Source organism: Allobosea sp. GW822-FHT05A11 (assembly GCF_058800455.1).
Genome location: NZ_JBXAMI010000005.1, coordinates 338839 through 393773 on the forward strand (window position 1 = coordinate 338839; position 54935 = coordinate 393773).

The window sequence follows — 54935 nt, forward strand, 5'->3', positions numbered from 1 at the left end:
GGAGGTGCAGATCAGCGCCAGCGCCGAGACGCGCTCGGGCCGGGACAGCGCCAGCTCCATCGCGATCATGCCGCCGAGCGAGACGCCGGCGATCGCGGCCTGCGGGATGCCGGCTCTGTCCATGACCGCGGCGACATCGTCGGCCAGAAGGGCGAGGGAATAGTCGCCCCCCGGCGCATCGGAGGCGCCATGGCCTCGCGTGTCGAGCCGCAACACCCGGAACGTGGTGAGCAGGGCGGGCATCGCCGCATCCCACAAGCCGAGATCAGTGCCGATCGAGTTCAGCAGGACGAGCGCCGGCTTGTCGTCGGTGCCTTCCAGCTTCCAGTAGATGCGGGCGTCATTGCTCGCTGCGAAAGGCATCGTCCGTTCCTCAATCGTCTTGCGCGAGCAGAGCGGCGACCAAGCCTGCGCTCTCGCCGATATCGCTGCCGAGGCCGGCTGCCGCGAGATTGCGGGCGATGGCGGCCTCGTCGATCTCCAGCCCTTCCGCGACCGTCGCCATGGCATCGGCCGCGCCGGCGGCGAGCAGGAAGAGCTCGGCCAGCGCCGGGCCTTCCGCCTGCCAGCCGCCGAGGCCGCGTTCCTGCTCGGCGGGGAGGCCTGCGAGGATGCCGGCAGCGAGGCCGGGTGCGCGCAGGCTGGCCGAAAGCGCGATCTGGCAGCCGGTCGGGTTGCGCTTATGGGCCATGGCGGATGAGCCGCCGCGACCGGGAATCGCCGGCTCGCGGGCCTCCCCGATACCGTTCTGCGCGAGAAGCGAGACGTCGCGCGCCATCTTGCCGAGCGCGCCGATCGCAATGGCGAGCGCTGTCGCGATCCCGGCAACGCTGCCACGGCGGGCATGCCAGGGCGGCGCATCGGGCAGGTGAAGTGCCGCGGCGAGGCGGGCGGAGACGGCCGCGCTCTTGCCGGCGAGACCGGCACGCGAGCCGGCGGCACCGCCGAATTGCAAGGTCGCCCCTGTTTCCACTTCGCTGCGGAGGCGGTTCGCAGCTTCCGCCACACCGGCCTGCCAATGCGCGATGCGCAGGCCGAAGCCGATCGGCAATGCGTCCTGCAACAGCGTTCGGCCGATGGCGGGGGTCACGGCATGGCGTCGTGCGTGGGTGGCCAGCGCTGTCGTGATGCGCGTCAGGTCGCGGTCGAGCAGGCTGCTCGCAGCACGGATCTGGCAGGCCAGAACGGTGTCGGCGACATCCTGGCTGGTCGCGCCCTTGTGGAGGACCTTGGCCGCCTCGCCGGTCAGGGCGGCACGCAGGCGCGCCACCAAGGGAATCGCCAGCGTGCCGGCGAGCGCCGCTTCTTCCGCCAGCTCGGCGGGGTCGATCGTGATCGTGGCGCAGAGCGTCGCGATCGTTTCGGCAGTCTCGGTGCCGATCAGACCCTCGGCTGCCTCGGCGCGTGCGAGTTCGGCCTCGAACGCGAGCGCAGAACTCAACGTGGCCGCGTCCGAGAACGCGGCCAGCATGGCTGGGGTCGTCGCCGGCCTGGAGCGAAGGAACCCGCTCACGCGGCCTTTGCGAGGCTTGGCGCGACGGTGAAGGGCGCGCCGGTCTTGGCCTTGACCTCGTCGAGCGTGACGCCTGGCGCGAGCTCGACCAGGGTCAGCCCGCCGCCGTTTTCCTTGGCGCAGCTCATCACACAGAGATCGGTGACGATGAGGTCGACCACGCCAGCACCGGTCAGCGGCAAGGTGCAGCGCTCCAGCACCTTGGATTCGCCCGCCTTGTTGGCGTGCTCCATCACGACGATGACCTTCTTCACGCCGGCGACGAGATCCATCGCGCCGCCCATGCCCTTCACCATCTTGCCGGGGATGGTCCAGTTGGCGATGTCGCCATTCGCGGCCACTTCCATGGCGCCGAGGATGGTCAGGTCGATATGGCCGCCGCGGATCATCGCGAAACTATCGGCCGAGGAGAAGAAGCTCGAGCTCGGCAGAACCGTGATGGTCTGCTTGCCGGCATTGATCAGGTCGGGATCGGCCTCGCCCTCATAGGGGAAGGGGCCGATGCCGAGCAGGCCGTTCTCGGACTGCAAGGTGACGTTGACGCCGTCGGGAATGTAGTTCGCCACCAGGGTGGGGATGCCGATGCCGAGATTGACGTAGAAGCCGTCCTTCAATTCCTTGGCGGCGCGGGCTGCGATCTCTTCGCGGGTCCAGGACATCAGGCGGCCTCCCTCTTGCGCTCGGTCAGCTTCTCGATCTTCTTCTCGTTGATCGTGCTCTTGATGACGCGGTCGACATAGATGCCGGGCGTGTGGATCGCCTCGGGATCGAGCGAGCCGACCGGCACGATCTCCTCGACCTCGGCCACCGTCACCTTGCCGGCGGTTGCCATGTTCGGATTGAAGTTCCGCGCGGTCTTCCGATAGACGAGATTGCCGGCGGTATCGGCCTTCCAGGCCTTGACGATGGCGAGGTCGGCGCGCAGCCAGGTTTCGCGGACATAGAGCTGCCCCTCGAACTCCTCGACCGGCTTGCCCTCGGCGACGACGGTGCCGACGCCGGTCCGGGTATAGAAAGCCGGGATGCCGGCGCCGCCGGCGCGGATGCGCTCGGCCAGCGTGCCCTGCGGGTTCAGCTCCAGCTCCAGCTCGCCGGCGAGATATTGCTGCTCGAACAGCTTGTTCTCGCCGACATAGGACGCGATCATCTTCTTGATCTGGCGGGTCTGCAGCAGCATCCACAGGCCGAAACCGTCGGCGCCGGCATTGTTCGAGATCACGGTGATGTTCTTCACGCCGGAATCACGGATCTGCGGGATCAGGCTCTCGGGGTTGCCCGAAAGGCCGAAGCCCCCGGACATGATCGTCATGCCATCGAAAAGCAGCCCTTCGAGCGCCGCGCCCGGGCCGTCATAGATCTTACCTGTCATCGCTTCTCCCCGGCGCGGCCTGATGCCGCGTCACGCAATCCCGGCCGGGACGGAGCAGGCCGTCCCGGTGGTTCCGCTTCGATCAAAATACGATCGCCGGCGAATGTCCATGGCTGCCGTGGCATAGGCTGCCGGCACGCAGAGGGGAAACCGGAGAGTTTCGCCGGTCAGAGCGGCAAAGAGGCTCAGGCTGCGGCCATTTGCGGCACCATGGGGATCGGGAAGACCCGGTCATAGGCCAGATTGAAGAGGAAGGCGTAGACCACGTAGAAAACCACGATGGCGAGATCCATCACGAAGGTCTGCCACAGGCCCATGCCGAGATACCAGGCCATCGGCGGCAGCAGCAGGACCAGCAGGCCGCCTTCGAACAGCAGCGCATGCAGCACGCGCAACGCCAGGCTCTTGCGGGTGTGTCCGATGAAGCGAAGCATCGCGTGGTCGAAGCCGAGATTGTAGACGAAGTTCCAGAGCGTCGCGACGGTGGCCGAGCCGACGCCGATCACGCCCATATGCGTCGCCGGCAGGTTGAAGAGCATGGCGCCGCCGGGGATCACCAGCGCAAGCCCGAGCACCTCGAACAGCACCGTATGGCGAACCCGGTCGGGGAAAGAACGCATGGACATCCGAAATACCTGTTGTTCTCGTTGACGCGCTGCCTTCTATCGTCAAATCTGGCTTTCTCAAGTTAGGTTATATCTGATTGTCAGATAGATGAATGTTTCCTTCGAGCAGCTCGAAGCCTTCGTTGCGGCCGCCGAGCAGGGTTCCTTCTCGGCAGCGGGACGGGCTTTGCGCAAGGCGCAGTCGGCGGTGAGCACGCAGGTCGCCAATCTGGAAGAGGATCTGGGCGTCGCATTGTTCAGTCGTGCCGGTCGCAATCCCGTGCTCACGGCGGCAGGCGAGCGCCTGCTGCGCGAGGCCAGGGTCATCCTGGACCGCCGCGAACACCTGATCGGCGTCGCCAGCAGCTTCGAGAACCATGTCGAGACGCGGCTCGTCGTTGCCATCGACGAGCTTTATCCGGAGCATCTGCTGGGCGCGCTCTTTGCCGATTTCGCGCGGCATTTCCCGCATGTCGAGCTGGAATTGCTGTTCCCGCTGATGGAGGATGTCAGCCAGCTCGTCCTGGCCGGCCAGGCCGATATCGGCGTGATGTGGCGCCAGGAGGTGCTGCCGCCGGAGCTCGGCTTCCAGACGGTCGGCTGGGTACCGATCAAGCTGGTCTGCGGCAAGGGCCATCCGCTCGCCGGCACCCGCGTCGACTGGGAAGAACTGAAGCGGCATCGCCAGATCCTCGTCGCGGCGCGTGGCGACGGACCGGAAAAGCAGCGCCTGCGCGTCGCGGCCGAGGTCTGGTGGGTCGAAAGCCATTGGGTGATCCTGCAACTGGTCAAGCAGGGCATCGGCTGGGCCTTCGTCTCCAGCTACGTCATCGAGAATTCGCCGGTGACGGCCGATCTCGTCACGCCCGATCTTCAGTTCGACAATTTCGACCTGCCGGTCGCACTGGAAATGGTCTGGCACAAGCAGCGCCCCTGCGGCCCGGCAGCGCGCTGGCTGCGCGAGCGCTTCGCGGCAGCGCGCATCGGAGCGGCCTGAGCCTCCTGTCCGCTACTGGTGGAACGTCCAGAGCAGATTTTCGCTCAGCTCCTTCAGGGCTTCGACCGCATCCGGGCGCTCGCGCGCGATGGCGGCGATGAGCGCATCCACCAATGCGAAGACCGCAGTCGGCGAATTCGGCAGCAGCCTGCTGCGGGCCGGGGCGAACAGGGTCACGTCCGCGACGGGAGCGAGCGGCGAGGTTGGGCTGTCGGTCAGGGCCAGCAGCGCGGCGCCGCGCTTCTTGGCGAAGGTCGCGAGATCGAGCGTGGCGCGTGAATAGCGCGGCACCGCGATCGCGACGACGAGGTCGTCCGGGCGTGCCGACATCATGTGCCGGATGGCGCGCTCCGGCCCGGTGCGCGAGGAGGCGAAGGTCACGTCGGCATCGAGATAGAGCGCCAGCCCGTCCTCCAGGAAGGAGGCGACATGGTGGCTCGCGCCCGAGGCGGCGATGAAGACGCGCGGCGCCTTCAGCAGCAATTCGACGGCTTTGGTCACGGACGCCTCGTCGAGCCCGTCGCGGGCGGCCTGGAGATTGGCGTTCTGGTCGGCGAGCGCGGCGGTGAAGGTTGCGAAGATCGAGCCGGCGGCGGAGCGGGCGCCGGCGAAATTGTCGACCGGGTCATGGGCGAATTTCAGAGCAGCCGAGAGCGCGCCGCGGAACTCGCCATAGCCGCCATAGCCGAGCGCCCGGACGAAGCGCGTCACGGTCGCGTTGGAGGTGCCGCTGCCCTCGGCCAGCCCCTCGATCGTCATGGTCGCGACGTCGAGCGGATGCTGCAGCACGAAGTCCGCGGCACGGCGGTGGCCGTTGCTCAGCGAGGGGTAGATCCGGGCGATCCGGTTCGAGAGATCCGTCGTCGGCTTCAGGCCCTGTGACATGCGCGGCTACCCGATTGACGTTCGAAAATTTTCATGTTTGCTACTGGACGAAAATAAAGCTGTCAAAAGCGGTTCTCAATCGGGAGCGGACCACACCATGCGTAAACCCCTTTTCCTCGCGGCTTTCGCGGCCGCCTGTCTCGCCGGTACGGCGGTTTCGGCGCAGACGCTGCGCATCGCGTTGTCGTCGGAGCCGACGGCGGTCGATCCGCACTACCATGACCTCTCTCCCAACAACGCACTGGCCCAGCACATCTTCGATTCGCTGGTGCGCCAGGACGAACAGCAGAAGCTGCATCCGAACCTCGCGACCTCCTGGCAGAACGACGGCAAGAACCGCTGGACCTTCAAGCTGCGCGACGGCGTGAAATTCACCAACGGCAAGCCCTTCACCGCCGAGGACGTGGTTTTCACCTTCTGCCGCACGCTGAAGAACGAGACCAAGGTCTCGGATTCCTTTGCCGACATCACCGGGAATTTCGCCTCGGTCGAAATGCCCGACGCGCAGACGCTGGTGATCAACACCAAGGAGCCCGAGCCGCTGCTGCCGAACCTGCTTTCGGGTCTCAGCATCCTCTCGGCCTCGATCGTCGAGCACGGCCCGATCAGCTATGATGTCGCCAAGAATTGCGGCGTCACCGGCCCCTGGCCGACGGTGACCGGCTTCAACGACGGCTCGCTCGCCATCGGCACCGGCCCCTACAAGCTCAAGTCCTATGTGCGGGGATCCGCGATCGAGCTCGAGCGCAACCCGACCTATTGGGGCAAGGCCGAGCCTTGGGCGACCGTGCGCCTGCTCCCGGTGACCAATGCCGGCCCGCGTCTCGCGGGTCTCCTTGCCGGCGACTATGACGTGATCGAGAACCCGGCGGCGCGCGATCTCGGCCGGATCAAGGGCGACAAGCGCTTCGGCCATGTCATCACGCCCTCGACCCGCGTGGTCTATTTCCAGCTCGACGTCGCCCGCGACCAGAGCCCCTTCGTCAAATCCGAGGATGGCAAGAACCCGCTGAAGGACCTGCGCGTCCGCAAGGCGATGTCGCTCGCCATCGACCGCGACGCCATCGTCAAGCGCATCATGGACGGTGCGGCGGAGCCGGCCTATCAGTACCTGCCGACCGGCATGTCCGGCACGCGGCCGAACCCGCCGAAGCTGGCCTATGACCCGGCGCAGGCGAAGAAGCTGCTCGCCGAGGCCGGCTATGCCAAGGGCTTCCAGCTCACGCTCTCGACCACCAACGACCGCTACATCAACGACAGCCAGATCACCCAGGCCGTCGCGCAGTACCTGACCCAGATCGGCATCAAGACCGAGGTCGACGCGATGACCCGCGCGATCTATTTCCCGCGCCGTGCCAAGAAGGAGTTCTCCGTCGCGATCGGCGGCTGGGGCTCCGGAACCGGCGAGGCGGCCTCCTTCCTGCGCCAGTGGCCGCCGACCCCGAACGAGGCCAAGACGATCGGCGGATCGAACTATGGCGGCTACAAGAACGACCAGTTCGACAAGCTGATCCGCGAGGCGATCTCGACGCTCGACGACAACAAGCGCTCGCAGCTCCTGCAGGAGGCCGGCAAGATCGTCGTCGAGGACTACGCCTTCATCCCGCTGCACTTCGAGAGCGGCATCTGGGCCTTCAAGTCCGATCTCGACGTCAAGGGCCGCGCCGACCAGTACATGCTGGCGATGTCGGTCAAGCCGAAAGCCAAGTAAGCCGCCGGCCGACAACCCATCGACAAGCCGGGCCGCCCGCCAAGGGCGGCCCGTGAACCATTCAGTGGAGCCGGTCGAGCGTCATGACCGCCTATGTCCTGCAGCGATTGATCCAGAGCGTGCTCGTGCTGCTCGCGGTTTCGGTCGTGGTGTTCTTCGCCGTCTACGGCATCGGCGACCCCGTCGAATTGCTCGTCTCGCCCTCGGCCAGTGCGGCCGAACGCGAGGCGCTGGTCCGCCGCCTCGGTCTCGACCTGCCGGTCTGGCAGCAATATTTCGTCTTCATGGGCAATGCGCTGAAGGGCGATCTCGGCCGCTCCTTCGTGCATGGCGTGCCGGCGATCGAGCTGATCCTCGGCCGCCTGCCGGCGACGTTCGAACTCGTCTTGCTGTCGATGACGCTCGCCATCGTCACCGGCGTTCCGGTTGGCCTCTATGCCGGGCTCGACCCGGACAGCCGGCCTTCGCGCATCATCATGGGCGGTACGGTGCTGGGCTTCTCGCTGCCGAGCTTCTGGAAGGGCATGATGCTGATCCTGCTCTTCGCGGTGGTGCTGGGCTGGCTGCCGACGGCCGGGCGCGGCGAGACGGTCTCGGTCCTCGGCATCCAGACCAGCCTTCTGACCCGGGACGGGCTCACCCATCTCGCGTTGCCGGCGATCAACCTCGCCATACCCCAGATCGCCCTGATGATCCGCCTTGTCGCCGCCGGCACGACCGAGGCGATGACGCAGGATTACGTCAAGTATGCCCGCGCCAAGGGCGTCAGGCCGCGCCGCGTCGTCGGGCGGCACGTGCTGCGCAACATCCTGATCCCGGTCGTCACCGTAATCGGCATCGAGTTCGGCAGCCTCGTCGCCTTCTCGACGATCACCGAAACGGTCTTCGCCTGGCCGGGCATGGGCAAGCTTTTGATCGACTCGGTCTACCAGCTCGATCGGCCCGTCGTCGTCGCCTATGTGCTGCTGGCGACGCTGCTCTTCGTCACCGTCAACTTCCTCGTCGACATCCTCTATGCCGCGCTCGACCCGCGCGTGAAGCTGACGGGAGAGATGGCATGAGCGCCGAGGCCAAGGCTCCGGCCGTCCCTGATTATGCCGACACGCCGCTCCGCGAAAAGGTGCTGCGGCGCATCCGCAACCGGCCGACGACGCGCGGCGCGGCGATCCTGCTCGGCATCATGGTCGCGCTGGCTCTGCTCGCGCCCGTCATCGCGCCGCAGAACCCGCATGATCTCGCTTCGCTCAGCGTGATGGATAACCGCCTGCCGCCGGGCGAGGCCGGCATGAACGGCATGACCTACTGGCTCGGCACGGATTCGCAAGGGCGCGACATGTTGAGCGCGATCCTCTACGGCCTGCGCACCAGCCTGATGGTCGGGCTCACCGCGACGCTGGGCGCGCTCTTCATCGGCATCTCGGCCGGTCTTGTCGCCGCGCAGTTCGGCGGCGTCGTCGATGCGGTGATCATGCGCGTCGTCGACTTCATGCTCGGCTTCCCCTCGATCCTGATCGCGCTCGTGCTGCTCGCCTCGATCGGGCGCGGGGTCGACAAGGTCATCCTCGCCATCATCCTCGTGCAATGGGCGCAGTACGCTCGGTTGATGCGCGCGTCGGCGCTGGTCGAACGGCGCAAGGAATATATCGAGGCGGCGCTGAATTTCGGCCTGCCGACCCGGCACATCATGATCGCGCATCTCTTGCCGAACTCGGTCGGCTCGGTGCTGGTCGTCGCCTCGATCAGCATTGCCGGCGCGATCACGCTGGAGGCGACGCTCTCCTTCCTCGGCGTCGGCGTGCCGGTGACGCAGCCCTCGCTCGGCCTGCTGATCGCCAATGGCTTCGAGTTCCTGCTCTCCGGCGAATACTGGATCGCGGTCTTCCCCGGCATCGCGCTGGTGCTGCTGATCGGCTCGCTCAACCTCGTCGGCGACCGGCTGCGCCGCAGCTTCAACGTGCGCTCATGAGTGATCTCGCAACTGCCCCCCTGCTCGAGGTCCGTGGCCTCAGAACCGTCTTCCATGCGCTCGACGGCGCCTGGCCCGCCGTGGACGGCGTCGATCTCAGCGTCTCGCGCGGCGAGGTTCTGGGGCTGGTCGGCGAGTCCGGCTCCGGCAAGTCCGTGACCGGCTTCTCGCTGGTGCGCCTGATCGACCCGCCCGGCGAGATCGTCGCGGGCACGATCAGCTTCGGCGGTGAAGACCTGCGCGCGGCGTCGGAAGAGCGTCTGCGCGACCTGCGCGGCGACCGCATCGCCATGATCTTCCAGGACCCGCTGATGACGCTGAACCCGGTGCTCAGCATCGGCGAGCAGATGAGCGAGGCGATCCTGGAGCATCGCGACTGCAGCCGCGAGGAGGCGCTCAGTGAAGCGGCCAAGGCGCTGGCTCGCGTCGGCATCTCCTCGCCGGAAGCGCGGTTGAAGCAGTTCCCGCACGAGTTCTCCGGCGGCATGCGCCAGCGCGTCGCGATCGCGACCGCTTTGCTCAACGGGCCCGATCTGATCATCGCCGACGAGCCGACGACGGCGCTCGACGTCACCATCCAGAGCCAGATCCTGTTCGAGGTACAGAAGCTCGCCCGCGAGACCGGCACCGCCGTGCTCTGGATCACGCATGATCTCGCGGTCGTGGCCGAGCTCGCCGACCGGGTGGCGGTGATGTATGCCGGCCGCGTCGTCGAGATCGGGCCGGTCGACGCGGTGCTCGATCAGCCGCGCCATCCCTATACGCTCGGGCTGCTCCATTCCTCGGCCGCCAATGTCGCGCCGGGCGAGCGCCTGAACCAGATCGACGGCGTAGCCCCCCGTATCGATGCCCGCCCGAGCGGCTGTCCCTTCCGCCCGCGCTGCCCGCGCGTCCAGCCGGTCTGCGCCGAGCGTGACCCAGAGACGGTGGGCGAGGGCGCTCGCAGCTTCCGCTGCCATAACCCGGTGCTGGTGGGAGAAGCGGCATGAGTGCCTCGACCAGCGCCCCGATCATTGAGCTCAAGGGCATCACCAAGCATTTCCGCCGCAAGCCGACGCTGGCCGAGCGCATCCTGATGGCGACCGGGCGGGGCAAGGCGCCGCCTGTGCTGCGCGCCGTCGATGGCATCGATCTCAGCGTCAAGCGCGGCGAGGTGCTCGGCCTCGTCGGCGAATCCGGCTGCGGCAAGTCCACGCTCGCGCGCGTCGTCACCGGCATCCTGAAGCCGACGACCGGCGAGGTGGTGTACGAGCAGCAGCCGGTGGCTGGCCTGAAGGGCAAGGAGCGACTCGATTTCCTGCTGAAGGTCCAGATGATCTTCCAGGACCCTTATGCCTCGCTCGATCCGCGCATGAAGGTCAGCCGCATCGTCGGCGAGGCCTTGAGCGTTCACAAGCTGTTGCCGAAGGCGGAGATCGATGGAGCCGTCGACCAGGCGCTGAGCGAGGTCGGGCTCGATCTCGCCTATCGCGAGCGCTATCCGCACCAGTTCTCGGGCGGGCAGCGCCAGCGCATCGGCATCGCGCGGGCGCTCGCGGTGAAGCCGGATTTCCTGGTCTGCGACGAGCCGGTCTCGGCGCTCGACGTCTCGATCCAGGCACAGGTCATCAACCTGTTCATGGATGTGCGCGCGCGCCACGGCCTGACCTATCTTTTCGTCAGCCATGATCTCGGCCTCGTCCGGCATATCAGCGACCGCGTCGCGATCATGTATCTCGGCCGTATCGTCGAGGTCGGCACGGCGGCGGAGATCTTCGCCGCGCCGGCGCATCCCTATAGCGCGGCGCTGATCGCCGCCATTCCCTCGGCGGCGCGGCGCAAGCGCGCCTTCCAGCCGCTCAAGGGCGAGTTGCCCTCCCCATTGGCGCCGCCGCCCGGCTGCCCGTTTCATCCGCGCTGCGAGCAGGCGATGCCGATCTGCCGCGAGGTCCGGCCGGTCCTCACCGAGGTCGCGCCCGGCCGCAGCGCCGCCTGCCATCTGCACAAGGCTCCGGAGGCCGCATGACACCCAAGACCCTCAACCCGCCGGTCGGGCGCAGCGCGCTGCCGTTCGTCGATGCGAGCCATCCGGACAAGCCTTTGGAGGTCAATTTCTACCGCCCGGCACGGCATCAGCCGAATGATCCGGTCATCGTCGTGCAGCATGGCATGTTGCGCAATGGCGACGATTATCGCGATTTCTGGATCGATGCGGCCGAGAAGCACAACCTGCTGATCGTCGCGCCGACCTTTCCGAACGAGCCTTTCCCGAAGGCCGAGGGCTATAATAATGGCCTGGTGATCACGACGGATGGCGCCGTGGCGCCGCGCGCCGAATGGCTCTACGCCGTGCCCGGCCGCGTGCTCGACGCGCTGCGCGCTGCCGGCGTGATCGACCACCCTGTCATCCGCATCTTCGGGCATTCGGCCGGCGGCCAGTTCGTGCATCGCATGCTGGCGACGGAGGGCGGCGCGCTGTTCGAAGCGGCGATGGCGTCCAATCCCGGCTGGTACACCCTGCCGACGCCGGAGCGGAATTTCCCGGAAGGGCTCGGCGGGCTCGGGCTCGACAAGGCGGCGCTCGTGCGCTGGCTCGCCTATCCGATGATCCTGTTCGCGGGTGACCGCGACATCGTCACCGACGACCCGAACCTGCCGTCGCAGCCGGAAGCCCTGGCGCAGGGACCGCATCGCTATGGCCGCGCCCATAACATGCTCGATTTCGGCCGAGCCGAGGCGGCGCGCCTCGGCGTGCCCTGCAACTGGCAATTGATCACGGTGGGCGGCATCGGCCATGACGGGGCGGCGATGTCGCGCGCGGCCGCGTCCTACTGGTTCGAGGACGGCCGGATTCCGCCGGCCGAAGAGCTCGGCAAGCAGGCGGCGCCGGTTCTCTGACAGCCTGCTATACAGCCTCGCCCGTCGCGGGCAGAGGATTCGGCCACGCCAATGCGGCAGCGGCCGATTCGACGGGGGCTTCATGACGATTGCCGCGTTGTTGCAGCCGTTCAGCACGGGGCAGGTTTGCGCCTGCATTCTCGTCGTCTTCCTGACGGCGATCATGCGCGGCTATACCGGCTTCGGTTTCGCGCTGGTGGCCGTGCCGCTGCTCGCCGTGATCGCCGACCCCGTCACGGCCGTGCCGATGGTGCTGTTGCTCGAAGTCGTCGGCAGTCTGCAATTGCTGCCGGGCTTGTGGCGCTCGGCGCATCTGCGCTCGGTCCTGCTGCTCGTCGCCGGCGCCTTGCTGGCGACGCCGATCGGGCTCTATGGCCTCGCGGCGCTCCCGGCCGACGTGATGCGCCTCGTCATCGCGCTCGTGGTGCTCGCGACGACCTGCGCCCTCGCCGCCGGGTTGAAAGCAAGCCGCGAGCCGGGCGCGCCTGCGACCTTCGGCGTCGGCGTTCTCTCCGGCCTGCTCAATGGCGCCGCCGCGATGAGCGGTCCGCCTGTCGTGCTGTTCTATCTCAACGCCCAGACGGCGATGCATGTCGGGCGCGCCTCGATCGTGCTGTATTTCCTGCTCTCCGACACCGTCGCGATCGGCTTCGCGGGGGCATCCGGACTGATGGGAGCCTCGACGGCTCTGCTGGCGGCCGTGACCATCCCCGCGCTCTTCGTCGGGCAGGTGATCGGGACGCGCTTGTTCCGCTCCGCCCTGCAGCGCCATTATCGCATCGTCGCGATCGTGATCCTGCTCGCGGTCAGCGGCTTCGCCATCGTGCAATCGGTTCATGCGCTGTGGATGAGCGGCGGCTGAACGCTTCGCTCCGCCGCTTGCATTTCGTGTCGGGCGGCTATCATACGCGCGTGGCCGGGCGGCCTTCCCGTGCCCGGCACGTCTGGCACGGACATGCGATGAGCCCTTCCGCACCCGATACCGAGACCCTGACCTCGCGCCAGCGGCAGATCCTCGACCTCGTGCAGGAGCTCGGCTTCACCACGATCGAGACATTGGCCGAGCGCTTTGGGGTGTCGGCGCAGACGGTCCGGCGCGAGATCATCCGCCTGCAGGCCGGCAATTTCCTGCAGCGCTTCCATGGCGGGGCCGGGCTTGCCTCCGGCGGCATCCGCTCGGCCTATGCCCAGAAGCTCACGGTCTCCCCGCGCGGCAAGGAGCGGATCGGCGCCGCCGTGGCGCGCATCGTGCCGCCCGGTGCTTCGGTCTTCCTCGATGTCGGCACCACGGTCGAGGCTGCGGCGCGGGCGCTGATCAACAAGCCCGGCCTCAGGGTGGTGACCGCGAGCGTCTCAGTCGCCCAGATCTTCTGCAATCACGGCGTCTTCGACGTGGTCGTGACCGGCGGCACGACGCGCGGGGCCAACGGCTCGCTCGTCGGGCAAGCCGCGATCGCCAGCATCATGGGCTTCCGCTTCGACTATGCGATCATCGGCCTCGGCGGCTTCGATGATGACGGCGCGCCGATGGATTTCGACCTCGAGAAGATCGCGGTGCGGCAAGCTGCGATGGGCCGCGCCCGGCAGAGCCTGGCGCTGGCCGACCACAGCAAGTTCGAGCAGATCGGCACGGCCCGCGTCGCGCCGGCAGAGGCGCTGAGCCTCATTGTCGTCGATGCCGAGCCCGGCCCGCGCCTGCGCGAAAGCTGGGAGCGCAGCGGCGCGCGCTGGCTCGTGGCCTGAAGCGGCTTTTCGCCTTCAATTCTTAGCCGGCACTCTTGCGTCCGTGATCGCTTTTGATCAGGATGGAAGAAATCTTACACGAGCGCCGTCAGGGCGCCACCGCTTCCAGGGAGGTTGCCATGCTGCGCGCCAAGATCGCGTCCCTTTGCCTGCTCGCTTTCGGGATCGGGCTCGCCGGCCCGGCGAAGGCGCAGGATTGCGCCAATCGCGGGACGCTCGATGCCCGCTATTGCGACGCCAATCGCGACCTGCTGGCCGATACCCCGACCGATCCAGCGAAGCAGAAGGACCCGGACACGCTGATCTTCTCGTACACGCCGGTGGAGGACCCGTCGGTCTACGAGAACGTCTTCGCCGATTTCCTCGCCCATCTCAGCAAGGTCACCGGCAAGAAGATCAAGTGGTTCGGCGCCGAGTCTTACGCCGCTCAGGTCGAGGCGATGCGCTCCGGCCGCCTCCATATCGCCGGCGTCGCCAGCGGCCCGACGCCCTTCGCGGTCAACCTCGCCGGCTTCGTGCCGATCGTCGCGATGGCCAAGAAGGACGATTCGATCGGCTATACGCTCCAGCTGATCGTGCCGAAGGACTCGCCGATCAAGACCATCGCCGATCTCAAGGGCAAGCGCGTCGCCCATGTCGCGCCCTCCTCGAACTCGGGCGATACCGCGCCGCGCATCCTGTTCAAGGAGAAGGGCGTCGTGCCGGGCAAGGACTACGAGGTCCTCTATTCCGGCAAGCACGACAACTCGATCATGGGCGTGGTCAACAAGGACTATGATGCCGCGCCCGTCGCCTCCAGCGTGGTCGAGCGCATGGCCGATCGCGGCATGTTCAAGCGCGACGACATCCGCATCGTCTATGAATCGAGCCCGTTCCCGCGCACGGCCTTCGGTCTCGCGCATGACCTCAAGCCCGAGCTGCAGGCCAAGATCAAGCAGGCCTTCCTCAGCTTCGACTTCCTGAATTCGGCGCTCGCCAAGGAGTTCAAGGACACCAAGGGCTTCAAGGAGCTGAGCTACAAGGATGCCTGGGGCGACATCATCCTGATCCAGGGCAATAGCGGCATCACCTATACCCAGGACGGCCTCTCCAAGCTGAAGGGCGATTGATGTCGGCTGTTTCCGGAGCTGCAGCCGGCGGCGCTCCGCTGCTGGCCGTTGCGGGGCTGGCCAAGGTCTATCCGACCGGCAAGAAGGCATTGGGCGGTGTCGATGTCGTGATCGACCGACCGCAGCTCGTCGCGGTGATCGGCTCGTCCGGCGCCGGCAAGAGCACCTTCATCCGCTGCATCAACCGGCTGGTCGAGCCGACGGCCGGCAGCGTCAGGCTCAACGGCGAGGACATCGTCGCGCTCGACCGCAAAGGGCTACGCGCGGCGCGGCGCCGGATCGGCATGATCTTCCAGGAATACAACCTGGTCGAGCGGCTCAGCGTGATGCAGAACGTGCTTTCGGGGCGGCTCGGCTATACCGGCCTTCTCGCCTCGCTGCGCTACCGCTTCCCGCCCGAGGATATTCAGGCGGCCTTCGCGCTGCTCGATCGAGTCGGGCTCGACGGCTACCACAACCAGCGGGCGGATGCGCTTTCCGGCGGCCAGCGCCAGCGCGTCGGCATCGCGCGCGCCCTGATGCAACGGCCCGAGCTTCTCCTGCTCGACGAGCCGACCGCGAGCCTGGACCCCAAGACCTCGCGCCAGATCATGCGGCTCGTGCGCGAGCTGGTGGCCGAGCGTCAGACCCCCGCGATCATCAATATCCACGATGTCGCGCTCGCCCGCGCTCATGCCGACCGCATCATCGGCATGAAGGATGGGCTGATCGTGTTCGACGCGGAGGCCTCCGCCCTGACCGATGCGGCGCTGACCCGGATCTATGGCGAGGAAGACTGGTCGACCCCGCAGGACGAGGATGACGAGGCGCCCGCCGCGCCGACTGTAGCGACAGCACAGGTCGACGCGCTGTCATGACGACGGCCGTTACCTCCTATCCCAGCCGCTGGCGCGCGCCGAGCATCTTCGGCAGCCCCGGCCGGCGGCTCGCCTTCTGGGCCCTGGTTGCCGCCTATCTGGTCTGGTCGCTCTCGACGCTCAATGTCGATACGGCCCGCATCCTCGCCGGGCTGCCGCGGGCCTGGACCATACTCGAGCGGATGGTCCCGCCGGATTTCAGCCGCTGGGCGCTGCTGCTGACAGGGATGGTCGAGAGCGTGCAGATCGCCATCGCAGCGACGATCATCGGCGCCGTGCTGTCGATCCCGATCGGCATCGCGGCTTCCGCCAATCTCTCGCCAAGGCCGCTTTATCTGCTGGCGCGCGCCTTCATCGTCACCGGCCGGACCTTCCACGAGGTCATCATCGCGATCTTCTTCGTGAAGCTGTTCGGCTTCGGCCCGGTGGCCGGCTTGCTGACGCTTGCCTTCTCCTCGGCGATCTTCCTTGGCAAGATGCTGGCCGAGGATATCGAGAACATGAAGCCTGGCCCGGTCGAGGCGATCCGCGCCACCGGCGCGAGCTTCGGCCAGACCTTCTTCTACGCGGTGGTGCCGCAGGTCCTGGTCAAGACGCTGGGCGTGCTGATCTATCGTCTCGATTCCAATCTCAGGCACTCGACCGTGATCGGCATCGTCGGCGCCGGCGGCATCGGCCAGACGCTCTCGGCCTCGTTCTCGCGCTATGATTTCGACTTCGCCAGCGCGATCCTGCTGACGATCGCCGCGATGGTCGCCTTCGGCGAATGGTTCAGCGACTGGGCCCGGCGGAGGCTGAGATGACCGCGCATCAGCTCCCGCAGGATCGCGCGCCGATGCGCAGCTATCCCGACCATTGGGAACGCTATTCGCTGCGCGAGCGCGTCGTGCACTGGATCTGGCTCGGCGGCATCGCGTTTGCCGCGGCCTGGTCGGTCTCGGCGCTCGACATCGAATGGGCCTTCTTCGCTGATGCCCACGAACAGGCGGCCGACCTGATCGAGCGGATGTGGCCGCCGCGCTGGTCCTATCTGCCGCGCATCGTCCAGCCGCTGATCGAGACACTGCATATCGCGACGCTCGGCACGATGATCGCCATCGTCTTCGCGCTGCCGGTCGCCTTCCTCGCCGCACGCAACACGACCTACAACCAGGCGACCTGGCTTCTCGGCCGGGCCATGCTGGTGCTGTCGCGCTCGATCAACACGGTGATCTGGGGGCTGCTCTTCGTCGCGATCTTCGGGCCGGGCCCCGTCGCCGGCATCTGCGCGGTCGCGGCCCGCTCGATCGGCTTCATCGCCAAGCTCGTCGCCGAGGCGATCGAGGAGGTCGATGCCGGCCAGATCGAGGCGGTGGAATCGACCGGGGCGAGGACCTTGCAGGTCTATGGCGTCGCCATCCTCCCGCAGATCCTGCCCGTGCTGATCGGCACCTCGATCTACCGCTGGGACATCAATGTGCGCGAGTCGAGCGTGCTCGGTTTCGTCGGCGCCGGCGGCATCGGGCTCCTGCTCTACGCCTCGATCAACCAGTTCGCCTGGTCGCAGGCGATCGTGATCCTGATCGCCATCCTCGGCATCGTCATCATCAGCGAGGCGCTTTCGGCTTATGTCCGCTCCCGCATTGTCTGAACCGCAGGCCGAGATCGGCTTCCCCGGTGGCCTCTCGGCGCTGGTCGACCGCTATGACGGCTTCCTTCTCGACCAGTGGGGCGTGCTGCATGACGGCACGCGGCCCTATCCCGAGGCGGTCGTCTGCCTCGAACGCCTGCGGGCGGCGGGCAAGGCCGTGATCATCCTCTCGAATTCGGGCCGGAGCGGGCGCGACAACGAGGCTGTGCTTGCCAGCATGGGGTTTCCCCGCGATCTCTACGACCGCGTGGCCTCGGCCGGGGACGATGCGCGCGAAGCGCTGCTGGAACGCTCCGAGCCGGCCTATCGCGATCTCGGCTCGCGCTGCCTGCTGCTGGCGCGGCCGGGCGAAGATCGTCTGGCGAGCGGACTGGGCCTGACGCTGGTGGAAACGCCGGAGGCGGCCGATTTCCTGTTCGTGATGAGCATGGACCCCGACAGCCAGTCGGTGGCCGGCTGGAAACCGGTTCTCGAACAGGCGCTGCGGCGCGGCCTGCCGATGATCTGCGGCAACCCCGATCGTTACCGGGTCCATGCCGACGGCACCTTGCACGAGGCGCCGGGGCTGGCTGCGCTGATCTATGAGGAGATGGGCGGCACGGTGCATTATCATGGCAAGCCGCATCCGCGGATCTACCGGAGCTGCCTGCACTATCTCGATCGTCCGGCCGAGCGCCTGCTCGCCATCGGGGATTCGTTGGAGCACGATGTTGCGGGCGCGGCGCAGGCCGGGATCGATGCGGCCTTCATCGCGGGCGGTATCCATCGCGGCGATCTGGACTGGAGCGAGGACGGCAAGGTCGATCCCGAGAGCTGCCGGCGGTTGTTTGCTCGCGAAGGCCTTCAGCCACGCTACGGGCTGTCCTGGTTCACCTGGGGCTGATTCGAGCGGGACCCTTTCGGGGGTGCCCATTGTGATGAGGCCATCGGGGTCGGTCGAAACGATCGGCTTCGATCCGAAATCCGGTTTCGGAAGGACGATGCAGGCGCGGTCGCGCAGACCGGCAAATGCTGTCTCGGGCAAATCATCCTCTTGTAAAATTTCACAACATGTTTAGGCTACTCCTCAACGGGCGCCGACCAAGAGCGCCCTCGCGGAGGAAACCCGGGAATGGCGCGCAGCGCGACCCAACCCCGACAGGCGGAAGATGCGCCTGCGCCCAAGCGGCGCAACCGCGTCAACCTGTTCGAGCTCGCCTATGAGCGCCTCGAGGCGATGCTGATCACCTGCGAGCTTCCGCCGGGCCGTTTCCTGTCGCTCCAGGATCTGCAGGATATGACCGGCTATGGCCGCACGCCGGTCCATCATGCCGTCAACCGGCTGGCGGCGGATACGCTGATCGTCATCCGCCCGCGTCACGGCCTCCAGATCGCGCCGGTCGATCTGGCGCGGGAGCGCGTGCTGCTGCGCCTGCGCCGCGATCTCGAACGCTTCGTCATCGGGCTGGCGGCCGAGAGGGCCGGCCCGTCCCATCGCAACCAACTCCTGCATATCGAACGCCTTCTGCGCGAGCGCCGGGACCGGTTCAGCCTGGCGGAGTTCAACGCGCTGGATCGCCGTATCGACGAGACGGTGCTGTCGGCCGCCGCGGAGCCGTTCCTCGAACATACCCTGCGCCCGCTGCACACGATCTTCCGGCGCATTGGCTTCATCTATCACAGCGCGATGCCGCAGAGGGTCGGCCTCGCGGTCTCGGTCGACCACCATATCGCGGTTTTGAACGCCATCGCAGCGCGCCGGGCGGATGAGGCTGTCGCCGCCTCCGATGCGCTGATCGGCTTCGTGGACGGCATGTTCGACGAGATGGAAGCGGCGATCGACCCGTCCCTGCTGGATTGCAGGGTCGAGCCGCTGCTGAAGACCTGACGGAAGGAATTACCGGACCATGCGCGTTGTCTTCCACGGCGAGAATGCCGCTTCATTCAGCCACGGCTTTGCCGAGATGGTCGGCGACAAGGCCGAGATCCGGCTCTTGCCCGACCATCTCGAAGCGGGTGCCGACCAGAAAGCCTATGCCGAGGCCGAGGTCATCGTCGGCGTGAAGTTCGATGCCGGCCTGCCGCAACCTGCCGGGCTCAAGCTGTTCCATGTGCCGGGCGCCGGCTACGACATGGTCGATCTCGGCGCGTTGCCGGCATCGGCTGCCGTCTGCAATTGCTTCGGCCATGAGCAGGCCATCGCCGAATACGTGATGGCGGCGCTGCTGGCGCGCAATATCCCGCTCGCCGATGCCGACCGGCGCTTGCGCCAGGGCGACTGGGCCTACTGGGCCGGCGCGCCGGAGCGCGTCCATGGCGAGATCGCCGGCCAGACCATCGGTCTCCTCGGCTTTGGCCATATCGGCAAGGCGATCGCGGCGCGAGCCAAGGCCTTCGAGATGAAGGTCCATGTCGCCAACCGCAGCGCCGTGCCGGCCTCGGCCCTGGTCGATCGCTCCTTCACGCTCGATGCGCTCGCCGAATTCTGCGGTTCGGTCGATGTCGTCGTCGTCTCGGTGCCGTTCACCGAAGAGACCAGGGGCATCCTCAGTGCCGCCGCCTTTGCCGCGATGCGGCCGGGCGCGGTCGTCGTCAATGTCGGGCGCGGCCCGACCATCGACGAGCAGGCGCTGTTCGACGCCCTGACAGGCGGCCGGATCGGCGGGGCGATCATCGATACCTGGTACCGCTATCCCAGCGCTGGGGACAGCCATCCGTTGCCTGCGAATCTGCCTTTCCATGAGCTTTCAAACGTTTTAATGACGCCGCACATGTCCGGATGGACGAGCGGCACCATCAGCCGCAGGCAGGGGATCATCGCCGACAACATCAGGCGTCGCTTCGCCGGCGAGCCGCTCGTCAACGTCGTGCGCGCCAGCGCCTGACGCGCCGGCATCGGACCGAAAGGTGGCAACACCTTTCGGGGAATTCGATGCGCCGAACCAAGTTCTTCCACAGCCGGCCACCAGAAGCCGGGCCAAGACAGGCGGCGCCGCCGCAGCAGAGGAGACACCACGTGAAAATGTTCAAGCATCTCAAGATTGCCGGCCTGGCTCTCGCGCTCGGCACGGGCATGCTCGCCGCCAGCCAGGCCTCGGCCCAGACGATCACCGACATCATCAAGCGCGGTTCGGTGAAGGTCGGCGTGCTGATCGGTGCCCCGCCCTATGGCTCGGTCGATTCCCAGGGCAACGCCATCGGCTACGATGCGGATGTCATCGCGCTGATCGGCAAATATCTCGGCGTGAAGGTCGAGCTGGTTCAGTTGACGCCGCCCGCCCGCATCCCGGCGCTGGAGGCCAACAAGGTCGACTTCCTCGTCGCCACGCTGGCGCCGACGCCGGAGCGCGCCAAGGCCGTGATGTTCTCGATCCCCTACAGCGCCTTCCAGACCGGCATCTATGCCAAGAAGGGCGTCGCCATCAAAACCTGGGCCGACCTCAAGGGGAAGAAGGTCGGGGTGAATCGCGGCTCCAGCGTCGAGCGTGAATTCACCAGCCGCGAGAAGGAGCTGAACCTCACGATCCTGCGCTTCGAGGACGACGCGACCACCATGCAGGCGCTGTTCTCCGGCCAGGTCGAGGCCATTGCCGGCCCCGACGCCCAGGCCAATGCCGCCATGAAGGCGCGCGGCGAGACCGATACCGAGCTCAAGTTCGTCTTCGGCGTGCAGCCGAACTCGATGACCATGCGCAAGGACGCCTGGGAGCTGCGCCAGTGGCTCAACAACTTCATCTACTACGTCAAGCAGAACGGCGAGCTCGACGCGATCGCGCAGAAGTGGGTCGGCAGCCCGCTGCCGCCGCTGCCGACCTTCTGATCCGACGTCCTGATCGGATTCCGATCGGATACACCAATGTCCCGGCGCGTCCAGAACGCGCCGGCGACCACCATCGACCTTCCCGGACGAAGGAGCGGGCCGTTGCTCTTCCAAGACGTCTTTTCCAAATGGCCCATGATCCTCCACGGGGTCTGGCTCACGATCGCGCTGTCCTTCGTCGCGATCACGCTGGGCCTCGTGCTGGCGACGGCGATGACCGCGCTGCGCAGCCTCGCGGGGAGCTGGGCCGGCTATATCGTTGACGCCTATGTCGAGCTGATGCGCAACACGCCGTTCCTGGTGCAGCTCTTCATGATCTTCTTCGGGCTCCCGCAGATCGGCATCCGTCTCGACGGCCTGGAAGCCTCCGTCCTGGCGATGACGCTCAACCTGGCCGCCTACGCCACCGAGATCATCCGCGCCGGCGTCGACTCGATCCACAAGTCGCAGATCGAGGCGGGCCTGGCCCTGGCGATGAGCAAATGGCAGGTGCTGAAGCATGTCGTGCTGCAGCCCGCCTTCGCCCGCGTCTGGCCGGCGCTGTCGAGCCAGTTCGTGCTGATGATGCTGGCGTCCAGCATCTGCTCCTTCGTCTCGGTGCAGGAACTGTCGGGTACGGCGGCGATCATCGAGCAGGACACGTTCCGCTCGTTCGAGACCTATATTGTCGTCACCGTGATCTATCTCGTGCTGGCGCTCTCGCTAAAGCTCTTTCTCAACTGGCTCGGCCGGAGACTCTTCCCGCAGGTGTCGGGCCTCGCCCGCCTCACCGAAGCGCATGGGGAGGCCGCCTGATGCAGACCTTCGGTTGGCCGGAAATCCTCTTCATCCTGCGCTCCGCCGGCTGGACGCTGGCGCTCACCGTCATCGCTTTCTTCATCGGGAGCATCATCGGCGGCGCCTTCGCGCTCATGCGCCTGTCGCGCATCCGCTGGCTGCGACGCTTCGCGGGCGGCTACATCCTGGTGATCCAGTCGATCCCGGTGCTCATGGTGCTGTTCATGAGCTATTACGGGCTCTCGGCTCTCGGCATCGAATTGCCGCCCTTCCTTGCGGCCTCGGCCTCGCTGTCGATCTATGTCTCGGCCTATCTCGCCGAGATCTGGCGCGGCTCGATCGAATCCGTGCCGCGCCAGCAATGGGAAGCCTCGATGTCGCTGGCGCATTCGCCGGCGCAGACCTACCGCCACGTGATCCTGCCGCAGGCGGTCCGCATCTCGCTGCCGCCGACGGTCGGCTTCCTCGTGCAGCTCGTGAAAAATACCTCGATCGTGCAGGTCGTCGGCTTCGTCGACCTGATGCGCGCCGGCATGCTGGTCAACAACGCGACCTATCAGGCCTTTCAGATCTTCACCGTGGTCGCAGCGATCTATTTGGCGATCTGCTTCCCGCTCTCCCGGCTCAGCCGCCATCTCGAAAAGGTGATGAATGCCAGCCGTTCTCATTGAAGACATCCATAAGCGCTTCGGTTCGCTGGAGGTGCTGAAAGGCGTTTCGCTCAGCGTCGATACGGGCCAGGTGGTCGCGATCATCGGCCGGTCGGGTTCGGGCAAGTCGACGCTCCTGCGTTGCATCAACGGGCTCGAGACCTTCCACGCCGGCAAGATCGAGGTCGCCGGCCATGTGATGACGCAAGACCCGACGAAGCTGCGCGAGTTGCGCAAGGATGTCGGCATCGTCTTCCAGAGCTACAACCTGTTCCCGCATCTGACCGTGGGGCAGAACATCATGCTCTCGCCGCGCATCACCAAGAACGTGCCGCAGGCGCAGGCCATGGCGCTCGCCAAGGAGGTGCTGGCGCAGGTCGGCCTCTCCGAGAAATTCGACAGCTATCCCGACAACCTCTCCGGCGGCCAGCAGCAGCGCGTCGCCATCGCCCGTTCGCTGGCGATGCAGCCCAAGGTCATGCTGTTCGACGAGGTCACCTCGGCGCTCGATCCGGAACTGACCGGCGAGGTGCTCTTGGTGATGGAAAAGCTCGCCAAGGGCGGCATGACCATGCTGCTGGTGACGCACGAAATGAATTTCGCGCGCACCGTGGCGGATACGACGGTCTTCATGCATCAGGGGCTGATCTGGGAGAGCGGGCCGTCGAAGGAGCTCTTCGCCAATCCGCAGACGCCGGAGCTCGCCAATTTCGTCAAGGCGGGCGCTCACTGAGCGCCTGCGGACTTGGAGGCGGCCGGCTCAGTAGACGGCCGTCGCCTCGACCTCGACCAGGAATTCCGGCCGGCTGAAGCCGGAGACGATCACCAGCGTCGAGGCCGGCGTGACCGGACAATCGGCCAGAGCCTCGTCGCGCGCCTTCATATAGGCCGGCATATGCTTGCGATCGGTGACGAAGGCGTTGAGGCGCACGATATGCGCCATCGACAGGCCGCCCTCGCGCAGGATCGCGGCGATGCTTTCGAAGCAGATGCGGGCCTGCTCGCCGGCATCTTCCGGCACGCTGCCATCAGCCGCGATGCCGAGCTGGCCTGAGGTCAGCAGCACGCCCTGCGCATCGGCCTTCATGCCGTGGGAATACTGCCCGAAGGGCGGGGCGAGCGAAGCGGGCGTGAGCGGCTGTTTCATGAGCTGACGATCCAAGGCATCGGGACGCATCAGCTCTAGAGCACGCAGCGCTTCGACGGAACCGCGTCCGGTGCCGGCTGCGGCTCAGAGCGTCTGCGTGACCTTGCGCAGGTGGGGTGGCCGGTCGGGATCGAGTCCACGCGCTTTGGCCAGCGCGGCGATGCCGCCATAGAAAGCGCGCGCCTGCAGCAGCGGCATCAGCGTGGCCGGTGTCTCCAGCGGCACCGGCAGAGTGAAGCCCGGTGCGGCTTCGGCGCCAGCATAGGCGACATCCGCCCCGAGTGCCGCGAAGCTGCGGGCGACCGAAAGCGTGCTCTCGCTCCCTTCATCGGCGGGATCGAGCACCAGCGCCGGGAAACCCGGCCCGACCAGCGCCAGCGGTCCGTGCAACACTTCGGCTGCGCTGAAGGCCTCGGCATGGATGCGGCAGGTTTCCTTGAACTTCAGCGCCATCTCCTGGGCGATGCCGAGGCTGAGCCCGCGGCCGATGACATAGAGGCTCGTCGCATCCTTGAGGCGCCCGAAAAACGGTGACCAGTCGCAGAGACCGGCCTGTCTGAGCAGTTCGGGCGACCTGACAAGCGCGTCGGACAGGCTACGCTCGCAGCTCCAGGCAGCGGTGAGGTGCAGGAGAGCGATGCCGGTGGCGAGGAAGCTCTTGGTCGCGGCGACGCTGGTCTCGGGACCGGCCGCGAGCGGCAGGGCGACATCGACCAGCGTCGCCAGCGGCGATTCCATGTCGTTGATCAAGCCGATCGTCAGCGCGCCGCCGCGCTTGGCCGTCTCGGTCAATTGCAGCGCGTCCGGGCTGCGGCCCGACTGCGAGGCGGCGATGAAGACGGCGCCGGAGAGGTCGAGCTCCTCGCGATAGACCGAGGCGAGGCTCGGGCCGAGCGAGGCGACGGGCAGGCCGAGCGTGCGTTCGAGCAGGTACTTGCCATAGGTCATGGCATGGTCGGAGGAGCCGCGGGCGCAAGTGGCGATGAAGGCGGGCTTGCGCCGGCGCAAGCGCTCGCCGAGCTGCGCCATCGCGTTGCCATTGGCAGCGATCTGGCGGGCGGCGACCTCGGCAGCTTCCGCCGCCTCGCGGGTAAGGAGAGCTTCAGGCATCGATCCGGTCATGGCTGCGCAGCAGGTCCCGGCTCATCGCGCCGACATCGGCGCGGTGAAGCCGCGCCCCGGCTCCACCGACGGAGCGCACAGAGAGCGTGCCGCAGGCGATGCCTTCGGCCAGAGCCTGCTGCAACGGGTGCCCGGCAAGCCACATGGCGAGGAAGCCGGCATTGAAGGCATCGCCCGCTCCGGTTGTGTCGAGAACCGGCCCGCCTTCCGGCGCGGGGAGGGCGAAGGCGGTATCACGCTGGAACAGGCGCGCTCCGTTGCCGCCGTCCTTGACGACCACGACGGGAAAATGGCGGGTAAGGCGGTTGCCGGCTTCATCGAGGTCGTCGCAGCCCGCGATGGCGCGTGCTTCCGCCGCGTTCGGCAGGAAGATGTCGGTGCCCGCGGCGCGCTCGATCAGGTCCGGCCGGCGGATCCAGTCATCGTCCCAGCTCGGATCGAGCGAGACGGTGAGACCGGCACTTTTCGCGGCCTCGATCAGATCAGGGATTTCGGCGAGCGTCGCGAATTCGGCGATGTGGAGATGGCGGGCGGCCGGGTCGGCGAGGGCTGCGTCCAGCGTCGCCGGGCGGGCGCTGCCGGCGCGCCGCGACAGGAAGGCGCGCTCGCCATCCTGCACCATGACGACGGTCGGCTGCGGGCCGGCCTCGGGCGTGCGTTCGAGCCAGCGCAGATCGACGCCGCTATCCGCCAGCGCGGGTGCCAGCGTGCCGGAGAGCGGGTCCGTGCCGATGCGGGCGAGCAGGCCGGCGCGCATGCCGAGCGCGGCGAGATGGGCCGCCGTGATGAAGCCGCCGCCGCCCGGCACGATCGCCACGGTCTCGGCGAAACGCTCCTCGCCGAGGCGCGGCATCGCGTCGAGCCCCCGGAAGACGATGTCGCAGTAGAGCCGGCCGATGCTGAGGACGAGGTCGCGCCCGGCGTTCATAGGGCGCGCTCGGTCGCCGCATCGAACAGGCGCAAGGAATCGACGCCGGCGCCGAGGCGGACTTCGTGGCCGACGACCGGCGGCGCCTTGGCCGAGGCCGAGGCGAGGATCAGGCCGTCGTCATGCTCGACATGGACGAAGCTCTCCGAGCCCAGCGGCTCGACCACTGCGACCTTGCCGGTGAGCACGAGGTCGGCGTTTTCGCCGGGCGCCAGCACGCGCAATTCCTGCGGGCGGACGCCGACCAGCACGTCAGTCGGGAGCGGGGCCGGGCGGGGCGGCAGGGCGATGGTGTTGCCGGCCAGCTCCAGCTTCGGCTTTCCGTCGGCGTTGCTCGTCCTGCCGGGACGGATGTTCATCGTCGGAGAGCCGATGAAGCGGGCGGTGAAGACATCGGCCGGCTTCTCGTAGAGCTCCATCGGCGCGCCGACCTGCAGGATGCGGCCGTCGCGCATCACCACGATCCGGTCGGCCAGCGTCATCGCCTCGACCTGGTCATGGGTGACGAAGACGATGGTGCGGCCGAGGCGCTGGTGCAGGCGCTTGACCTCCAGGCGCATCTGGGCGCGCAACTGGGCGTCGAGATTGGAGAGCGGCTCGTCGAACAGGAAGGCTGAGGGGTCGCGCACCATGGCGCGGCCGATGGCGACGCGCTGGCGCTGGCCGCCGGAGAGCGCCGAGGGCTTGCGCTCCAGCAGCGGTTCGAGGCCGAGGATGCGGGCGGTCTCCTCGATGCGGCGGCGCTTCTCGGCCTTGTCGAGCTTCGCCGTGTAGAGGCCGAAGCCGATATTCTCGGCCACGCTCATATGCGGGTAGATCGCGTAGTTCTGGAACACCATGGCGATGTTCCGCTCCTTCGGCTCCAGCCGGTTCACGGGCCGATCGCCGATGGTGATGGTGCCGCCGTCGATCTCTTCCAGCCCCGCGATCATGCGCAGCGTCGTCGACTTGCCGCAGCCGGAGGGGCCGACGAAGACGACGAATTCGCCGTCCGCGATGGCGAGGTCGATGCCGTGGACGACCTGCGTCTTGCCGTAGCGCTTGACCAGCCCCTGAAGCTCGATACCCGCCATCAGGCTGCTCCCATCAGATCCGCGAAGGCGGCGTCGAGTTCATGGCGCGCGGAAGCCTCGCGCGCAGCGGTCGCGGTTGCGGCCAGGCCGGCAGCGACCAGAACGCCGCGATAGCCGGCGAAGGCGGCAGCGAGGGCCTGCGGCCCCGGTCCGCCGAAGCGCTCGCGCACCGCGACGAAATGCTCGGGCGAGACGGCTTGGGCGAAGGCGGCCTCGCTCAATTGCGGCTCGTGGCCGGCATGCTCACGGAAAGCCTTCTGGAAGGGGGCATAGCCGTCGCGCGGCAGGTCGCCATCGGCCGCGACCACGGCGCGCGCAACATCGGCGGCGATCTCATGGGCGGTGCGGAAGGAGAGGCCTTCTGAACGCACCAGCGTGTCGGCCAGCTCGGTGATGGTGATGCAGGAGCGGCGGATGTTCTCGGCGACGCGGCGCCCATCGACCTGTAATGCCGGCAGCAGCGCGGCGAGGAGGTTGAGCACGCGCTCGCCCGTTGCGAAGGCCTGGTAGCCGGCTTCGTTGGTTTCGCCCTCGGCGTCGTTCATGTCGGTGAAGGGCGTGTTGTGGACGATGTCGCGCACCATGCGGGCGCGCGCCACGGTCTGCGATGCGAGATGGCGCAGATGCTCGATCGGGACGGGATTGCGCTTCTGCGGCATGATCGAGGAGATCTGCACGAAGGCATTGGGCACGTAGAGCTGGCCGACCTCGAAGGCGGTCCAGACCTGCAGGTCCTGGATCAGGCGGCCGAGATGCAGGAAGACGAGTTCGACGGCGCTATAGGTCGCGGTCAGGTAGTCGATCGCGGCGATGCAGCCATAGGAATTCTGGAGCGGGGCGGCAAAGCCGAGCAGATGCGCGACGCGGGCGCGGTCGAGCGGGAAGCCCGAGGTGGTGATCGCGGCGGCGCCCATCGGCGAGAGGTCGAGCAGGGCACGCGCCTGCACCAGCCGCTCATGGTCGCGCAGCATCACCTCGATCGCAGCCGAGAGGTAATGGCCGAAGGTGGTCGGCTGCGCCGGCTGGCCATGGGTATAGGCGACGATCAGCGTTGCCTTCTCGCGCTCGGCAAGGTCGAGGGTCGCGGTGATCAGGGCGCGCAGCAGGCCGGCCATATGATCGAGCCGCGGCTTGAGAGCGAGCTTGAACAGCGTGTGGTCGATATCGTTGCGCGAGCGGCCGGTATGGAGGCGCCCGGCATCGTCGGCCGGCAGGCGCTTCTTCAGCTCGGCCTCGATCAGGAAGAAATAATCCTCGACCGTGCCGTCATAGCTCAGCTTGGCCGGATCGATCTCGGTGTCGATTTCGTTGAGCGCGCGGGCGATGCGGCCGGCCGTGGCGCGGGGCAGGATACCGGTCTCGGCGAGCATGACGAGATGGGCGAGGTCGATGGCGCGGAAGCTCTCGACATGATGCGTCTTCGCCCCGTCGAAGAGCGGGCGCAGCACCGTTTCCTTGTAGACGGGATCGGGGAAGACGGAGCGGTCGGCCGCCCGTGGATCGGTTTTCGTCATGGCAATCAGCCCTTGAGACCGGCGAGGACCACGCCGCGCACGATGTAGCGCTGGAGCAGCAGGAATACGGTCAGCGTCGGCAGGGTCGCGAGCGCGGCGCCCGTCATGATCAGCTCCCACTGGACCTGCGATTCCACCGCGAAGCTCGTGAGGCCGACCGGCAAGGTGTAGAGTTCCTTTGATGTCGTCACGATCAGCGGCCAGATGAAGGCGGTCCAGTTGCTGAGGAAGGTGAAGATCGCCAGCGCCGACAGCGCCGGCGTCACCAGCGGCATGGCGATGCGCCAGAAGATCGCGAACTCGTTGAGGCCGTCGATGCGGGCGGCTTCGAGGAAGTCGTTCGGCACGGTCTCGAAGAACTGCTTCATCAGGAAGGTGCCGAAGGCCGTCATCATACCCGGGAACATGATGCCCCAGTAACTGTCGAGCCAGCCGAAGTTCTTGGCCATGACGTACCAGGGGATGACCAGCATCTCCGTCGGGATCATCAGCGTCGAGAGGATCGCGATGAAGACGAGATAGCGGCCGCGGAACTGGAACTTCGCCAGGGTGTAGCCGACGAGGCTGTCGAAGAAGACGTTCGAGAGCGTGACCGCGGTGGCGATGCCGAAGGAATTGGCGAACCAACGCAGGAAGCGGCCGTCCGAGAGCACGGTGACATAGTTGTCGAGCGTCGGATGGGCCGGGAAGAAGGCGAGATCGTAGATCTCGGAGGAATCCTTCAGCGAGGTCGCGAACATGAAGACGAGCGGCGTCACCATCAGGAGGCCGCCGCCGAAGAGCAGCAGCCAGGTGAGGATGCGGCCGGGCTCGATGCGCAGGGCCATGGGGGAGGCGGTGCTCATCAGCGGTCCTTCAGCAGCCGGAGCTGCAGCAGCGAGACCACGAGCAGCACGAGGAAGAGCACGACGGTCTGGGCCGCGGCATAGCCCATGTCGAAGGACGAGAAGGCCGTCTGGTAGATCATCAGCACGAGCGGCTTGGTGGCGTTCAGCGGCCCGCCCGGGTCGCTGCTCGTCTGGCTGGTCATGTTGTAGACCTGATCGAAGATGCGCAGGAACCCGATCGAGGAGAAGACGACGAGGAAGACGATCGTCGGCTTCAGCAGCGGCAGCGTGATCCGCCGCAGGATCGTCCCGTTCGAGACGCCGTCGATGCGGGCGGCCTCGTAATAGGTCGTCGGGATGGCGCGCAGGCCCGCCATGAAGATCACGACCTGAAAGCCGAGGCCGGCCCAGATCGCGGGCGCGAGCACCGCCGGCAGCGATTGCGTCGTCGAGCGCAGGAAGGGTTGCTGGGCGATGCCGATGCCGGCGAGCAGGTTGTTGAACAGGCCAATCGGCACCGGCTGGTAGAACCAGCGCCAGACCCAGGCCATCGCTGCTGCTGTCGTCAGGAAGGGCAGGAAATACAGCGCCCGGATGAAGCCGTGCAGGAAGCGCACGCGATCGAGATGATAGGCGATGGTGAAGGCGAGCAGCAGGCTGATCGGCGTGCCCAGCAGCAGATAGAGCGCGGTGTTGCGGAAGACCTGCCAGAAGACCGGATCGGCCATCAACCGCTTGAAATTGGCCAGCCCGATGAAGGAGGGCTTGGTCAAGAGGTTCCAGTTGGTGGTGGCGATCCAGAAGGCTTCCAGCGTCGGATAGAAGCGCACCACCGCATAGAACAGCACCGGCACGGCCAGGAAGGACCAGGCCCAGAGGACCTGTTTCTGGCGCATGCTCAGGCCCGAAAAGAGGCGGGCGCCGGACCGCGCATCGACGCGAGACGAAGAGGTGTTCATCGCGACAATCCGATCCGGCGCCCGGCCCGCATCACTTCTTGTAGAAGCGGTCGAGAATGGCCTGCTCGGCCTTGGCGGCATCAGTGAGCGCAGCCTTGGCGTCCTGGTTCTGCAGCAGCACGCGGTTGATCATGTCGAGCGCAACCTGGCGCTGGGCCATCTCGTCGACGAAGACCGTGGCGTGCGAATAGCTGAGCGCCTTGAGGAACGGCCCGTAGACCGGGTGGTTCAGGTTCTTCTCGGTCTCGGCCGCTTCCTTGCGCGCCGGCAATTCACCGACGGTCTCGAGCCAGAGCTGCATCGCCTCGGGCGTGGTGACGAAGGCGAGGAACTTCTTGGCCGCCTCCAGCTTCGGGCCGGTTGGCTTGGTGGTGATGGCGTTGACCCAGTAGCTGGCGAAATTCGCCTTCTTGCCATCGGCCGAGGCGGGGAGTTCCGCGACGCCCCATTCGAAGGCCTTGATGCCGCCGAAGGCGCCGAGGCGGAAGGAGCCGTCGATAGTCATCGCTGCGCGGCCGGCGCGGAAGGCAGCCTGGCCCTCGTCCATGAAGCCGACCAGGCCGACCTTGTGCACGCGTTGGAGATCGGCATACCAGTTCAGCGATTTGGCGCCGGCCTCGCTGTTGTAGGTCACGGTCTTGTTGTCGTCGCTATAGGGCGCGCCGCCGTTCTGGCGCAGCAGCGTCTCGCGCCACCAATGGTAATCCTGGCCGGGGAAGTCGAGCGTGATGCCGGCGGAGAGCATGTTGCCGGCGCCGTCGCGCTTGGTCGTCTTCTTGGCGAAGTCGAGCAGCTCGTCGACGGTCTTGGGCGGCGTGTTCGGGTCGAGCCCGGCCTCCTGGAAGAGCTTCTTGTTGTAGAACAGCGCGAGCGAGCGCACCGCCGTTGGCAGGGCGTAATACTCGCCGTCGCGCTTCATCGCCGAGACGATCGGATAGAATTCCTTCTCGATCGCGGCGGGCGGGAAGGCGTCGTGCGGCAGCGGCTGGATGAACTTGGCGCCGACGAAATTGTCGAGCCAGCCATAGAAGAGCTGCACGACGTCCGGGCCCTGGCCGGCCGGCATCGCCGCCGCGATCTTGGTCTGGTAGTCGGCATAGGGGAAGGTCGTCTGCTTGACCTTGATATTCGGGTTGGCGGCCTCGAAGCGCTTGATCAGCTCGGTCATCGCCTTGACGCGCGCGTCGAAGACATACTGCCAGTACTCGATCTCGACGGTCTGCGCCTTCGCGCCGGCGACCGCGCCGACCGAGACCATCAGACCCAACAGCATCCCGCGTAAGCCGCGCATGACCCTCTCCCCTGATTTCGTTGTCCTCCATCCCTGCCGATGGACGGCATTCGGGAGGCTTGCACGCATCGTCATCTCGCCGGCCCGCAGCTGTCAATCCATTAATTCACTTGAGTTGGATTAATTGCCGACGCAGGCTGTCCGCCCGTTCCCTTGCGATCGCCTATGCCGAACCGTCCCGTTCCACCTTCCCGCAGCGTCGCCGTCGGCACCAATCCCGAGCGGACGCGCAGCCATAACCGCCGGGTCGTGCTGGAAACCGTGCGCCAGCACGGGCAGCTCGGCCGTTCCGACATCGCGGTCTTGACCAGGCTCACGGCCCAGGCGGTCTCCAACATCGTCGCCGAGCTGGTCGAGGAGGGATTCCTGATCGAGCTCGGCCGGCGCCGGACGGCGCGGGGCCAGCCGCCTGTGGAATTCGCGGTGAACCCCGAAGGCGGAATGACGGCGGGGATGGAGATCGCGGCGGATCACGTCACCACGGTCCTCGTCGACCTCGCCGGGCGGATCAGGGCGCAGCGCATCGCGCCTCTCGCGGATACGACCGTTGCGGGCGTACAGAAGACGGCCGCGGCGGAGCTGGCGGCCGTGCGGCGCGAGGCCGACCTGCCCGAGCGCCTGCTCGGCTGCGGGGTGGTGATGCCCGGCCCCTTCGAGATCGAGGGCATGAACTCGGTCGGGACCTCGCCCCTGCCGGGCTGGGCCGGGCAGGATGCAGCGCAGCTTCTGCAGGATGCCCTGAACACGCCCGTGGTGATCGAGAACGATGCCAATGCGGCGGCGGTGGGCGAGCACCTCCACGGGCTCGGCCGGAATCTACGCCATTTCTGCCAGATCTATTTCGGCGCCGGCCTCGGGCTCGGCGTCATCGTCGCTGGTCAGCCCTATCGCGGGGCCTTCGGCAATGCCGGCGAGATCGGCCATATTCCCGTGGTGCGCTACGGGCGCGCCTGTGCCTGCGGCGGGTATGGCTGCCTCGAACGCTATGCCTCTTTCCATGCGCTGGCCGAGACATTGCGGGAGGCCGGCATCTCGGGCGCCGGGCCGGAGGAGATCGCGCGCCTGCACCGTGACGGAAATCCGGCGCTGTCCGGCTGGATCGTGGAGGCGGCCGGGCTGCTCGCGCCGGTCGTGACCATGCTGGAGAATCTTTTCGATCCGGAAACCGTGATCCTTGGCGGCGAGATGCCGGATACGGTGATCGATGCGCTGATCGTGGCGATGTCGCCCTTGGCCGTTTCGGTGGCGAACCGTTCGGGGCGGACGATCCCGCGCGTCCAGCGCGGCGCGACCGGGCGATTGACGGCAGCGCTCGGCGCGGCGGCGCTCCCTCTGCTCGACACGATGACCCCGAAGCTCGACCGCGTCAGCCTGTCGCCGGAAGCACTTGTTTTGGAGTGAGAGCGGTCAGCCGCGTCAGTACGAGCGCGGCATGCCCAGCACATGCTCGGCCAGATAGGAGAGGATCAGGTTCGTCGAGATCGGCGCGACCTGATAGAGCCGCGTTTCCCTGAACTTGCGCTCGACATCGTATTCCTCGGCGAAGCCGAAGCCGCCATGGGTCTGGATACAGGCATTGGCCGCCTCGAAGGAGGCATCCGCCGCCAGCATCTTGGCCATGTTCGCCTCGGCGCCCGGATTGGCGCCGGCCTCGTAGAGCCGGATCGCCTCGCGCACCATCAGTTCGGCGGCGCGCATGTTGGCGTAGGCCTTGGCGATCGGGAACTGGATGCCCTGGTTCTGGCTGATCGGCCGGCCGAAGACATGGCGTTCTTTCGCATAGGCCGAGGCCTTGTCGATGAACCATTTGGCATCGCCGACGCATTCGGCCGCGATCAGGATGCGCTCGGCATTCATGCCGGAGAGGATGTAGCGGAAGCCCTTGCCCTCCTCGCCGACGAGGTTTTCGGCGGGAACCTTCACATTGTCGAAGAAGACCTCGGTGGTGGCATGGTTCATCATCGTGCGGATCGGCCGGATGGTCAGCCCATCCTTCAGGGCCTCGCACATGTCGAGGATGAAGACCGAGAGCCCGTCGGTGCGCTTGGCGACCTGATCGCGCGGCGTGGTGCGCGCGAGCAGCAACATCAGGTCCGACTGCGCGGCGCGGCTCGTCCAGATCTTCTGGCCGTTGACGACGTAGTGGTCGCCCTCGCGGCGGGCCGTGGTGCGCAAGGCGGTGGTGTCGGTGCCGCTGGTCGGCTCGGTGACCCCGAAAGCCTGGAGGCGCAGTTCGCCGGAGGCGATCTTGGGGAGGTAACGCTGCTTCTGGTCCTCGCTGCCATGACGCAGCACGGTGCCCATAACATACATCTGGGCGTGGCAGGCGGCGCCGTTGCAGCCCTGACGCTGGATTTCCTCCATGATGACAGCCGCGGCCGAGAGCGTGAGGCCGGCTCCGCCATATTCCTCGGGGATTAAGGCTGAGAGGAAACCGCTCTCGGTGAGCGCCGCCACGAATTCGGCCGGGTAGGCCATCTCGCGATCGAGCTTGCGCCAGTATTCGCCGGGAAATCCGGCACAGAGCCTGGCGACGGCATCGCGGATTTCGGAATGGTCGGAAGCGTGCTGCATGCTGGTCTCGAGGCTGTCGTCAGGCGACGAGCCTATGCCAGCCTCGGGAGGTTGGGCACCCCTGTTCGCGCTTTCCGAGGATGGCCTGCAGGCGCAACATCAGCGCCTGCAGGCTTGTCGTTCGCTGAAGCGGATCAGCGCGAAGCGGTGACCACGATCTCGATCAGCGGGCCGCCGAGATCGGCGACGCCGACCGTGGCGCGGGTCGGCATGTCTTCGCCGAAGAAGCTGGTCCAGACCGCGTCCATCTCCTTCTTCAGCTTAAGATCGGTGACGAAGATCTGGGCGGCGACGATCGCCTTGCGGTCGAGCCCGACCTCGCCGAGATAGCTCTCGATCTTGCCGAGGATGTTCTGGGTCTGCAGACCCATGCCTTGCTTGGTGTCGTCGGCGACGACGCCGCCGACGAAGGCGAGGTTGCCGGTCTCGACGACCCGGTTCTGGATCGGCGTGCGGATCGAGCGCTTGATGGCCATGGGTGTTCTCCTTGGGTTGAAGCTCAGTGAGCGGTGGTGAATCGGGCAATGCCGAGGCCGTCGATCGGCACGTTCGAGCGGCCGGTCGCGATGATCTCGGCCATCACGGCGCCGGCGCCGGGGCCGAGCTGGAAGCCATGGGCCGAGAAGCCGAACTGGTGATAGACGCCGTCATGCCTCGCGCTCTTGCCGAAGACCGGTAGGTCGTCCGGCATGCGTGCCTCGATGCCGGCCCAGGCGCGCACGACGGGCGCGCCGCGCATGATCGGGAAGAGGTCCCAGACCGTGCCGGCGCTGACCGCGAGCTTGCGCCAGTCGAGCAGGGTGACGTTCTCGTCGCGCAAGGGCGTGCCGAGATGGCCGCCGCCGATCAGCACCGTGCCGTTGTCGAACTGCTTGAAGGAGAGCTTTCGTCCACGCAGGATCACCACGGGCTTGATGAAGGCCGGCAAAGGCGCGGTGATCATCAGCATCGGGGCAATGACCGAGAGCGGCACGGGCTCGCCGAGATCGGCGGCGATGCGGTCCGCCCAGGCACCGGCGGCGTTGACGATGCGAGGGGCGAGGAAATCGCCGGCATCGGTGACGACGCGCCAGTTCGGCCCATCCTGTCCGACCTTGGTCACGCGCACGCCTTCGCGGATGGCGACGCCGAGGCTTTCGGCCTTGCGCTTGAAGGCTTGTGTCGCGCGCAGGGGAATCGCGGCGCCGTCGCGCCGCGAGATCACGCCGCCTGGGCAGGTCTCGGAGACGGCGGGGACAATGGCGCGCAATTCCTTGGCGTCAATCATCTCTTCATGGTGGAAGCCACGGAGCGTCAGGTCGGCGACGCGGGCGCGGCAACCTTCGAGATCGGCCTCGTCCTCGGCGACCAGAACCTGACCGTCGCTGGTGAAGCCGCAATCGTCGTCGACGAGATCGGCGATGTTGTGCCAGAGCGCCATCGAGGCGTTGGAGAGCGGGATTTCCGCGACATGGCGGGCAAGCTGGCGCACGCCGCCGGCATTGACGCCGGAGGCGTGGCGCCCGGCATGGTCCTTCTCAATCAGGATGACCGAGAGCCCGCGCATCGCGCAATGCAGTGCGGTCGAGCAGCCATGAATGCCGCCGCCGATGACGATGACATCGGCATTGCGACGCTCCGCGCTCACCGGACGACCGCCTTCACCGAGGCTTCGGTCTGCGGCAGGGCCGCGAGCTCGGCCAGTGTCACCGGCTTGATCGGCGGGCGCAGGCGGTAATAGCCGGTCTCGGCCGGGGTCGTGCCGCGCGTCTCGGCGATCAATTCGACCACAGTCGGGCCGCAGAGGCGGCCCTGGCAGGGGCCCATGCCGCAGCGCAGGAAGGCCTTCATCTGGTTGGGGCCGGTGACGCCGAGGCGCTTGGCGGCGTCGCGGACCTGGCCGGCCGTGACCTCCTCGCAGCGGCAGACGATGGTCTCGTCTTTCGGCGGTGCCAGGAATTGCGGCGCCGGCTTGTAGAGCAGGTCGAGGAAGTGCCGGCCGCGCAGCTTCCTGTCCAGTTCGGCGCGGATCGGCGCGGCCTGCCGGTCGCGCTCGGCTTCGTTCAGCTTGCCCAGCCTGGATGCGGTCCCGAAAGCGGCGATCTCGCCGCGCAGGGCCGCGCTTTCCGCGCCGCCGATGCCGGCGCCGTCACCGGCGATGGCGATACCGGGCACGGTCGATGCGAACCAGCTATCGACGCGCGGCACCCAGGCGTGCTGCTCGGTATCGAAATCATGGGCGCAGCCGGCGGCATTGGAGAAATTGACGCTCGGGATCACGCCCTGATGCAACAGCAGCGTGTCGCAGGCGATGGTGCCGGTGCGGCCGTTCTGCTCGAACTGGACCGTCGCCAGCTTTCCGCTGCCCGTCGCCGTCAGGCTGGTCACGCCGGAGACGAAGCGCAGCTTGCGTCGCGCAGCCGCCATAAGCTTGAGGCCCTTGGCGAGATAGGGCGAGCGCAGGAAATCCGGGATAGCACCAAGTGCCTTCGACCAATTGGCCGCAGGCGTGGTATCGAGCACGGCGGCGATCTGGCAGCCGGCTGCTGCGAGCTGGCCCGCGAGCAGGTAGAGCAGGGGACCGCAGCCGGCGATGACCGTGCGCCCCGACGGAATGGCGCCGGCGGATTTGAGCGCAATCTGGGCGGCGCCCGCCGTCATCACGCCGGGCAAGGTCCAGCCGGGGATCGGGAAGGGACGTTCCTGTGCGCCTGTGGCGAGGATCACTTGCCGCGCACCGATGATGCGGGCCTTGCCGTCGAGCGAGAGGCCGAGCTCGAATGTGCCGGGCGCGGTCTCGTCCGGGCCGATCGACCAGACGGTGCAACGCGGGGCGTAAGCGGCTTTCGAGCGCTCGAAGCGCGCGACGATGTCGGCGCCGCGCCAGTAATCCTCGCCGAGGACGGCGCGGTTCTTCACCGGTGTCGTGGTGACGGCGCGATAGATCTGGCCACCCGGCGCCGGGTTCTCGTCGGCGAGCAGGACGGAGAGGCCGAGCTCGGCGGCACGCGCCGCAGCGGAGAGACCGGCGGGACCGGCGCCGACCACGACGAGGTCATAGCTCTCAGTGAGCTCTTCGATGTTGGCGATCGGGATCATTCCACGGCCTCCGTGAGATGGCGGCGGCCATGCTGGGTCTCGATGCGCATGCCCTCGGCGAGCGGCACGAGGCAGCCCTGCCGGTTGCCGATGCCGTCGATGACGACGAGGCAGTCGAAGCAGACGCCCATCAGGCAATAGGGCGCCCGCGGCGTGTCGGAGACGGGGGTTTCGCGGCAGGCGGTGATGCCGTTGGTGAGGAGAGCGGCGGCGACCGTGTCGCCGGCACGCGCCGTCATCGGCCGGCCGTCGAAAGTGAAGCTGAGCTCTCCGCTCGCAGCAAGGTCAGCTATGGGCCGGAACATGGAACCTCCGTGCAGTGAAGCTCGCGACGCTCTCCGGCAAGGTGCCGGCGAGGATCGCGGGAGCAAGCGTCAAGGCATGATTGGCGGCGAGCGTCACGCCGGAATGGCAGGTGACGACGAAGGCGCCGGGATGGGTTTCGGACTGGTCGTAGATCGGGAAGCCGTCGGGGCTCATCACGCGCAAGGCCGACCAGGTGCGGACGACGTTCAGCCCGGCGAGGCGCGGGAACATCTTCACGGCGCGTTCCGCCATGGTCGAGAGGATCGGCTGGCCGACGACGGTGTCGAAGCCGCGATCTTCCTGACTGTCGCCGATCATCACGCCGCCCTCGTCGGTCTGGCGGACCGTGACCATCGGGTTGTGCAGGAAGGGTTCGGTCTTCTCGGTGACGATGATCTGGCCCTTGCTCGGCTTCACCGGTGCATCGAGCCCGACCATGGGGGCGAGACGGGCATTGCCGAGCCCGGCGCAGAGCACGACCTTGCCGGCGCGCATCTCGCCCCAGGGGCCGGTGATGGCGAAGCCGCCATCCTTCGGCACGATATTCTCGACCGGGCTGTTCGGGCGGTAATCGACGCCGCGCCGGACCGTCGCCTCGCGCAACGCCCGGAACAGCTTCAGCGAGTTCACATGGCCGTCGAGCGGGGAATAGAGCGAGCCGACCACGTCCTTGCCAATGGCGGGCAGGCGCCGCTTCGTCTCGGCATGGTCGAGCACCTCATAGGGGAAATCGGTGAGCGGCCGGCTGTTATGGAGGCGGCGCATCGCGTCGATGCGCTTGTCGAGTTCCTTCTCCGAGAGGCAGAGCATGAAGCCGCCGGGCTGGCTATGGGCGACGTCGATCCCGGTCTCGCCGGCAAGCGTAGCGGCAAGTTCATGCCAGGCATCGGCCGAGCGGCGCGACCAGAGCGCGTAGTCGGGCATGCCGAAGCCCTTGGACTGCACCCAGACCAGCGCGAAATTGCCGCGCGAGGCCCGGAAGGCGGTATCGCCTTCGTCGAGGATCGCGACCCTGGCGCCGTTGCGGGCGAGGCCGAGCGCGATGGCGCCGCCGACCACGCCGCCGCCGATCACGGCGACATCGGGTTCTGTGGATATAGTGGACACGGGTTCAGCCTTTTCCGGTTCCGACGAACAGCCGGTCGAGCCCGAAGAGCCTGTCCAGTGCCAGCAGCAGGATGGCGGTCAGGGCGATCAGGCAGGCGGAGACGGCTGCGATGAGCGGGTCGATATTGTCCTGGATGTAGAGGAACATCCGGACGGGGAGCGTGGTGGTGGCGGGCGAGGCGATGAAGACGGTCATCGTCACCTCGTCGAAGGAGTTGATCGCGGCGAGCAGCCAGCCCGAGACGACGCCCGGCAGGATCAGCGGCAGCGTCACGCGCCGAAAGACCACGGCCGGGCTCGCGCCGAGCGAGATCGCGGCATGCTCGATGCGCCGGTCGATGCCGTAGGAGGCGGCGAGAACGAGGCGCAGCGCAAAGGGAATGATCACGATGATATGGCTCAGCACCAGCCCGAGGAAGGTCCCGGACAGGCCGATCTGCGTGAAGAAGCGCAGGAAGGCGATGCCCAGCACGACATGGGGGACCATCAATGGCGACATGAACAGGGCCGTCATCGCCTCGCGGCCAGGAAAGCGGTAACGGGCGATGGCAAGCGCTGCGGGGACGGCCAGCCCGATCGCGACGGTGGAGGAGAGCGCCGCGAGCCAGAGCGAATCCCGGAAGGCGCGCAGGAATTCGGGATAGTCGAAGATCGCCTTGAACCAGCGCAGGCTCCAGACCCGGCCGGGCAGGGAGAGATAGCCCTCCGGCGTGAAGGCGACGAGGCAGACCACCACCAGCGGCGCCAGCATGAAGACGACGAAGAGCGTGTGGAACAGGATCGCGAAGGGACCATTGCGGCTCATTCGAACACCTGTGAATAGCGGCGCTCGACCAGCCGGTTGGCGCCGACGGTGAGGATGACGAGGGCTGCGAGCAGGAGCACGGCGACAGCAGCGCCGAGCGGCCAGTTCAGCGTGTTCAGGAACTCGTCATAGGCGAGCGTCGCCGCGACCTTGAGCCGCCTGCCGCCGATGATCGCCGGAGATGCGAAGGCGCTCGCCGCCAGCGCGAAGACGATGATCGAGCCCGAGAGGATGCCCGGCACGATCTGCGGCAGGATCACGCGCCGCCAGATGGTGAAGCGGGGGGCGCCGAGCGAGAGCGCGGCGTTCTCGACCTGCGGGTCGAGCCGCTGCAGCGAGGCCCAGACCGCGAGGATCATGAAGGGGATCAGCACGTGGACGAGCGCGATCACCACGCCGGTCTCGGTGAACATGAATTCGAGCGGCTGGCCGATCAGACCGAGCGCCATCAGCCCACGGTTGACGAGCCCGGTCGAGCCCAGCAGCAGCGCCCAGCCGAGCGTGCGCGCCACGACCGAGACCAGCAGCGGGCCAAGGATCGCGAGCAGGCAGAGGCCGCGCCAGGCCGGCGACATGCGGTTCAGGATATAGGCCTCGGGCACGCCGATCAGGACGGCGAAGAGCGTGACCAGCACGGCGATGCGGAGCGTGCGCAGGAAGACTTCGAGGAAATAGCTGTCGCTGAAGATCTCGCGAAAATTCTTCAGCGTGAACTCGGCGACGATGCCCTTGTACTGGCCCCAGTCGTAGAAGGCGAGCAGCACGGTCATGCCGAGCGGGATGATGACGAGGGCGAGGAAGACGGCCAATGCCGGGCCGGTCATCCAATAGGGCGTTGCGCGAGCGGAAACGTCCGGGCTCATGAGCTTGGGCCCTCCGCCAGCAGCGCGGCGTCGCCGGGGCCAAAACGGAGTTTCACCGTCTCGCCTTCGCCGGGAACGGGCGAGCCGTCATTGTGCCGGATCAGGGTGACCGTGCCGGCGGCGCTCTCGGCGCTCAGCAGCCAATGCGCGCCCTGAAAGATGCGCGAGGTGATGCGGGCGGCGAAACCGGGGGTGCCATCGAGCGCGAAGCCGAGCCGCTCGGGGCGAACCGCGATACACAGTGCGCCCGAGCCTGCGCCCGCGAGCGGCACGGAGAGGCTGTCGATGACCACATGGCCGCTTCCGTCGCCGGCTGCCTTCAGGACGTTGGTCTTGCCGAGGAAGTTTGCGACGAAGGCGGTATCGGGCGCGCCATAGACGGCGTCGGGCGCGCCGATCTGCTCGACGCGGCCGCGATTCATCACGACGATCCGGTCGGACAGCGCCATCGCTTCGTGCTGGTCATGGGTGACGAGGATCGTGGTCGTGCCGATCGAGCGCTGGATCTGGCGCAGCTCGCCTTGCATTTCCTCACGTAATTTGGCGTCGAGATTTGAGAGGGGCTCGTCGAGCAGGAGCAGCGAGGGCTTGATCACCAGTGCGCGGGCGAGCGCGACGCGCTGCTGTTGGCCGCCTGACATCCGACGGGGATAGCGATCCTCGAAACCCTTGAGACCGACCAGTGCCATCGCCTCCAGCGTGCGCTTTTCGCGCTCCGCCTTCTCGATTCCGCGCATTTCGAGGCCGAAGGCGATGTTCTGCGCCACGGTCATATGGGGAAAGAGCGCATAGCTCTGGAAGACGATACCGAGGCCGCGCTTGTTGGGCGCGACCGCGCCGAGATCCTGGCCGTCGAGCAGGATGCGGCCGCGGTCGACCGAGGCGAAGCCAGCGATCATCTGCAGCGTCGTGGTCTTGCCGCAGCCGGAGGGGCCGAGCAGCGAGATGAACTCGCCGCGCGCGACCGTAAGGTCGAGCCCCTCGACCGCAACCGCCGTGCCGTAGGACTTGCCGAGGCCTTCGAGAACGAGATGGGACATGGATCCTGCGCGCTTCGTGAAGGAAATCACCGAAACACCGCCGTCATTCCAGACCGAGGTCCAGAATGACGGGATGACAGCGGAGGCGCCTTACCGCTCGACCTCGCGGTTCCAGCGCTTGGTCCATTCCTCGCGCTTGGCGTTGGCGACGTCCCAGTCGACCGCCTTGAGGGTCTTGACCTCCTCGCCATAGGGCAAGCCCTTCCGCTCCTCCGGCGTCAGCGTCACCGTCATGTTGGCGGGGCCGAAGCCGGCGCCGGTCGCCATGATCTTCTGGATCGCGGGCGAGAGCATGAACTGGATGAAGGCGTTGGCCTCGGCCGCGTTCTTGGAGCCCTCGATCGGGCAGGCGGCGGAGCCCAGCGCGTAGCCGCCCTCTTTGGGATACACGAATTCGACCGTGAAGCCGGTATCGGCGAAGGCCTTGACGCGGCCCGAACCCCAGACCCCGAGCACGGCCTGGCCGTTCTGGAACAGCTCGGTCATCTTCGCCGGCGAGGGCTCGTAGGCGACGATGTTCGGGTTGATGTCCTTCTTGAAGGCCTCGAAGCCCGGCTCGATATTGGTCTCGCCGCCGCCAGCCATCTGGGCGAAGGCGATCAGGGCGTGCAGGCCATAGGTGTTGTTGATCGGCGGCACGACGATCTTCTTGCCGTAGGTCTTCGATTTCAGGTCGTTCCACGAGGTCGGGGCCGGCCACTTGTTCTCGTCGAAGACCTTCTTGTTGTAGAACAGGCCGGTGCCGACGAGGCCGAGGCCGACGCCCTTGTTCGACTTGAACTTCATCACTGGTGCCACGTCCTTGTAGACCGCGCCGTCGGTCAGCGTGCCGCAGAAGCCGAGCGCCACCGCCTGATAGGCCGGGCCGTCATCGACGATCGCGACATCGATCTCCTGGTTGCCCTTCTGTGCCTGCAATTTGGCGAGCGTGTCGGTCGAATTGCCGGCGACGTACTCGACCTTGACGTTGGCCTGCTTCTCGAAGGCCGGGATGACCTCCTTGCGCATGGTCTGCTCGTAGGAGCCGCCATAACCGGCGACATAGATCGTCTTCTGCTGGGCGAAGGCAGCGGAGCCGGCGAGTGCGGTGCCGGCAGCGAGCGCGAATGTGATGGCGAGTTTCACGGTATCCCCTCCTCGTTTTCGAGTGATGCCGTCAGGTTCGGGGCTGATCTCAAACTGGTCAAATCGAATGTTTCGTGCAAGCCATGCCGAAATGTTATGTCTGGTTTTGGGGACCTGAACATGCTGAATCCGCGCCAGATCGAGGCTTTCCGCACGGTGATCGTGACCGGCGGCATCACCGCGGCGGCGCAGGCGCTCAACATCACGCAGCCGGCGGTGACGCGCCTGATCCAGGACCTGCAATATGCGCTCGGGCTGCCGCTCTTCGTGAAGCGGGGCGCGCGGCTGGTGCCGACCAACGAAGCCTTGTCGCTCTATCGCGAGGTCGAGCGTCAGTTCGTCGGGCTGGAGCGCATCGAGAATGCGGCCCGCAATCTGCGCGACGGGCGGGCCGGCTCGCTCCGCGTCGCGGCGCTGCCGGCCTTCAATGTCGGTTTCCTGCCGCGGGTCGTCGGCAGCTATCTCAAGCAGAAGCCGGATCTGGAGATCGCGCTCTATGGCAGCATCTCCTCGCAGGTCGTGGACTGGGTCACCTCGGGCTTCTGCGAACTGGGTTTTGCGCAGCTCCCGCTGGATTTCCCGGGGATCGACATCGAGATCCTGCCGGCGATGGCGCCGGTCGCCGTGCTGCCGACCGGGCACAGGCTCGCGGCCAAGGCCGAACTGACGCCGGAGGATTTCGTCGACGAGCCCTTCATCTCGCTCGAACAGTCGACGCAGCTGCGTTATCGCATTGATGCCCTGTTCTCGGCCCATCGCGTCGCGCGCCAGACCCGTGTCGAGACGCCGCTGTCGATGATCGCCTGCGGGCTGGTCGCGGCTGGCGCGGGCTTGTCGGTGGTCGACCCGTTCACGGCGGCGGAATATCGCGGCCGGGGCGTCGAGGTGCGGCCGCTCAGGCCGGCTGTGACCTACGACATCGCCATCATCTGGGGCGCCGGCCGCTTCCGCTCCGCCATCGCGCTGGATTTCGCGGAAACGGTCCGGGCGGCGGCTCTGGCGTTCGCGGGGTCGGTTGCCGGTTGAAAGGCATTTGATCCAGCATCGACTTTTCCCGAGGACCGCGCGCCGCTTTCCGGGCCGATGCCCTAATCGCCGAACTGATGGACCCAGCCGGTCTGGCGCGCGAGGCAGCGCTCGCGTTCGTAAGCGGCGATCACGGTTTCGCGCGCGGCGCGGCGCAAAGGTCGCATCAGCGCCGGGCTCGACAGTGCTTCCTCGATGCGTTCCGCCAGCGCTTGCGCATCATGGAAGGGGGAGAGCAGGCCGTTGACGCCGTCGCGGATCACTTCCCTCACGGGCTCGGTATCGGAACCGACGACGAGGCAGCCGCAGGCCATCGCTTCGAGCAGCGACCAGGACAGGACGAAGGGGACGGTGAGATAGACATGGACGGCCGAAACCTGGAACAGCCGGATCAGGTTCTCATAGGGCAGCCAGGGGATATGGACGATCCGGTCTCCGAGCTCGGTCTCGGCGCACATCGCCTCGCGCCAGCTATTGCCGTCGGAGCGCGGGCGGCCATAGCCCGAGCCGTCGCCACCGACCACGACGAAGAGCGCGTCGGGATGACGGGCCGCCAGGGTCGCTGCCGCGCGCATGAATTCGGGATAGCCGCGATAGGGATCGAGATCGCGGGCGACGAAAGTCACGACCGGCATGGCGGGCGTCAGCACGCGGCCGTCGGGCAGGACGAAGGAGGCCTCCGAATCGGGCCGGCAGGTTTGCGTGTCGATGCCGTCATGGCAGACGGCGATGCCCTGGCGATAGGCAGCCGGATATTGCCGGCGCTGCCATTGCGTCGGGGCATAGGCGGCATCGAGCGTGTCGAGCGCGAGAAGCTGGGCTGCGTTGCGCATGCGTACGCGCTGGCGGTCGGCCGCGGGAACCGGCTCGTCGATGCCGAAATCGAGGTCCGAGCCGGTGCTGCGGTAATAATATTCGCAATAGCCGATCAGCGCCGCATCGGGCAGCGCGTCGCGGGCGAAGAGCATGCCACCCCAGCCGATATGGCCGAGCACGACATCGGGCGGGTCGCTGCGGTTCAGGCGCTCCATCAGCCGCGCCACCGCCTCGCCCGTGCGCAGGTGATATTCGGTGGCGGCGAGCGCCGGATGCTGGGTCGCGGTCTCGTCGACGGAATAGACGAGCTGGCGAACGCCCGGCGCCTCCTGCGCCGGACGTTCGGTGATCAGCGTAACCTCGACGCCTTCGGCGACGAGGCTGCCGATCAAAGCAGCGAATTGACCAGATCCTGTGCGATGAACGAATAGGACATGCATGATGCGAGCAGCACTCCGCTGTAGCGGAGCGCATCGTTCCACCACTGTTCGAGTTGGCGCAGGGTCTCGTGGGTCGTGTTGACGTCGGTCTCGCGATTGCTTTCGAGCCGCTGGCCGACCTGGCTGGCCTCGTCGAGCAAGCGCAGCCGCTCGCACAGCATCTGCCCCTTCAGCGAGAGGGAGATGCGGGCCTGACGGCGGTCGCGCGGCGAGGCGCCGCGGTCGAGATAGCCGTTCTCGACCAATTGCTTGAGATTATAGGAGGCGTTCGAGCCGCCATAATGGCCGCGATCCAAGAGATCGCGAACCGCGATCTCGCCTTGTCCGATCGTCATCAGGACCATCACTTGCGATGGCGAGATGTCGTCGACGCCGAGCTTGGACAGTTCGAGCCTGAGGTAGTCGAGAAAGCGCCGGCTGACGCGTTCGATCACCCGGGCCAGGTCAAAAGGAGAAATTCGGCGATCAGGGACCTCTTCGAGGACCCCGGAACCATTCGCTGGATGGTGGCCGTTCAAGGAACCGCCTGTGAATTGCTCGCCGCCGTGCAATTTGAAGTGCATCCCTTACCCCACCTGATCAAAAACTAAATAGACCATCCGTTTTGCCTCCACGCGTCTCTACAAGCCTATTAGCAAAGCACATGCCATCTAGGTGAGCCAATAAATAAGATTGTAATCACCTTCAGATGCGCCGAAACTGTTTCGAAATTCAAAATTTCTCACGTTTCAGCCTTATTTGCTTCGCTCTGAGTCGGTGAGCTACGCTTCTAATCTGTCATAATCTTGACACTCCCTCCATGTCTCGTTGCTCGGACCGATGACGGGTTTTTTCCCGCAGCTTTCTCGGATCCACACACCCTCACTCTCGGAGCCATGCATGAAGGCGATGAAGCCTGCGCCGGACGCACTGATCCGGAATCTCCAGCGCTCGTTCGTCGGTGGCCTGAGCTACGCGGCTTTCCTCAGCCTCTGCGTGAATCTGCTGCTGCTGACCGTCCCGCTGTTCATGATGCAGGTCCAGGACCGGGTGACCGTCAGCCGCAGCTACGACACGCTGACCATGCTCCTCGTCATCGCCGTCGGGGCGCTGGCGCTCTACGGCACGATCGAGTTCATCCGCTCGCTGACCTTCCAGGCGATGGCGAGCATCTTCGCGCGCAAGCTCAATTTGCCGGCTCTGCAGGCTGCCGTGAGTTCCTCGCTCGAACAGGGCTCGGGGCAGGCGACGCAGGCGATTCGCGATCTCAACGATATCCGCTTCTTCATCGCGAGCTCGGCGATCGCCACGCCTCTGGAGGCGATCTGGTCGCCGATCTTCCTCGCCGTGCTCTTTGCGCTGCACCCGGTCTACGGGCTCGTCGGTCTGGCGTCGCTGATCATCCTGCTATTGCTCGGCGTGCTCTCGGACATGCTGACCCGCCGCATCCTCAAGGAGGCGAATGAGGCCGGCGTCGCCAGCATCAACGAGGTCGGGGCCAGCCTGCGCCATGCCGAGACGATCGAGGCGATGGGCATGCTGCCGGCGCTCGCCCGGCGCTGGCGCGGTCAGCAGCTCGCGATGATCGAGCAGCTCGACATGGGCACAAGGCGCGGCAAGTTCATCGCGGCCGTGACGCGCTCCAGCCGGATGACGATGCAGCTCGCGGTCTATGCGACCGGCGCCATCCTGATCATCCGCAACGAGGTCACTGCAGGCACGCTGATGGCGGCGAGCATCCTGCTCGGCCGCTTGCTGGCGCCGTTCGATTCGATGATCACCGACTGGCGGCAATGGGTTCTCGCCGCCGCTGCCTGGAAGCGCGTGCGCGAGCTCGTGCTGAGCCGCACCTCGCAGCGCCAGACCGTGCCGACGCCGCCCTGCCAGGGCGATCTCGTGATCGACCGGGTCATCTATGCGCCGCCCGGCCAGGAGCAGACGGTGATCAAGAGCGTCTCCTTCACGCTGGAGCCGGGCGAGGTTCTCGGCGTGGTCGGCCCTTCCGGCGCCGGCAAGTCGACGCTGGCGCGGCTGCTCGTCGGCGTGCTCCGGCCCAATGTCGGCGGCGTCTATCTCGACGGGCACAGCACCTATCTGTGGGAGCGTGGCTCCTTCGGCGCGATGGTCGGTTATCTCCCGCAATCGGTCTCGCTCCTGAACGGCACGATCGCGGAGAACATCGCCCGGATGCGCGATCCCGATCCGCATGCGATCCTGGAGGCGGCGCGCGTCGCCGGCGTGCACGAGCTCATCGGCCGCCTGCCGCTCGGCTACGACACCAATGTCGCTGACAGCGACTTCAATCTCTCCGGCGGCCAGCGCCAGCGCATCGGCCTGGCCCGGGCGCTCTACGGTTCGCCGCGCCTGATCGTGCTCGACGAGCCCAACGCCAATCTCGATGCGGAAGGCGAGCAGAGCCTGATCCGTGCCATCGCGGCGGCCCGCGAGAGCGGCGCCATCGTCGTGCTGATCGCGCATCGGCCCTCGGTGATGCAGGTCGTCGACAAGCTGCTCGTTCTGCGCGAGGGCCGCGTCCAGCAATTCGGCCCGCGCGGCGAGATTGCCGGCATGATCACGCCCGGCGGCCGGGTCGAGGTCGATCCTGCCGTCAAGGCTCCGGCTGCTCCCCCACAGGTTCGCGAGGTGAAGGCATGACCGGACGGTCCCTGATCAAGCGCCCCGAGCATTCGCTCACCCTCCAGATCGAGGCGGAGGTCCATGAGGAGCGCACGCCGAGCCTGCGCAATCTCGTACTGGCCGGCGTCGCCGCGATCGGCGTCGGCTTCGGCGGTTTCGGCGCCTGGGCGGTGACGGCGCGGCTCGACAATGCCGCCGTCGCCACGGGCATCGTCGCGGTCGACAGCAAGCGCAAGACCGTGAGCCATCTCGAAGGCGGCATCCTCAAGACCTTGCTCAAGGCGGAGGGCGAGCGCGTCACGCGGGGCGAGCCGCTGCTGCGGCTGGAGGACGCGCGCCAGCGCGCCGAGTTGCAGCAATTGCAGGCCAAGCGCATCGGGCTGGAGGCCAAGCTCGCGCGCTTGCGGGCCGAGCAGACCGGCGCGGCGGCCATCGCCTTTCCCGAGGATCTCACGCAGATGGATTCGCCGATCGCGCGCGAGGTTCTTCGGGCCGAGCAGGGCTTGTTCAAATCCCGCGCCCAGGTCCAGGGCGGCAAGATCCATATCCAGCAGCGCGTCATCGAGCAGCATCAGGCCGAGGCCGATGCGCTGAAGGCCCAGATCGACGCCACCACGCAGCAACGCTCGCTGATCGACGAGGAGGTCAGGATCATGGCCGAGCTCTACGAGAAGCGTTACGCCAAGCGCAGCCAGCTCGTCGAATTGCAGACCAAGCAGAGCGAATTGTCCGGCAAGGCCGGCGAATACGCCGCCCGCAAGGCCAAGGCCGAGCAGGCGGTCGCCGGCGCCAATCTCGAAATCCTTTCGATCAGCCTCGAACAGCAGAACGATATCGGCGGCGAGATCCAGGAAGCCCAACTGATGCTCTCCGAGGTGACCGAGCGCATCATCCAGGCCGAGGACGTGCTGCGCCGGCTGGTGGTGACCTCGCCGCAGGAGGGCATCGTCGCCAATATCCGGATGCGGACCGCCGGCAGCGCGATCGCGGCAGGCGAGGCGATCCTCGACATCGTGCCGGAGAACGAACCGCTGATCGTCGAGGCGAAGGTCGATCCGCGCGATATCGATTCGGTGCGCATCGGGTCCAGCACCCGCGTGCGCCTGACCGCCTTCAACTCGCGCCTGCTGCCGCCATTGGAGGCCAAGGTCAGCTATGTCGCGCCCGACCAGCTCGTCGACGAGAAGACGGGCATTCCCTATTTCGTCGTCAGGGCCGAGATCGATCCGGAGAGCCTGCGGGACCACAAGATCGCGCTGCATGCCGGCATGACCGCGGAGGTGATGATCGTCAACGGCGCACGCCGGGCGATCGACTATCTGCTCTCGCCGGTCACCGACAGCTTCAACCGGGCCTTCCGCGAGGATTGAGGGGCGCCATCGACGTGGCGGCCGGCGGCTTCTGCTGGTTTCTCCTATATTTCGATTTTGAAAGTATATCTCTTGGAATATCGATAGAATATCGATTGTAAAATAAAGACCAAATTATGTTGCGTCGCAAAATGATCATAATAAAACTCTTGCTGCGTCGCAGCTATTGAGCAATCTTCCCCCGGTCGAATGATGGCCTGATCTATCGGAAGGCTGTCGTACCCATTCCTGGTCTTTTCGTTCCGCGGTGCGGCCGTCGAACGTTCCAGGTTCATCAGATCGCTGAGGAGGTGCCGTATGGCAACGATCGAAGGAAGTGCATTCGACGACTTTTTGATTGGAAGTCGTTTCAGCGACGTGATCCTCGCCGGCGCCGGCGATGACATCGTCAAGGGTGGGGATCAGGTCGATTCCCTGTTCGGCGAAGAGGGTGATGACACGCTGTTCGGCGACGGTGGCAACGATGCCCTGTTCGGCGGCGAGGGCAATGACACCCTCTTCGGCGGGCTCGGCGACGATGTCCTGTCCGGCGACGAGGGCAATGACGCCCTGTTCGGCGGCGAGGGCAACGACATCCTCTCCGGCGGCGCGGGCGACGACATCCTGCGCGGCAATGCCGGCGACGATGTCCTGATCGGCGGCGAGGGCAACGACATCCTGCAGGGCGGCCCCGGCGACGACATTCTCCAGGGTGGCGCCGGAAACGACGTCCTTCAGGGCGGTGACGGCGCCGATATCCTGAATGGCGGCGCCGGCGACGACATCCTGCAGGGCGGCGCGGGCGACGACATGCTGTTCGGCGGTGCCGGCAACGACATCCTGCATGGCGGCGCCGGCAGCGACACCTTCGTGTTCGCCGGCGGCGGCGGTAACGACGTCGTCCTCGACTTCCAGGCCGGCTCGGACATGCTGCAGATCGCGTCCGACATCAACGGCACGGGTGTCCACTCCGCGGAAGACGTGGCTGCGCGTGCCACGACCGTCGGCGGCAACACCATCATCGATCTTGGCAATGGCGACAGCCTGACCCTGGTCGGTGTCTCCGCCGACGACGTTCAGGCCGATCCGAACTCCTACTTCACGGTCGCCTGACCCTGATGCGACCCCTTGCCCGGCCGATGGCTGGGCAAGGGTTTGCTGCCCCGGAGCGCGCATGCCCCCGGAAAGTGTCCCCCCGCTTTCCGCAAGCGCTCCGGGATTCTCCGTGCCGCAGGAACGCCCCAATGCTTTCACTTGCGCCCGTCGCGATGGCGACGACACCGCCGGCCCAGCTCGAACTCCACCGCCTCGGCGGTCCGGTCTTCCTGCTCTGCTGGACGCTCGAGGCCTCGCCTTTCGGCAAGCCTGCGATCGCGCTCAACGGTGGTGGCCGGCGCCTGCCTGCGGCCTCGATTTCGCTCGGCCTGCGCGATGGACGCGAGCGGCTCGTCGTCGCCTTCCGCTCGTCGGGCCATGACAATGTCGTCGCGACCCTCAGCGATCACGGGCCGCAGGGGGATGTAACGGCCGGTTTCGACCCGACGCTGGTTCATGGTCTCGCCGACCCGGCCGAGCTTCTGAAGGAGCTTGCCCCGCAGGCGCGCCTGACGCTCGCCAATGCGCTGGTCCGGTCCTGGCCGCCGCTGTTCGGTCTCGCTGCGATCCCGAACTACCTATCCTTTCTGCGTCAGCTTCTGCTGACCCTGTTTCCCAAGCCGGCGGCAATGCAGCCGACCGCGGCCCTGGTCGAAGGCCAGTGGCTGTTCGAGACGGCCGTGCCGGCCGATTTCGGTGCCTTGCAGGGCGTCGCGCGCCTTGATGGCACCGGGCTTTCGCGCCTCGATCTCAAGGCTCGGCTGGGCGCCACCGATCGCAGCGGCAAGCGCGAACTTCATCTCGTGCTGGACGCGCCGCCCAGCCGTGGCGGCGGGCTCCTCATTCTGCAGGGCGAGCGCTCGCTCGTGCTGCGCGCCTTGCCCGGTCGGCAGGCGGCGGCTTCGCTTGGCCGCTGGTGGGCGGGCAAGGCCGCCAGCCGGGACGGGTTGCGCAACTGGGTCGTCGAGCAGCTTGCGGGGTTGTCCGAGCAGGGCCGCCTGCTCGCCATCGAGATGCAGCGGCGCGTGCCGCTCGCCGTCCAGCATGTTCGCCGCAGCGACGATCTGCCTGCTGCCGAGCTCGATCTCGCTGTCTGCAACCGGGCGGGGCTCCTGATCGGCGGCTGGCTGCGCGATCCCGACGATCTCCTGGAGGAGGTGCTGCTGCATCGTGGCAATGGCGAGCCGATTGCGATGCTCGCGCATTTGCAACGCTTCCCCGTCCGCCTGCCGGCCGGAGCGGATGGCGAGACGCGCGCCGCCACGGGCTTTGCCGGTTTCGCCTCGGATTATGCCACCGGGGCGCCGGTGCTGCAGCCGCGCTGCGAGATCAAGCTGAAATCCGGCACGACGCTGACGCTGCGACCACCGGTGCAGCCGGCCGATGCCGTGACGATCCGGGCGAGGGCGCTCGCGGCGATCCCGCCGCAATATCTGACTGCCGATATGCTGGAGACGACGCTCGCGCCGGTGCTCGCCGCCTGCCAGGAGGACTTGCGCGACAGCCGGCCCGAACCGACTGTCAGGACGTTCGGCCAGCCGCTGGCGCGGCCGAAGGCCTCGGTCGTGATCCCGCTCTACCGCGTCTATGATTTCCTGCGCGTGCAGGTCGCGGCCTTCGCCGGCGACCGCTGGTTCGCCGAGAATGCCGAACTAATCTATGTGCTCGATTCACCCGAGCACGAGGCGGAGGTCGCTCACCTCCTCGGCGGATTGCATCTTGCCTACGGCCTGCCGATGCAGCTCGTGGCGATGCGGCGCAATGGCGGGTTCTCGGCCGCCTGCAATGCGGGCGCGAACCAGGCACGCGGCGAGGTTCTCGCTCTCGTCAACTCCGACGTGATCCCCACCGCCAATGACTGGCTGCCGGCATTGATCACTAGGCTCGACCGTGGAGCACGGGTCGGCGCCGTCGGCCCGAAGCTGCTCTACGATGACGGCTCGCTGCAACATGCGGGGCTGTTCTTCAAGCGCGACAGCAAAGGCACCTGGCTCAACCATCATTACTTCAAGGGCATGCCCGGAAGCTATGCGCCGGCCAATGTCGAGCGGCCGGTGCCCGGCGTCACCGGGGCCTGCATCGTCATGGCGCGCGATCTCTACGAGGAGCTCGGCGGCTTCGACGAGAGCTATGTGATCGGCGATTACGAGGACAGCGACCTCTGCCTCAAGATCCGCCGCGCCGGCTTCGGCATCCTCTACGTGCCGGATGTCGCGCTCTACCATCTCGAACGGCAGTCGATCGCGCGCAGCGTCGACTACACGCGCGGCGCCGCCTCCCAGCACAATGCCTGGCTGCAAAGCCAGCGCTGGGGCGCGCAGATCGATGCGCTGATGCAGGCCTTCGAGACATCCGCGCCGGAGCTCGCCTTGCCGGCGCCCGTCGCTCCCAGCGAACCCGACCTTGTTCCCCGCTTCGGCTTCAGGAGAGCGACCGCAGCATGACCGCCCTGAGACAGATCGCACCAGAGCCTGTTCCCGCGGAGGTTTCCGCCGGGCCGGAGCTCGACTGGCTGATGGCGTCGCTGCAGAGCAATCGCTTCATGCCGCATCCGCCCCCGGACTCGATCTTCGTCGGCGACGGCGACTATCGCGCGATCGGCGCGGAATTCCTCGGCCATTTCATCCGGATCGGCCGGCTGAAACCGCATGAGCGCGTCTTCGATATCGGCTGCGGCATCGGCCGCATGGCGGTGCCATTGACGCAATATCTCGATCTTGAGCGCGGCAGCTATGACGGCGTCGATCCGGTGATGGAGGGCATCCTCTGGTGCGCCCAGACGATCACGCCGGCCTATCCGCGCTTCCGCTTCCAGCGGCTCGACATCGCCCATCCGCTCTACAATCCGCAAGGGTCCCTGCCGGGCCTGGAGGTCCGCTTCGGCTTTGCCAATGGCAGCTTCGATTTCGTGACGATGACCTCGGTCGCGACGCATCTGCCGCCTGAGGAGCTCGTCGTCTATCTGCAGGAGGCGGCGCGCCTGCTGGCACCGGGCGGGCGCCTCTTCCTCACGGCCTTCGCGATCGATGGCACCTCGACGGGGCAGGAGCGCCTCTCGTTCAAGCGCTGGCAGGACGGGCCAGGCTGGTACGCCATCGACGAGGCGCCGCTTGCTGCTGCCGGCATCGACAGCCGTTTCCTGCTGGAGCAGGCGACGCAGGCCGGGCTCACTGTGGAGGCGCTGCGGCCCGGGCATTGGCGCGGCATCAGCGCGGCGCATTACCAGGACCTGCTGATCGCGACGAAACCGGGGGGCAAGGCACCAGGAGGCACGGCATGAGCCGGCGCATCCTCGTCGTCGCGCATAACCACCCCTCGCTGCATCCGGGCGGCACCGAGATCTTCGCGCATGACCTGACGCAGGCCTATCGCGAACAGGGCTGCGAGGTGCTGTTCCTCGGAGCGACCAATGCGATGCATCGCGAGCCGCACCCCGGCACGGCGCTGCAGGCGATCGGCGAGGACGTGGTGCTGTGGAGTGCGCATTACGACCGCTTCCACATGAGCCAGATCGACCATTACGGCACGTTGCAGGACCTCGCGACGCTGCTGGAGGAGTTCCGGCCGGACGTGATCCACGTCCATCATCTCGTGCTGATCGGCGCGGAGTTCCTGACGCTGGCCCGCCGGCTGCTGCCGCAGGCGTCGATCGTGATGACGCTGCACGACTACTATCCGATCTGCCACCATGACGGATTGATGGTCCGGCCAGGCGACCGCCAGCGCTGCAACGGCTCCTCGCCCTCGGCCTGCCATGGCTGCTTCCCCGAGATCGGCTCCGATCGCTTCCTGTTGCGCGAGCGCTTCATCAAGACGCATCTGGCGGCGGTCGACCGTTTCGTCGCGCCCAGCCGCTTCCTGCGCCAGCGCTATGTCGACTGGGGCCTGCCCGGCGAGCGGATCGAGGTCATCGCCAATGCCCGCCCGGCGCAGGAGGCCGCGCCACATCGGCAGGCGAAAGGTCGGCGCACCAGCTTCGGCTATTTCGGCAATCTCAACCCCTGGAAGGGCGTGCTGCCGCTGCTGCAGGCGGCGCAATTGCTGCACGCTTCCGGCGATACCGAGTTCTCGCTGCGCATCCATGGCGGCGCGCCTTTCCAGAGCGAGGCTTTCACGACCGCGCTCGATACGGCGCTCGCTGGCGCGGAGGGCGTCGTCACGCATTGCGGGGCCTATTCCCGTGAAGAAGTGCCGGGCCTGATGGCCGAGGTCGACTGGGTGGTAATGCCCTCGATCTGGTGGGAGAACGCGCCGCTCGTCATCCAGGAAGCGTTCCAGCACCGCCGGCCGCCGATCGTCAGCGCCATCGGCGGCATGGCCGAGATGGTGCGTGACGAGATCGACGGGCTGCATGTCCGGCCGGGCGATCCGGCCGCACTGGCCCGCACCCTTCGCCGGGCGATGGATGACGCTGGCCTCTGGCAGCGCCTCGTCCACGGCATCGCCGAGCAGCCAACGCTAGCCGGCTGCGCCGGCCGCTACCTCGCCCTCTTCGATGACCTCAAGCTCGCGGAGGCCGCATGACAACGGCTCAGTACCAGGACAACGAAGTCCGCCTTCCCGAACAGGACCAGGAGGTCCGCCTTCCCAATATCAACCCCTCGCGCCTGAACGGACGGGTCGATGCCCTCGACGGCAGCCGCCTGCATGGCTGGATCTGGGACGAGGCCCGCCCCGACGAGGCGATCACGGTCAGGGTTTCCCTGGACGGCAAGGTCGTCGCGGAAGCAAAGGCCGACCAGAGCCGCATCGACCTGCGCCGCAACGGCATCGGCGACGGCAAGCACGCCTTCTCGATCGATCTCGACGAGACGCTGGTTGCAGCGCGTGCGCGCCTGACGGTCGTCGGCGTCTCCGCGGCGACGGGCGTGGAGCTGGAACTGCGCCTGCCGGCGGCGGACGAGCTCGCGGCGGAAGCGGCGATCGCCGTGCCGCTGGCACGCTTCTTCGACAAGGTCGAAATGCTGATCGTGCTCAACCGGCGTGCCCAGCTCGCGCAGAAGGAGCTCAACGAGAAGCTCGACCGCATCGCGGCGCGGCTCGAAGAAAACCATGCGCTGGCCGAGGCGACCAAGGCCGAGACCGAGAGCCAGACCGAGATCGTGCGGAGACTCGGCGAGCTCGACGTCTTCCAGCTGCGTTTCGACGGCACGCTGCGCGGCTTCGACGAGCGGCTCGATGCGATCCGCAAGGAGGCGCGGGCGCCGCTCAGGCAGGTCACCGTCATCCTCGGCTTCCTGTCGACACTCGCGGCGGTGATGTCCTTCGTCACGCTCGCCGTCACCTTGTGGGGAGGCTGAGGCGATGAGCGAGGTCATCGTTCCCGACAGGATGGCGGTTGCGCAG

General features: G+C 66.8%; 56 protein-coding genes (2 of these 56 only partly in view). 30 read left to right on the top strand and 26 right to left on the bottom strand.

All coding sequences use genetic code 11. The annotated features are described in order from the left end of the window. From pcaDC to AC1RLU_RS18630, 5 genes are all read right to left on the bottom strand, one after another. Positions 1-363, bottom strand: the 5' portion of a protein-coding gene (gene pcaDC, locus AC1RLU_RS18610; protein ID WP_492797365.1) for a bifunctional 3-oxoadipate enol-lactonase/4-carboxymuconolactone decarboxylase PcaDC. The gene continues 819 nt to the left of window position 1, outside the view; 363 of the gene's 1182 nt are visible here — the first part of the coding sequence; its start codon is at positions 361-363; the stop codon falls past the left edge of the window. A gap of 10 nt (positions 364-373) precedes the next feature. After that, entirely contained in the window at positions 374-1471 is a 1098-nt protein-coding gene (locus AC1RLU_RS18615; protein WP_492797367.1) for a lyase family protein, read from the bottom strand. Between the two features lie 38 nt (positions 1472-1509). Further along, on the bottom strand, positions 1510-2172 hold the full coding sequence (locus AC1RLU_RS18620) for a 3-oxoacid CoA-transferase subunit B (RefSeq protein ID WP_492797368.1): 663 nt from the start codon (positions 2170-2172) through the stop codon (positions 1510-1512). Then, a complete protein-coding gene (locus tag AC1RLU_RS18625) occupies positions 2172-2882 on the bottom strand; it encodes a CoA transferase subunit A (protein WP_492797370.1) in 711 nt (236 codons plus the stop codon). Before AC1RLU_RS18625 ends, AC1RLU_RS18620 begins: the two co-directional genes overlap by 1 nt. Positions 2883-3067: 185 nt before the next feature. Beyond that, positions 3068-3502: a PACE efflux transporter gene (locus tag AC1RLU_RS18630; RefSeq protein WP_492797671.1), complete on the bottom strand. Its 435-nt coding sequence runs from the start codon at positions 3500-3502 to the stop codon at positions 3068-3070. 94 nt (positions 3503-3596) lie between these two features. Here AC1RLU_RS18630 and AC1RLU_RS18635 point away from each other — a divergent pair, with 94 nt between their 5' ends. Beyond that, complete coding sequence (locus AC1RLU_RS18635; RefSeq protein ID WP_492797372.1) at positions 3597-4484, top strand: LysR family transcriptional regulator; 888 nt, start codon at positions 3597-3599, stop codon at positions 4482-4484. A gap of 12 nt (positions 4485-4496) precedes the next feature. On the opposite strand, the gene AC1RLU_RS18640 is transcribed toward AC1RLU_RS18635, so the two are convergent. Then, positions 4497-5369 (bottom strand): MurR/RpiR family transcriptional regulator, encoded by an 873-nt coding sequence (locus tag AC1RLU_RS18640; protein WP_061966269.1) that lies wholly within the window; start codon positions 5367-5369, stop codon positions 4497-4499. A 97-nt stretch (positions 5370-5466) separates the two neighbouring features. On the opposite strand from AC1RLU_RS18640, the gene AC1RLU_RS18645 reads away from it, so the two are divergent. The 19 genes from AC1RLU_RS18645 (at position 5467) to AC1RLU_RS18735 (ending at position 23221) form a co-directional block, all read left to right on the top strand. After that, a complete protein-coding gene (locus tag AC1RLU_RS18645; RefSeq protein WP_492797373.1) occupies positions 5467-7080 on the top strand; it encodes an ABC transporter substrate-binding protein in 1614 nt (537 codons plus the stop codon). A gap of 83 nt (positions 7081-7163) precedes the next feature. Beyond that, positions 7164-8141: an ABC transporter permease gene (locus AC1RLU_RS18650; protein ID WP_061966267.1), complete on the top strand. Its 978-nt coding sequence runs from the start codon at positions 7164-7166 to the stop codon at positions 8139-8141. Beyond that, positions 8138-9046, top strand: coding sequence for an ABC transporter permease (locus tag AC1RLU_RS18655; protein ID WP_061966266.1), 909 nt, complete (start codon positions 8138-8140; stop codon positions 9044-9046). The genes AC1RLU_RS18650 and AC1RLU_RS18655 overlap by 4 nt, the downstream gene beginning before the upstream one ends. Beyond that, a complete protein-coding gene (locus AC1RLU_RS18660) occupies positions 9043-10035 on the top strand; it encodes an ABC transporter ATP-binding protein (RefSeq protein WP_492797376.1) in 993 nt (330 codons plus the stop codon). Before AC1RLU_RS18655 ends, AC1RLU_RS18660 begins: the two co-directional genes overlap by 4 nt. Further along, on the top strand, positions 10032-11051 hold the full coding sequence (locus AC1RLU_RS18665) for an ABC transporter ATP-binding protein (RefSeq protein WP_492797378.1): 1020 nt from the start codon (positions 10032-10034) through the stop codon (positions 11049-11051). Before AC1RLU_RS18660 ends, AC1RLU_RS18665 begins: the two co-directional genes overlap by 4 nt. Further along, positions 11048-11923, top strand: a complete 876-nt coding sequence (locus tag AC1RLU_RS18670) for an alpha/beta hydrolase (RefSeq protein WP_492797380.1) — start codon at positions 11048-11050, stop codon at positions 11921-11923. The genes AC1RLU_RS18665 and AC1RLU_RS18670 overlap by 4 nt, the downstream gene beginning before the upstream one ends. A gap of 82 nt (positions 11924-12005) precedes the next feature. After that, positions 12006-12785: a TSUP family transporter gene (locus AC1RLU_RS18675; RefSeq protein WP_492797381.1), complete on the top strand. Its 780-nt coding sequence runs from the start codon at positions 12006-12008 to the stop codon at positions 12783-12785. 98 nt (positions 12786-12883) lie between these two features. Beyond that, positions 12884-13666 (top strand): DeoR/GlpR family DNA-binding transcription regulator, encoded by a 783-nt coding sequence (locus tag AC1RLU_RS18680; protein ID WP_142113963.1) that lies wholly within the window; start codon positions 12884-12886, stop codon positions 13664-13666. Positions 13667-13785: 119 nt separating this feature from the next. After that, positions 13786-14775: a phosphate/phosphite/phosphonate ABC transporter substrate-binding protein gene (phnD, locus tag AC1RLU_RS18685; RefSeq protein WP_492797383.1), complete on the top strand. Its 990-nt coding sequence runs from the start codon at positions 13786-13788 to the stop codon at positions 14773-14775. Between the two features lie 38 nt (positions 14776-14813). After that, positions 14814-15632, top strand: a complete 819-nt coding sequence (gene phnC / locus AC1RLU_RS18690; protein WP_492797672.1) for a phosphonate ABC transporter ATP-binding protein — start codon at positions 14814-14816, stop codon at positions 15630-15632. Beyond that, positions 15629-16435: a phosphonate ABC transporter, permease protein PhnE gene (gene phnE, locus AC1RLU_RS18695; RefSeq protein ID WP_492797385.1), complete on the top strand. Its 807-nt coding sequence runs from the start codon at positions 15629-15631 to the stop codon at positions 16433-16435. Before phnC ends, phnE (AC1RLU_RS18695) begins: the two co-directional genes overlap by 4 nt. Next, a complete protein-coding gene (phnE, locus tag AC1RLU_RS18700) occupies positions 16432-17262 on the top strand; it encodes a phosphonate ABC transporter, permease protein PhnE (RefSeq protein WP_492797386.1) in 831 nt (276 codons plus the stop codon). Before phnE (AC1RLU_RS18695) ends, phnE (AC1RLU_RS18700) begins: the two co-directional genes overlap by 4 nt. Then, the gene (locus AC1RLU_RS18705; RefSeq protein ID WP_492797387.1) at positions 17240-18145 is read left to right on the top strand and encodes a TIGR01459 family HAD-type hydrolase; all 906 of its coding nucleotides are present in this window, start codon (positions 17240-17242) and stop codon (positions 18143-18145) included. Before phnE (AC1RLU_RS18700) ends, AC1RLU_RS18705 begins: the two co-directional genes overlap by 23 nt. 228 nt (positions 18146-18373) lie before the next feature. Beyond that, the gene (locus AC1RLU_RS18710) at positions 18374-19129 is read left to right on the top strand and encodes a GntR family transcriptional regulator (protein WP_061966258.1); all 756 of its coding nucleotides are present in this window, start codon (positions 18374-18376) and stop codon (positions 19127-19129) included. 19 nt (positions 19130-19148) lie between these two features. Beyond that, positions 19149-20126: a 2-hydroxyacid dehydrogenase gene (locus tag AC1RLU_RS18715; RefSeq protein ID WP_492797388.1), complete on the top strand. Its 978-nt coding sequence runs from the start codon at positions 19149-19151 to the stop codon at positions 20124-20126. A gap of 131 nt (positions 20127-20257) precedes the next feature. Continuing rightward, entirely contained in the window at positions 20258-21061 is an 804-nt protein-coding gene (locus AC1RLU_RS18720; protein ID WP_492797390.1) for a transporter substrate-binding domain-containing protein, read from the top strand. 135 nt (positions 21062-21196) lie between these two features. Next, positions 21197-21856 (top strand): amino acid ABC transporter permease, encoded by a 660-nt coding sequence (locus tag AC1RLU_RS18725; protein WP_454035628.1) that lies wholly within the window; start codon positions 21197-21199, stop codon positions 21854-21856. After that, on the top strand, positions 21856-22509 hold the full coding sequence (locus AC1RLU_RS18730) for an amino acid ABC transporter permease (RefSeq protein ID WP_492797391.1): 654 nt from the start codon (positions 21856-21858) through the stop codon (positions 22507-22509). The genes AC1RLU_RS18725 and AC1RLU_RS18730 overlap by 1 nt, the downstream gene beginning before the upstream one ends. Further along, positions 22490-23221: an amino acid ABC transporter ATP-binding protein gene (locus AC1RLU_RS18735; RefSeq protein WP_492797392.1), complete on the top strand. Its 732-nt coding sequence runs from the start codon at positions 22490-22492 to the stop codon at positions 23219-23221. Before AC1RLU_RS18730 ends, AC1RLU_RS18735 begins: the two co-directional genes overlap by 20 nt. Positions 23222-23248: 27 nt before the next feature. On the opposite strand, the gene AC1RLU_RS18740 is transcribed toward AC1RLU_RS18735, so the two are convergent. The 8 genes from AC1RLU_RS18740 to AC1RLU_RS18775 all read right to left on the bottom strand — a co-directional run bounded on the left by AC1RLU_RS18740 (position 23249) and on the right by AC1RLU_RS18775 (position 31349). Next, entirely contained in the window at positions 23249-23635 is a 387-nt protein-coding gene (locus AC1RLU_RS18740) for a RidA family protein (RefSeq protein ID WP_492797393.1), read from the bottom strand. 84 nt (positions 23636-23719) lie between these two features. Continuing rightward, positions 23720-24745 carry an SIS domain-containing protein gene (locus AC1RLU_RS18745; RefSeq protein WP_492797395.1) on the bottom strand — a complete coding sequence of 342 codons (1026 nt, stop codon included), beginning with the start codon at positions 24743-24745 and terminating at the stop codon, positions 23720-23722. Next, complete coding sequence (locus AC1RLU_RS18750; protein ID WP_492797396.1) at positions 24738-25685, bottom strand: carbohydrate kinase family protein; 948 nt, start codon at positions 25683-25685, stop codon at positions 24738-24740. The genes AC1RLU_RS18745 and AC1RLU_RS18750 overlap by 8 nt, the downstream gene beginning before the upstream one ends. Beyond that, entirely contained in the window at positions 25682-26758 is a 1077-nt protein-coding gene (locus AC1RLU_RS18755) for an ABC transporter ATP-binding protein (RefSeq protein ID WP_492797398.1), read from the bottom strand. Before AC1RLU_RS18755 ends, AC1RLU_RS18750 begins: the two co-directional genes overlap by 4 nt. After that, a complete protein-coding gene (gene argH / locus AC1RLU_RS18760; protein WP_492797400.1) occupies positions 26758-28272 on the bottom strand; it encodes an argininosuccinate lyase in 1515 nt (504 codons plus the stop codon). Before argH ends, AC1RLU_RS18755 begins: the two co-directional genes overlap by 1 nt. A gap of 5 nt (positions 28273-28277) precedes the next feature. Further along, positions 28278-29117, bottom strand: a complete 840-nt coding sequence (locus tag AC1RLU_RS18765; protein WP_492797401.1) for a carbohydrate ABC transporter permease — start codon at positions 29115-29117, stop codon at positions 28278-28280. Then, positions 29117-30058, bottom strand: a complete 942-nt coding sequence (locus tag AC1RLU_RS18770; protein WP_492797403.1) for a carbohydrate ABC transporter permease — start codon at positions 30056-30058, stop codon at positions 29117-29119. Before AC1RLU_RS18770 ends, AC1RLU_RS18765 begins: the two co-directional genes overlap by 1 nt. Before the next feature lie 31 nt (positions 30059-30089). After that, complete coding sequence (locus AC1RLU_RS18775; RefSeq protein ID WP_492797404.1) at positions 30090-31349, bottom strand: sugar ABC transporter substrate-binding protein; 1260 nt, start codon at positions 31347-31349, stop codon at positions 30090-30092. 165 nt (positions 31350-31514) lie between these two features. Here AC1RLU_RS18775 and AC1RLU_RS18780 point away from each other — a divergent pair, with 165 nt between their 5' ends. Next, complete coding sequence (locus tag AC1RLU_RS18780) at positions 31515-32750, top strand: ROK family protein (protein WP_492797406.1); 1236 nt, start codon at positions 31515-31517, stop codon at positions 32748-32750. 15 nt (positions 32751-32765) lie between these two features. Here the strand turns inward: AC1RLU_RS18780 and AC1RLU_RS18785 are convergent, their stop codons facing one another. The 10 genes from AC1RLU_RS18785 to AC1RLU_RS18830 all read right to left on the bottom strand — a co-directional run bounded on the left by AC1RLU_RS18785 (position 32766) and on the right by AC1RLU_RS18830 (position 42247). Further along, a complete protein-coding gene (locus tag AC1RLU_RS18785; RefSeq protein WP_492797408.1) occupies positions 32766-33923 on the bottom strand; it encodes an acyl-CoA dehydrogenase family protein in 1158 nt (385 codons plus the stop codon). A gap of 134 nt (positions 33924-34057) precedes the next feature. Then, positions 34058-34399, bottom strand: coding sequence for a Rid family hydrolase (locus AC1RLU_RS18790; RefSeq protein WP_492797410.1), 342 nt, complete (start codon positions 34397-34399; stop codon positions 34058-34060). A 23-nt stretch (positions 34400-34422) separates the two neighbouring features. Continuing rightward, entirely contained in the window at positions 34423-35550 is a 1128-nt protein-coding gene (locus AC1RLU_RS18795; protein WP_492797412.1) for an NAD(P)/FAD-dependent oxidoreductase, read from the bottom strand. After that, positions 35547-37001 carry an FAD-dependent oxidoreductase gene (locus tag AC1RLU_RS18800; RefSeq protein WP_492797413.1) on the bottom strand — a complete coding sequence of 485 codons (1455 nt, stop codon included), beginning with the start codon at positions 36999-37001 and terminating at the stop codon, positions 35547-35549. The genes AC1RLU_RS18795 and AC1RLU_RS18800 overlap by 4 nt, the downstream gene beginning before the upstream one ends. Continuing rightward, the gene (locus AC1RLU_RS18805) at positions 36998-37306 is read right to left on the bottom strand and encodes a (2Fe-2S)-binding protein (protein ID WP_113584407.1); all 309 of its coding nucleotides are present in this window, start codon (positions 37304-37306) and stop codon (positions 36998-37000) included. Before AC1RLU_RS18805 ends, AC1RLU_RS18800 begins: the two co-directional genes overlap by 4 nt. Next, positions 37287-38405, bottom strand: a complete 1119-nt coding sequence (locus AC1RLU_RS18810; protein ID WP_492797673.1) for an NAD(P)/FAD-dependent oxidoreductase — start codon at positions 38403-38405, stop codon at positions 37287-37289. Before AC1RLU_RS18810 ends, AC1RLU_RS18805 begins: the two co-directional genes overlap by 20 nt. Positions 38406-38418: 13 nt before the next feature. Further along, complete coding sequence (locus tag AC1RLU_RS18815; protein ID WP_492797416.1) at positions 38419-39219, bottom strand: ABC transporter permease; 801 nt, start codon at positions 39217-39219, stop codon at positions 38419-38421. Beyond that, the gene (locus AC1RLU_RS18820; RefSeq protein WP_492797418.1) at positions 39216-40082 is read right to left on the bottom strand and encodes an ABC transporter permease; all 867 of its coding nucleotides are present in this window, start codon (positions 40080-40082) and stop codon (positions 39216-39218) included. Before AC1RLU_RS18820 ends, AC1RLU_RS18815 begins: the two co-directional genes overlap by 4 nt. Then, positions 40079-41122: an ABC transporter ATP-binding protein gene (locus AC1RLU_RS18825; protein ID WP_492797420.1), complete on the bottom strand. Its 1044-nt coding sequence runs from the start codon at positions 41120-41122 to the stop codon at positions 40079-40081. The genes AC1RLU_RS18820 and AC1RLU_RS18825 overlap by 4 nt, the downstream gene beginning before the upstream one ends. Before the next feature lie 90 nt (positions 41123-41212). After that, positions 41213-42247 carry an ABC transporter substrate-binding protein gene (locus AC1RLU_RS18830; RefSeq protein ID WP_492797422.1) on the bottom strand — a complete coding sequence of 345 codons (1035 nt, stop codon included), beginning with the start codon at positions 42245-42247 and terminating at the stop codon, positions 41213-41215. Positions 42248-42367: 120 nt separating this feature from the next. On the opposite strand from AC1RLU_RS18830, the gene AC1RLU_RS18835 reads away from it, so the two are divergent. After that, on the top strand, positions 42368-43273 hold the full coding sequence (locus AC1RLU_RS18835; RefSeq protein ID WP_091860608.1) for a LysR substrate-binding domain-containing protein: 906 nt from the start codon (positions 42368-42370) through the stop codon (positions 43271-43273). A gap of 62 nt (positions 43274-43335) precedes the next feature. Here the strand turns inward: AC1RLU_RS18835 and AC1RLU_RS18840 are convergent, their stop codons facing one another. Both AC1RLU_RS18840 and AC1RLU_RS18845 read right to left on the bottom strand, forming a co-directional pair. Continuing rightward, positions 43336-44481 (bottom strand): glycosyltransferase, encoded by a 1146-nt coding sequence (locus AC1RLU_RS18840; protein WP_244512110.1) that lies wholly within the window; start codon positions 44479-44481, stop codon positions 43336-43338. Continuing rightward, positions 44478-45080 carry a MarR family transcriptional regulator gene (locus AC1RLU_RS18845; protein ID WP_244512109.1) on the bottom strand — a complete coding sequence of 201 codons (603 nt, stop codon included), beginning with the start codon at positions 45078-45080 and terminating at the stop codon, positions 44478-44480. The genes AC1RLU_RS18840 and AC1RLU_RS18845 overlap by 4 nt, the downstream gene beginning before the upstream one ends. Before the next feature lie 328 nt (positions 45081-45408). On the opposite strand from AC1RLU_RS18845, the gene AC1RLU_RS18850 reads away from it, so the two are divergent. The 8 genes from AC1RLU_RS18850 to AC1RLU_RS18885 all read left to right on the top strand — a co-directional run. Then, a complete protein-coding gene (locus tag AC1RLU_RS18850) occupies positions 45409-47163 on the top strand; it encodes a type I secretion system permease/ATPase (RefSeq protein ID WP_091860602.1) in 1755 nt (584 codons plus the stop codon). After that, positions 47160-48515: an HlyD family type I secretion periplasmic adaptor subunit gene (locus AC1RLU_RS18855; protein ID WP_492797424.1), complete on the top strand. Its 1356-nt coding sequence runs from the start codon at positions 47160-47162 to the stop codon at positions 48513-48515. The genes AC1RLU_RS18850 and AC1RLU_RS18855 overlap by 4 nt, the downstream gene beginning before the upstream one ends. A 297-nt stretch (positions 48516-48812) precedes the next feature. Next, positions 48813-49607, top strand: coding sequence for a calcium-binding protein (locus AC1RLU_RS18860; protein ID WP_492797426.1), 795 nt, complete (start codon positions 48813-48815; stop codon positions 49605-49607). A gap of 131 nt (positions 49608-49738) precedes the next feature. Further along, on the top strand, positions 49739-52033 hold the full coding sequence (locus tag AC1RLU_RS18865) for a glycosyltransferase (RefSeq protein ID WP_492797427.1): 2295 nt from the start codon (positions 49739-49741) through the stop codon (positions 52031-52033). Beyond that, positions 52030-52869, top strand: coding sequence for a class I SAM-dependent methyltransferase (locus tag AC1RLU_RS18870; protein WP_061966231.1), 840 nt, complete (start codon positions 52030-52032; stop codon positions 52867-52869). Before AC1RLU_RS18865 ends, AC1RLU_RS18870 begins: the two co-directional genes overlap by 4 nt. Continuing rightward, the gene (locus AC1RLU_RS18875) at positions 52866-54113 is read left to right on the top strand and encodes a glycosyltransferase family 4 protein (protein ID WP_492797429.1); all 1248 of its coding nucleotides are present in this window, start codon (positions 52866-52868) and stop codon (positions 54111-54113) included. The genes AC1RLU_RS18870 and AC1RLU_RS18875 overlap by 4 nt, the downstream gene beginning before the upstream one ends. Further along, a complete protein-coding gene (locus AC1RLU_RS18880) occupies positions 54110-54889 on the top strand; it encodes a hypothetical protein (RefSeq protein ID WP_091860589.1) in 780 nt (259 codons plus the stop codon). Before AC1RLU_RS18875 ends, AC1RLU_RS18880 begins: the two co-directional genes overlap by 4 nt. 4 nt (positions 54890-54893) lie before the next feature. Beyond that, on the top strand, positions 54894-54935 hold the 5' portion of the coding sequence (locus tag AC1RLU_RS18885) for a glycosyltransferase family 2 protein (RefSeq protein WP_061966228.1). The gene runs 2160 nt beyond the window's last position; only the first 42 of its 2202 coding nucleotides appear in the window; it begins with the start codon at positions 54894-54896; its stop codon lies beyond the right edge, outside the window.

What these genes read in the sequence shown, in the direction of transcription:
- AC1RLU_RS18615 (WP_492797367.1), bottom strand. Translation starts at nt 1,471, where the DNA reads ATGCTGGCCGCGTTCTCGGACGCGGCCACGTTGAGTTCTGCGCTCGCG.
- AC1RLU_RS18620 (WP_492797368.1), bottom strand. Translation starts at nt 2,172, where the DNA reads ATGTCCTGGACCCGCGAAGAGATCGCAGCCCGCGCCGCCAAGGAATTG.
- AC1RLU_RS18625 (WP_492797370.1), bottom strand. Translation starts at nt 2,882, where the DNA reads ATGACAGGTAAGATCTATGACGGCCCGGGCGCGGCGCTCGAAGGGCTG.
- AC1RLU_RS18630 (WP_492797671.1), bottom strand. Translation starts at nt 3,502, where the DNA reads ATGCGTTCTTTCCCCGACCGGGTTCGCCATACGGTGCTGTTCGAGGTG.
- AC1RLU_RS18635 (WP_492797372.1), top strand. Translation starts at nt 3,597, where the DNA reads ATGAATGTTTCCTTCGAGCAGCTCGAAGCCTTCGTTGCGGCCGCCGAG.
- AC1RLU_RS18640 (WP_061966269.1), bottom strand. Translation starts at nt 5,369, where the DNA reads ATGTCACAGGGCCTGAAGCCGACGACGGATCTCTCGAACCGGATCGCC.
- AC1RLU_RS18645 (WP_492797373.1), top strand. Translation starts at nt 5,467, where the DNA reads ATGCGTAAACCCCTTTTCCTCGCGGCTTTCGCGGCCGCCTGTCTCGCC.
- AC1RLU_RS18650 (WP_061966267.1), top strand. Translation starts at nt 7,164, where the DNA reads ATGACCGCCTATGTCCTGCAGCGATTGATCCAGAGCGTGCTCGTGCTG.
- AC1RLU_RS18655 (WP_061966266.1), top strand. Translation starts at nt 8,138, where the DNA reads ATGAGCGCCGAGGCCAAGGCTCCGGCCGTCCCTGATTATGCCGACACG.
- AC1RLU_RS18660 (WP_492797376.1), top strand. Translation starts at nt 9,043, where the DNA reads ATGAGTGATCTCGCAACTGCCCCCCTGCTCGAGGTCCGTGGCCTCAGA.
- AC1RLU_RS18665 (WP_492797378.1), top strand. Translation starts at nt 10,032, where the DNA reads ATGAGTGCCTCGACCAGCGCCCCGATCATTGAGCTCAAGGGCATCACC.
- AC1RLU_RS18670 (WP_492797380.1), top strand. Translation starts at nt 11,048, where the DNA reads ATGACACCCAAGACCCTCAACCCGCCGGTCGGGCGCAGCGCGCTGCCG.
- AC1RLU_RS18675 (WP_492797381.1), top strand. Translation starts at nt 12,006, where the DNA reads ATGACGATTGCCGCGTTGTTGCAGCCGTTCAGCACGGGGCAGGTTTGC.
- AC1RLU_RS18680 (WP_142113963.1), top strand. Translation starts at nt 12,884, where the DNA reads ATGAGCCCTTCCGCACCCGATACCGAGACCCTGACCTCGCGCCAGCGG.
- phnD (WP_492797383.1), top strand. Translation starts at nt 13,786, where the DNA reads ATGCTGCGCGCCAAGATCGCGTCCCTTTGCCTGCTCGCTTTCGGGATC.
- phnE (WP_492797385.1), top strand. Translation starts at nt 15,629, where the DNA reads ATGACGACGGCCGTTACCTCCTATCCCAGCCGCTGGCGCGCGCCGAGC.
- phnE (WP_492797386.1), top strand. Translation starts at nt 16,432, where the DNA reads ATGACCGCGCATCAGCTCCCGCAGGATCGCGCGCCGATGCGCAGCTAT.
- AC1RLU_RS18705 (WP_492797387.1), top strand. Translation starts at nt 17,240, where the DNA reads ATGTCCGCTCCCGCATTGTCTGAACCGCAGGCCGAGATCGGCTTCCCC.
- AC1RLU_RS18710 (WP_061966258.1), top strand. Translation starts at nt 18,374, where the DNA reads ATGGCGCGCAGCGCGACCCAACCCCGACAGGCGGAAGATGCGCCTGCG.
- AC1RLU_RS18715 (WP_492797388.1), top strand. Translation starts at nt 19,149, where the DNA reads ATGCGCGTTGTCTTCCACGGCGAGAATGCCGCTTCATTCAGCCACGGC.
- AC1RLU_RS18725 (WP_454035628.1), top strand. Translation starts at nt 21,197, where the DNA reads ATGATCCTCCACGGGGTCTGGCTCACGATCGCGCTGTCCTTCGTCGCG.
- AC1RLU_RS18730 (WP_492797391.1), top strand. Translation starts at nt 21,856, where the DNA reads ATGCAGACCTTCGGTTGGCCGGAAATCCTCTTCATCCTGCGCTCCGCC.
- AC1RLU_RS18735 (WP_492797392.1), top strand. Translation starts at nt 22,490, where the DNA reads ATGCCAGCCGTTCTCATTGAAGACATCCATAAGCGCTTCGGTTCGCTG.
- AC1RLU_RS18740 (WP_492797393.1), bottom strand. Translation starts at nt 23,635, where the DNA reads ATGAAACAGCCGCTCACGCCCGCTTCGCTCGCCCCGCCCTTCGGGCAG.
- AC1RLU_RS18745 (WP_492797395.1), bottom strand. Translation starts at nt 24,745, where the DNA reads ATGCCTGAAGCTCTCCTTACCCGCGAGGCGGCGGAAGCTGCCGAGGTC.
- AC1RLU_RS18750 (WP_492797396.1), bottom strand. Translation starts at nt 25,685, where the DNA reads ATGAACGCCGGGCGCGACCTCGTCCTCAGCATCGGCCGGCTCTACTGC.
- AC1RLU_RS18755 (WP_492797398.1), bottom strand. Translation starts at nt 26,758, where the DNA reads ATGGCGGGTATCGAGCTTCAGGGGCTGGTCAAGCGCTACGGCAAGACG.
- argH (WP_492797400.1), bottom strand. Translation starts at nt 28,272, where the DNA reads ATGACGAAAACCGATCCACGGGCGGCCGACCGCTCCGTCTTCCCCGAT.
- AC1RLU_RS18765 (WP_492797401.1), bottom strand. Translation starts at nt 29,117, where the DNA reads ATGAGCACCGCCTCCCCCATGGCCCTGCGCATCGAGCCCGGCCGCATC.
- AC1RLU_RS18770 (WP_492797403.1), bottom strand. Translation starts at nt 30,058, where the DNA reads ATGAACACCTCTTCGTCTCGCGTCGATGCGCGGTCCGGCGCCCGCCTC.
- AC1RLU_RS18775 (WP_492797404.1), bottom strand. Translation starts at nt 31,349, where the DNA reads ATGCGCGGCTTACGCGGGATGCTGTTGGGTCTGATGGTCTCGGTCGGC.
- AC1RLU_RS18780 (WP_492797406.1), top strand. Translation starts at nt 31,515, where the DNA reads ATGCCGAACCGTCCCGTTCCACCTTCCCGCAGCGTCGCCGTCGGCACC.
- AC1RLU_RS18785 (WP_492797408.1), bottom strand. Translation starts at nt 33,923, where the DNA reads ATGCAGCACGCTTCCGACCATTCCGAAATCCGCGATGCCGTCGCCAGG.
- AC1RLU_RS18790 (WP_492797410.1), bottom strand. Translation starts at nt 34,399, where the DNA reads ATGGCCATCAAGCGCTCGATCCGCACGCCGATCCAGAACCGGGTCGTC.
- AC1RLU_RS18800 (WP_492797413.1), bottom strand. Translation starts at nt 37,001, where the DNA reads ATGATCCCGATCGCCAACATCGAAGAGCTCACTGAGAGCTATGACCTC.
- AC1RLU_RS18805 (WP_113584407.1), bottom strand. Translation starts at nt 37,306, where the DNA reads ATGTTCCGGCCCATAGCTGACCTTGCTGCGAGCGGAGAGCTCAGCTTC.
- AC1RLU_RS18815 (WP_492797416.1), bottom strand. Translation starts at nt 39,219, where the DNA reads ATGAGCCGCAATGGTCCCTTCGCGATCCTGTTCCACACGCTCTTCGTC.
- AC1RLU_RS18820 (WP_492797418.1), bottom strand. Translation starts at nt 40,082, where the DNA reads ATGAGCCCGGACGTTTCCGCTCGCGCAACGCCCTATTGGATGACCGGC.
- AC1RLU_RS18825 (WP_492797420.1), bottom strand. Translation starts at nt 41,122, where the DNA reads ATGTCCCATCTCGTTCTCGAAGGCCTCGGCAAGTCCTACGGCACGGCG.
- AC1RLU_RS18835 (WP_091860608.1), top strand. Translation starts at nt 42,368, where the DNA reads ATGCTGAATCCGCGCCAGATCGAGGCTTTCCGCACGGTGATCGTGACC.
- AC1RLU_RS18850 (WP_091860602.1), top strand. Translation starts at nt 45,409, where the DNA reads ATGAAGGCGATGAAGCCTGCGCCGGACGCACTGATCCGGAATCTCCAG.
- AC1RLU_RS18855 (WP_492797424.1), top strand. Translation starts at nt 47,160, where the DNA reads ATGACCGGACGGTCCCTGATCAAGCGCCCCGAGCATTCGCTCACCCTC.
- AC1RLU_RS18860 (WP_492797426.1), top strand. Translation starts at nt 48,813, where the DNA reads ATGGCAACGATCGAAGGAAGTGCATTCGACGACTTTTTGATTGGAAGT.
- AC1RLU_RS18865 (WP_492797427.1), top strand. Translation starts at nt 49,739, where the DNA reads ATGCTTTCACTTGCGCCCGTCGCGATGGCGACGACACCGCCGGCCCAG.
- AC1RLU_RS18870 (WP_061966231.1), top strand. Translation starts at nt 52,030, where the DNA reads ATGACCGCCCTGAGACAGATCGCACCAGAGCCTGTTCCCGCGGAGGTT.
- AC1RLU_RS18875 (WP_492797429.1), top strand. Translation starts at nt 52,866, where the DNA reads ATGAGCCGGCGCATCCTCGTCGTCGCGCATAACCACCCCTCGCTGCAT.
- AC1RLU_RS18880 (WP_091860589.1), top strand. Translation starts at nt 54,110, where the DNA reads ATGACAACGGCTCAGTACCAGGACAACGAAGTCCGCCTTCCCGAACAG.